The sequence below is a fragment of the Streptomyces sp. NPDC050619 genome, from assembly GCF_040654815.1.
GTDB lineage: Bacteria > Actinomycetota > Actinomycetes > Streptomycetales > Streptomycetaceae > Streptomyces.
In genome coordinates, this window is sequence record NZ_JBFAIR010000006.1 from 1 (window position 1) to 55994 (window position 55994).

Annotated in this window: 50 protein-coding genes and 1 pseudogene (1 of these 51 running past the window's edge); 28 read left to right on the forward strand and 23 right to left on the reverse strand. The window is 71.3% G+C overall.

Features of this window, described 5'->3' with window-relative positions:
* Positions 1-206: pseudogene (locus tag AB0I77_RS12350) on the reverse strand (cytochrome ubiquinol oxidase subunit I); the annotation flags it as partial.
* A complete protein-coding gene (gene coxB / locus AB0I77_RS12355; RefSeq protein WP_363282419.1) occupies positions 203-1162 on the reverse strand; it encodes a cytochrome c oxidase subunit II in 960 nt (319 codons plus the stop codon). The gene coxB and the pseudogene AB0I77_RS12350, both read right to left, overlap by 4 nt.
* A gap of 311 nt (positions 1163-1473) precedes the next feature.
* Between coxB and AB0I77_RS12360 the strand changes: the two genes are divergently transcribed.
* Complete coding sequence (locus AB0I77_RS12360) at positions 1474-2850, forward strand: aminotransferase class V-fold PLP-dependent enzyme (protein ID WP_363282420.1); 1377 nt, start codon at positions 1474-1476, stop codon at positions 2848-2850.
* A gap of 1 nt (position 2851) precedes the next feature.
* On the opposite strand, the gene AB0I77_RS12365 is transcribed toward AB0I77_RS12360, so the two are convergent.
* Positions 2852-3826, reverse strand: coding sequence for a carbohydrate kinase family protein (locus AB0I77_RS12365; RefSeq protein ID WP_363282421.1), 975 nt, complete (start codon positions 3824-3826; stop codon positions 2852-2854).
* 160 nt (positions 3827-3986) lie between these two features.
* Here AB0I77_RS12365 and AB0I77_RS12370 point away from each other — a divergent pair, with 160 nt between their 5' ends.
* Both AB0I77_RS12370 and AB0I77_RS12375 read left to right on the forward strand, forming a co-directional pair.
* Positions 3987-4196, forward strand: coding sequence for a hypothetical protein (locus AB0I77_RS12370; protein WP_363282422.1), 210 nt, complete (start codon positions 3987-3989; stop codon positions 4194-4196).
* 105 nt (positions 4197-4301) lie between these two features.
* Positions 4302-6023, forward strand: coding sequence for a hypothetical protein (locus AB0I77_RS12375; RefSeq protein ID WP_363282423.1), 1722 nt, complete (start codon positions 4302-4304; stop codon positions 6021-6023).
* Positions 6024-6128: 105 nt separating this feature from the next.
* Here the strand turns inward: AB0I77_RS12375 and AB0I77_RS12380 are convergent, their stop codons facing one another.
* The gene (locus tag AB0I77_RS12380) at positions 6129-6485 is read right to left on the reverse strand and encodes an iron-sulfur cluster assembly accessory protein (RefSeq protein WP_363282424.1); all 357 of its coding nucleotides are present in this window, start codon (positions 6483-6485) and stop codon (positions 6129-6131) included.
* Positions 6486-6782: 297 nt separating this feature from the next.
* Here AB0I77_RS12380 and nadA point away from each other — a divergent pair, with 297 nt between their 5' ends.
* The gene (gene nadA, locus AB0I77_RS12385; protein ID WP_363282425.1) at positions 6783-7967 is read left to right on the forward strand and encodes a quinolinate synthase NadA; all 1185 of its coding nucleotides are present in this window, start codon (positions 6783-6785) and stop codon (positions 7965-7967) included.
* Between the two features lie 18 nt (positions 7968-7985).
* Here nadA and AB0I77_RS12390 read toward each other — a convergent pair whose 3' ends face one another.
* The 6 genes from AB0I77_RS12390 to AB0I77_RS12415 form a co-directional block, all read right to left on the reverse strand.
* The gene (locus tag AB0I77_RS12390) at positions 7986-10220 is read right to left on the reverse strand and encodes a protein kinase (RefSeq protein WP_363282426.1); all 2235 of its coding nucleotides are present in this window, start codon (positions 10218-10220) and stop codon (positions 7986-7988) included.
* Positions 10221-10341: 121 nt separating this feature from the next.
* Positions 10342-13452 carry an efflux RND transporter permease subunit gene (locus AB0I77_RS12395; RefSeq protein ID WP_363282427.1) on the reverse strand — a complete coding sequence of 1037 codons (3111 nt, stop codon included), beginning with the start codon at positions 13450-13452 and terminating at the stop codon, positions 10342-10344.
* Between the two features lie 134 nt (positions 13453-13586).
* Positions 13587-14270, reverse strand: coding sequence for a response regulator transcription factor (locus AB0I77_RS12400; protein WP_363282429.1), 684 nt, complete (start codon positions 14268-14270; stop codon positions 13587-13589).
* Entirely contained in the window at positions 14267-15466 is a 1200-nt protein-coding gene (locus tag AB0I77_RS12405) for a sensor histidine kinase (protein WP_363282722.1), read from the reverse strand. The genes AB0I77_RS12400 and AB0I77_RS12405 overlap by 4 nt, the downstream gene beginning before the upstream one ends.
* Before the next feature lie 104 nt (positions 15467-15570).
* Positions 15571-15849 carry a hypothetical protein gene (locus AB0I77_RS12410; RefSeq protein WP_363282430.1) on the reverse strand — a complete coding sequence of 93 codons (279 nt, stop codon included), beginning with the start codon at positions 15847-15849 and terminating at the stop codon, positions 15571-15573.
* Between the two features lie 42 nt (positions 15850-15891).
* Complete coding sequence (locus tag AB0I77_RS12415) at positions 15892-16698, reverse strand: PspA/IM30 family protein (protein ID WP_363282432.1); 807 nt, start codon at positions 16696-16698, stop codon at positions 15892-15894.
* Positions 16699-16985: 287 nt separating this feature from the next.
* Between AB0I77_RS12415 and AB0I77_RS12420 the strand changes: the two genes are divergently transcribed.
* Both AB0I77_RS12420 and AB0I77_RS12425 read left to right on the forward strand, forming a co-directional pair.
* Positions 16986-17612 carry a DUF3043 domain-containing protein gene (locus AB0I77_RS12420; protein WP_363282434.1) on the forward strand — a complete coding sequence of 209 codons (627 nt, stop codon included), beginning with the start codon at positions 16986-16988 and terminating at the stop codon, positions 17610-17612.
* Positions 17613-17695: 83 nt separating this feature from the next.
* Complete coding sequence (locus AB0I77_RS12425) at positions 17696-18397, forward strand: methyltransferase domain-containing protein (protein ID WP_363282435.1); 702 nt, start codon at positions 17696-17698, stop codon at positions 18395-18397.
* Positions 18398-18481: 84 nt separating this feature from the next.
* Here the strand turns inward: AB0I77_RS12425 and AB0I77_RS12430 are convergent, their stop codons facing one another.
* A complete protein-coding gene (locus AB0I77_RS12430) occupies positions 18482-18697 on the reverse strand; it encodes a hypothetical protein (RefSeq protein ID WP_363282436.1) in 216 nt (71 codons plus the stop codon).
* 167 nt (positions 18698-18864) lie between these two features.
* Between AB0I77_RS12430 and AB0I77_RS12435 the strand changes: the two genes are divergently transcribed.
* Complete coding sequence (locus AB0I77_RS12435; protein ID WP_363282437.1) at positions 18865-20067, forward strand: bifunctional adenosylcobinamide kinase/adenosylcobinamide-phosphate guanylyltransferase; 1203 nt, start codon at positions 18865-18867, stop codon at positions 20065-20067.
* A 21-nt stretch (positions 20068-20088) separates the two neighbouring features.
* Here AB0I77_RS12435 and AB0I77_RS12440 read toward each other — a convergent pair whose 3' ends face one another.
* Positions 20089-20790 (reverse strand): class I SAM-dependent methyltransferase, encoded by a 702-nt coding sequence (locus AB0I77_RS12440; RefSeq protein ID WP_363282438.1) that lies wholly within the window; start codon positions 20788-20790, stop codon positions 20089-20091.
* A 138-nt stretch (positions 20791-20928) separates the two neighbouring features.
* Here AB0I77_RS12440 and cobT point away from each other — a divergent pair, with 138 nt between their 5' ends.
* From cobT to AB0I77_RS12455, 3 genes are all read left to right on the forward strand, one after another.
* Positions 20929-22236 carry a nicotinate-nucleotide--dimethylbenzimidazole phosphoribosyltransferase gene (gene cobT, locus AB0I77_RS12445; RefSeq protein ID WP_363282439.1) on the forward strand — a complete coding sequence of 436 codons (1308 nt, stop codon included), beginning with the start codon at positions 20929-20931 and terminating at the stop codon, positions 22234-22236.
* Positions 22237-22339: 103 nt separating this feature from the next.
* The gene (locus tag AB0I77_RS12450; RefSeq protein ID WP_363282736.1) at positions 22340-22516 is read left to right on the forward strand and encodes a hypothetical protein; all 177 of its coding nucleotides are present in this window, start codon (positions 22340-22342) and stop codon (positions 22514-22516) included.
* Positions 22513-23253, forward strand: a complete 741-nt coding sequence (locus tag AB0I77_RS12455; protein ID WP_363282440.1) for a hypothetical protein — start codon at positions 22513-22515, stop codon at positions 23251-23253. Before AB0I77_RS12450 ends, AB0I77_RS12455 begins: the two co-directional genes overlap by 4 nt.
* Here AB0I77_RS12455 and AB0I77_RS12460 read toward each other — a convergent pair.
* Positions 23151-23915, reverse strand: coding sequence for a hypothetical protein (locus AB0I77_RS12460; RefSeq protein ID WP_363282441.1), 765 nt, complete (start codon positions 23913-23915; stop codon positions 23151-23153). The two genes, AB0I77_RS12455 and AB0I77_RS12460, sit on opposite strands and share 103 nt — an antisense overlap.
* Positions 23916-23975: 60 nt before the next feature.
* Between AB0I77_RS12460 and AB0I77_RS12465 the strand changes: the two genes are divergently transcribed.
* Positions 23976-24761, forward strand: a complete 786-nt coding sequence (locus AB0I77_RS12465) for an adenosylcobinamide-GDP ribazoletransferase (RefSeq protein ID WP_363282442.1) — start codon at positions 23976-23978, stop codon at positions 24759-24761.
* Between the two features lie 2 nt (positions 24762-24763).
* On the opposite strand, the gene AB0I77_RS12470 is transcribed toward AB0I77_RS12465, so the two are convergent.
* The 5 genes from AB0I77_RS12470 to AB0I77_RS12490 all read right to left on the reverse strand — a co-directional run bounded on the left by AB0I77_RS12470 (position 24764) and on the right by AB0I77_RS12490 (position 31371).
* Positions 24764-25555: an endo alpha-1,4 polygalactosaminidase gene (locus AB0I77_RS12470; RefSeq protein ID WP_363282443.1), complete on the reverse strand. Its 792-nt coding sequence runs from the start codon at positions 25553-25555 to the stop codon at positions 24764-24766.
* Positions 25552-26202 carry a spherulation-specific family 4 protein gene (locus AB0I77_RS12475; RefSeq protein ID WP_363282444.1) on the reverse strand — a complete coding sequence of 217 codons (651 nt, stop codon included), beginning with the start codon at positions 26200-26202 and terminating at the stop codon, positions 25552-25554. The genes AB0I77_RS12470 and AB0I77_RS12475 overlap by 4 nt, the downstream gene beginning before the upstream one ends.
* Positions 26199-27707 carry a hypothetical protein gene (locus AB0I77_RS12480; protein ID WP_363282445.1) on the reverse strand — a complete coding sequence of 503 codons (1509 nt, stop codon included), beginning with the start codon at positions 27705-27707 and terminating at the stop codon, positions 26199-26201. Before AB0I77_RS12480 ends, AB0I77_RS12475 begins: the two co-directional genes overlap by 4 nt.
* Positions 27704-29224 carry a GT4 family glycosyltransferase PelF gene (gene pelF / locus AB0I77_RS12485; protein ID WP_363282446.1) on the reverse strand — a complete coding sequence of 507 codons (1521 nt, stop codon included), beginning with the start codon at positions 29222-29224 and terminating at the stop codon, positions 27704-27706. Before pelF ends, AB0I77_RS12480 begins: the two co-directional genes overlap by 4 nt.
* Before the next feature lie 122 nt (positions 29225-29346).
* Positions 29347-31371 (reverse strand): hypothetical protein, encoded by a 2025-nt coding sequence (locus AB0I77_RS12490; RefSeq protein ID WP_363282447.1) that lies wholly within the window; start codon positions 31369-31371, stop codon positions 29347-29349.
* 271 nt (positions 31372-31642) lie between these two features.
* On the opposite strand from AB0I77_RS12490, the gene AB0I77_RS12495 reads away from it, so the two are divergent.
* From AB0I77_RS12495 to AB0I77_RS12525, 7 genes are all read left to right on the forward strand, one after another.
* Positions 31643-33187, forward strand: a complete 1545-nt coding sequence (locus AB0I77_RS12495; protein WP_363282448.1) for a leucyl aminopeptidase — start codon at positions 31643-31645, stop codon at positions 33185-33187.
* 294 nt (positions 33188-33481) lie between these two features.
* A complete protein-coding gene (lpdA, locus tag AB0I77_RS12500) occupies positions 33482-34870 on the forward strand; it encodes a dihydrolipoyl dehydrogenase (protein WP_363282449.1) in 1389 nt (462 codons plus the stop codon).
* Between the two features lie 59 nt (positions 34871-34929).
* On the forward strand, positions 34930-36708 hold the full coding sequence (sucB, locus tag AB0I77_RS12505) for a 2-oxoglutarate dehydrogenase, E2 component, dihydrolipoamide succinyltransferase (RefSeq protein ID WP_363282450.1): 1779 nt from the start codon (positions 34930-34932) through the stop codon (positions 36706-36708).
* Between the two features lie 303 nt (positions 36709-37011).
* Entirely contained in the window at positions 37012-37635 is a 624-nt protein-coding gene (locus AB0I77_RS12510; RefSeq protein ID WP_363282451.1) for a GntR family transcriptional regulator, read from the forward strand.
* A gap of 266 nt (positions 37636-37901) precedes the next feature.
* On the forward strand, positions 37902-40607 hold the full coding sequence (gene aceE, locus AB0I77_RS12515) for a pyruvate dehydrogenase (acetyl-transferring), homodimeric type (RefSeq protein WP_363282452.1): 2706 nt from the start codon (positions 37902-37904) through the stop codon (positions 40605-40607).
* Between the two features lie 85 nt (positions 40608-40692).
* Positions 40693-41679: a WYL domain-containing protein gene (locus tag AB0I77_RS12520; RefSeq protein WP_363282453.1), complete on the forward strand. Its 987-nt coding sequence runs from the start codon at positions 40693-40695 to the stop codon at positions 41677-41679.
* A 56-nt stretch (positions 41680-41735) separates the two neighbouring features.
* Positions 41736-42254, forward strand: coding sequence for a DUF4240 domain-containing protein (locus AB0I77_RS12525; protein WP_363282723.1), 519 nt, complete (start codon positions 41736-41738; stop codon positions 42252-42254).
* A 44-nt stretch (positions 42255-42298) separates the two neighbouring features.
* Here the strand turns inward: AB0I77_RS12525 and AB0I77_RS12530 are convergent, their stop codons facing one another.
* Complete coding sequence (locus tag AB0I77_RS12530; protein WP_363282454.1) at positions 42299-42496, reverse strand: hypothetical protein; 198 nt, start codon at positions 42494-42496, stop codon at positions 42299-42301.
* An 89-nt stretch (positions 42497-42585) separates the two neighbouring features.
* Positions 42586-43401 carry a peptidoglycan recognition protein gene (locus tag AB0I77_RS12535; RefSeq protein ID WP_363282455.1) on the reverse strand — a complete coding sequence of 272 codons (816 nt, stop codon included), beginning with the start codon at positions 43399-43401 and terminating at the stop codon, positions 42586-42588.
* Between the two features lie 203 nt (positions 43402-43604).
* On the opposite strand from AB0I77_RS12535, the gene AB0I77_RS12540 reads away from it, so the two are divergent.
* Positions 43605-44789, forward strand: coding sequence for a MarP family serine protease (locus AB0I77_RS12540; RefSeq protein WP_363282456.1), 1185 nt, complete (start codon positions 43605-43607; stop codon positions 44787-44789).
* A gap of 13 nt (positions 44790-44802) precedes the next feature.
* On the opposite strand, the gene AB0I77_RS12545 is transcribed toward AB0I77_RS12540, so the two are convergent.
* Positions 44803-45291, reverse strand: coding sequence for a GNAT family N-acetyltransferase (locus AB0I77_RS12545; protein WP_363282457.1), 489 nt, complete (start codon positions 45289-45291; stop codon positions 44803-44805).
* A gap of 73 nt (positions 45292-45364) precedes the next feature.
* Between AB0I77_RS12545 and AB0I77_RS12550 the strand changes: the two genes are divergently transcribed.
* Together AB0I77_RS12550 and AB0I77_RS12555 are read left to right on the forward strand one after the other, a co-directional pair.
* Positions 45365-46261, forward strand: a complete 897-nt coding sequence (locus AB0I77_RS12550; RefSeq protein WP_363282458.1) for a TIGR01777 family oxidoreductase — start codon at positions 45365-45367, stop codon at positions 46259-46261.
* 227 nt (positions 46262-46488) lie between these two features.
* Positions 46489-47910: an NAD(P)/FAD-dependent oxidoreductase gene (locus AB0I77_RS12555; RefSeq protein WP_363282459.1), complete on the forward strand. Its 1422-nt coding sequence runs from the start codon at positions 46489-46491 to the stop codon at positions 47908-47910.
* Here AB0I77_RS12555 and AB0I77_RS12560 read toward each other — a convergent pair.
* The gene (locus tag AB0I77_RS12560) at positions 47907-49343 is read right to left on the reverse strand and encodes a regulator (RefSeq protein ID WP_363282460.1); all 1437 of its coding nucleotides are present in this window, start codon (positions 49341-49343) and stop codon (positions 47907-47909) included. The two genes, AB0I77_RS12555 and AB0I77_RS12560, sit on opposite strands and share 4 nt — an antisense overlap.
* 316 nt (positions 49344-49659) lie before the next feature.
* On the opposite strand from AB0I77_RS12560, the gene lipB reads away from it, so the two are divergent.
* The 4 genes from lipB to AB0I77_RS12580 all read left to right on the forward strand — a co-directional run bounded on the left by lipB (position 49660) and on the right by AB0I77_RS12580 (position 52926).
* Positions 49660-50457: a lipoyl(octanoyl) transferase LipB gene (gene lipB / locus AB0I77_RS12565; protein WP_363282461.1), complete on the forward strand. Its 798-nt coding sequence runs from the start codon at positions 49660-49662 to the stop codon at positions 50455-50457.
* Positions 50458-50701: 244 nt separating this feature from the next.
* Positions 50702-51667, forward strand: a complete 966-nt coding sequence (lipA, locus tag AB0I77_RS12570; RefSeq protein ID WP_363282462.1) for a lipoyl synthase — start codon at positions 50702-50704, stop codon at positions 51665-51667.
* Positions 51668-51939: 272 nt separating this feature from the next.
* The gene (locus AB0I77_RS12575; RefSeq protein ID WP_363282463.1) at positions 51940-52143 is read left to right on the forward strand and encodes a hypothetical protein; all 204 of its coding nucleotides are present in this window, start codon (positions 51940-51942) and stop codon (positions 52141-52143) included.
* 81 nt (positions 52144-52224) lie between these two features.
* On the forward strand, positions 52225-52926 hold the full coding sequence (locus AB0I77_RS12580; protein WP_363282464.1) for a DUF4191 domain-containing protein: 702 nt from the start codon (positions 52225-52227) through the stop codon (positions 52924-52926).
* Between the two features lie 94 nt (positions 52927-53020).
* Here AB0I77_RS12580 and AB0I77_RS12585 read toward each other — a convergent pair whose 3' ends face one another.
* Positions 53021-53488, reverse strand: a complete 468-nt coding sequence (locus AB0I77_RS12585; protein WP_363282465.1) for an RDD family protein — start codon at positions 53486-53488, stop codon at positions 53021-53023.
* Positions 53489-53686: 198 nt separating this feature from the next.
* On the opposite strand from AB0I77_RS12585, the gene glnA reads away from it, so the two are divergent.
* From glnA to htpX, 3 genes are all read left to right on the forward strand, one after another.
* Entirely contained in the window at positions 53687-55096 is a 1410-nt protein-coding gene (gene glnA / locus AB0I77_RS12590) for a type I glutamate--ammonia ligase (protein ID WP_363282466.1), read from the forward strand.
* Between the two features lie 114 nt (positions 55097-55210).
* On the forward strand, positions 55211-55468 hold the full coding sequence (locus AB0I77_RS12595; RefSeq protein WP_363282467.1) for a hypothetical protein: 258 nt from the start codon (positions 55211-55213) through the stop codon (positions 55466-55468).
* Between the two features lie 105 nt (positions 55469-55573).
* Positions 55574-55994, forward strand: partial view of a zinc metalloprotease HtpX gene (gene htpX, locus AB0I77_RS12600; protein ID WP_363282468.1) — the start only. Its footprint extends 500 nt past the window's final position; only the first 421 of its 921 coding nucleotides appear in the window; it begins with the start codon at positions 55574-55576; its stop codon lies beyond the right edge, outside the window.

Below are 55994 nucleotides of genomic sequence, written 5' to 3' on the forward strand. Positions count from 1 at the left end.
TCGGCGCGCATGAACAGCGCCATCACGCCACCGATGCAGAAGAACGCGAACGACGTGACCAGATACAGCGTGCCGATCGTCTTGTGATCAGTGGTGGTGAGCCACTTGATGACGACGCTGCCGCGGGTCTGGCGCCGGACCGGCAGCTCGTCCGCGTAGTGGGACCCTGCTGCCGCGGCACCCTGGGGTTCGTTGAGGATGCTCACAGGTTTGTCGTCTCCCGGTTCTTCTCGGGGCCCGTCTGCGCGATGCCCGCGGGAATGTAACCGGTCTGCCCCTTCTTGGCGAGGTCCTTGAGGTGCTGCTCGTAGCGCTCGGGGGAGACGACCTTCACGTTGAACAGCATCCGGGAGTGGTCGACGCCGCACAGCTCGGCGCACTTGCCCAGGAAGGTGCCCTCCTTGTTGGGAGTCACCTGGAAGGCGTTGGTGTGCCCCGGGATGACGTCCTGCTTCATCAGGAACGGCACCACCCAGAAGGAGTGGATGACGTCACGCGAGGTGAGGATGAAGCGGACCGTCTTGCCCTTGGGGAGCCAGAGGGTCGGGCCGGGGTTGCCGGTCTGCGGGTTCTTGGTCGCCGGCGTGCCGACGTCGTAGACACCGCCGGCGTTGGCCGGGAAGGCGTCCTTGAACCGGTCCGGAATGGCGTCCAGGTTCTCGTCGGTCTTCGCGTTGCCGGTGGAACCCGCGACGGGCTCGACGTAGTTGAACCCCCAGCTCCACTGGAAGCCGACGACGTTGATGGTGACGTCGGGCTCCTTCTTGAGGCTGAGGAGCTTCGTCTCGTCACGGGCCGTGAAGTAGAAGAGGACCGAGACGATGATGAGCGGGACCACCGTGTACAGCGCCTCGATGGGCATGTTGTACCGGGTCTGCGGAGGGACTTCGATCTTGGTGCGGGTGCGCCGGTGGAAGATCGCACTCCACACGATCAGACCCCACACCAGCACGCCGACGGCGAGCGCGGCAGCCCACGATCCCTGCCACAGGGAGAGGATCCGCGGACCCTCTTCCGTGGTCGGGGTGGGAAAACCAAGGCGGGGGAAGTCCTTGTATGTGCAACCGGTCGCGGTCACCAGGACCAGGCCCGCGGTCAGTGCCTGCAGCAGCTTCCGCCGCATCGGGCGCCGCGGCGAGCGGTCGGAGCCGTTGGGACTCACGTAGCGCCTTCCCGAGAGTCTCGCCCGCGCGGTTGAGCTGCGGCCTTCTCGGTGGTCGGTCGCCGCCCTGCGTCGGGCAGGGGTTTGGATGTTTATGCGGACCAAACCCTAGCTGACGCCCTCCGGGGGGTCGCGGGGAGGGGGGCATTCGCGCTGCGAGTCGTGCCGGGCGCCTAGTAGTTCGGGTGGCTCTGTGAGTTGGCGGCTGCTGGTTCGTCGTGACTTCTCGCGCCCGCGCGGCGGAGCCGCATATCGACACAGCCCCGCGCCCCTGAGGTCCGCTGCCCTGCTGGAAGATTTAGCGTTGCTGTATGTCCTACTTCGATGCCGCTTCCTCTGCTCCCCTTCATCCTGTTGCTCGGCAGGCTCTGCAGGCTTCGCTCGATGAGGGGTGGGCCGATCCCGCGCGGCTGTACCGGGAGGGGCGTCGGGCGCGGATGTTGCTTGATGCGGCGCGGGAAGCGATGGCCGAGGCGGTGGGATGCCGGCCGGACGAGCTGGTGTTCACCTCCTCCGGTACGCGCGCGGCGCACTCCGGGATCGCCGGGGCACTGGCGGGGCGCCGTCGCGTCGGGCGTCACCTGATCGTGTCAGCGGTCGAACACTCTTCGGTGCTCCATTCGGCGGAGGCGTTCGAGGCGGACGGCGGGTCGGTGACGCGGGTGCCGGTGGAGCGGTCGGGCGCGGTGACCGTGGAGTCGTACGAGGAGGCCCTTCGCCCGGACACCGCGCTGGCCTGTCTCCAGTCGGGCAACCACGAGGTGGGGACGGAGCAGCCGGTGGCCTCCGTCGCCGAGGTGTGCCGGGCGGCCGGGGTGCCGCTGCTGGTGGACGCGGCCCAGTCGCTGGGCTGGGGGCGGGTGGAGGGCGACTGGTCGCTGCTCACGGCGAGTGCCCACAAGTGGGGCGGGCCGTCGGGGGTCGGGCTGCTGGTCGTACGGAAAGGGGTGCGGTTCGCGCCTCAAGGGCCGGTGGACGAGCGGGAGTCGGGGCGGGCGGCCGGGTTCGAGAACATCCCGGCGATCGTGGCGGCGGCGGCTTCGCTGCGGGCGGTGCGGGCCGAGGCGACGCAAGAGGCCATACGGCTGCGGGAGCTGACGGAGCGGATCCGGGTGCGGGTGCCGCGGCTGGTGCCGGATGTGGAGGTGGTCGGCGACCCGGTGCGCCGGCTGCCCGGGATCGTCACCTTCTCCTGTCTCTATGTCGACGGGGAGACACTGCTGCACGAGCTGGATCGCTCCGGTTTCTCCGTCTCGTCCGGATCGTCCTGTACGAGCAGCACGTTGACGCCCAGCCATGTGCTGCGGGCGATGGGGGTGCTGAGCGAGGGAAACGTGCGGGTGTCGCTGCCGCTCGGGACACCGGCGGAGGACGTCGAGCGGTTCCTGGAGGTGCTGCCGGGGGCGGTGGCTGGGGTGAGGGAGAAGCTGGGGGCGCCGGTCGCGGAGGCGGTCGTACAGGGCGACGCCCTGGTGGTGGACTCCCTCGGCAAGCGCTGCCCGATCCCGGTCATCGAGCTGGCCAAGGTCATCGGGGAGGTGGGGGTGGGCGGCACGGTCCGGGTTCTCTCGGACGACGAGGCGGCCCGGCTGGACATTCCGGCGTGGTGCGCGATGCGCGGGCAGGAGTACGTGGGCGAGGAACCGGCGGACCGGGGCTCGGCCTATGTGGTCCGCCGGCTGACGTGACTCAGCGCAGGTGCGTCTGAACCTCGGCGCCGGCCGCATGGCCGTATGCCTTGGTGAAGCGCTCCATGAAGTGGGCGCGGCGCAGCTGGTACTCCTGAGTGCCGACCGTCTCGATGACGAGCGTGGCGAGCATGCAGCCCACCTGGGCGGCGCGCTCCAGCGGGACGCCCCAGGCCAGGCCGGAGAGGAAGCCGGCCCGGAAGGCGTCGCCGACGCCGGTGGGGTCGGCCTTGCGCTCCTCCTCCGGGGTGCCGACGACGATCGGCTCCGCGCCGTCCTGCTCGATGCGCACGCCCCGGGCGCCGAGGGTGGTCACGCGGTGGCCGACCTTGGCGAGGATCTCGGCGTCGGTCCAGCCCGTCTTGGACTCGATGAGGCCCTTCTCGTACTCGTTCGAGAAGAGGTACGTCGCTCCGTCCAGCAGTACCCGGATCTCTTCGCCCTCCATGCGGGCGATCTGCTGGGAGAAGTCGGCGGCGAAGGGGATGGAGCGGGAGCGGCACTCCTCGGTGTGGCGGAGCATCGCCTCCGGGTCGTCGGCGCCGATCAGGACCAGGTCGAGGCCGTCGACGCGGTCGGCGACCAGCTTCAGCTCGATCTGGCGGGCCTCGCTCATGGCGCCGGTGTAGAAGGAGCCGATCTGGTTGTGGTCGGCGTCGGTGGTGCAGACGAAGCGGGCGGTGTGCAGCGTCTCGGAGATGCGCACCGACTCGGTGTCGACGCCGTGCCGGTCCAGCCAGGCCCGGTATTCGTCGAAGTCGAAACCCGCGGCGCCGACGAGGATCGGCTTGGTGCCGAGCTGGCCCATGCCGAACGCGATGTTCGCGCCGACACCGCCCCGGCGTACGTCGAGATTGTCGACGAGGAAGGAGAGCGAGACCGTGTGCATTTGGTCCGCGACGAACTGGTCGGCGAAGCGGCCGGGGAAGGTCATGAGGTGGTCGGTGGCGATGGAGCCGGTGACTGCGATGCGCACGGTGTTGACTCTCCTGTGGGGAGACGGATTGACAGTTCACGCTATCGGGTCCGTGCGGGGCTCTGCGAGACTGCGCGGTGGTTCGTGAGGCTCCGAATCCGCTAAAACTACCCGATAGTAGATCTTTCTTCGCAGGCTCGACCGTGCCTACGGTGCCGCTATGACGAACCTCAAGATCCACGCTGCCGTCCCGGCCGACCTGGAAGGCGATTTGGCGTCGCTGCGCGGGGACTGCGCTCGGATGGCTCCCCACTGGGTGGTTCCCGACCGGATCGTTTCCCTTCCGGTCTCGCCGTCGCTCATCCACGGCGTGACCGTCCCCCAGGCGTCGGCCCGGCTGCTGGACGCGATGTCGGAGTACGGCGACTGAGGCGGCGCTTTCAGGGGAACCGTGCGCTCCCCCGCTGCGTCCCATCGCTGTCCCCCGTAAAGGGGATGCGGGATACGACCCGCCGGCAGCCGAAGGAGCGATGCGGTGAACACCGAGCGACCCGACAACGACGACGCCGACGGCCCCGCCGAGGAGCAGGGCGCCACGGCGAGCGAGGGCGTCTCGGAGAACGAGGGCGCCTCGGAGCTTAAGGAAACCCAGGAGACAGCTCAGGAGACAGCTTCGGAGACAGCTTCGGAGACAGCTTCGGAAGAGAAGGCAGTCCCGGAAGCGGCCCCGGAGTCGGTCTCCGCGCAGAAGAGCGGCCAGGAGGACGCCCCTGATACCGAGGCGCCCGCCGCTCCGGACACCGACGCACCCGCCCCCGACGCGTCCGGCACCCCCGGGCCGGCCCGGCGGCGCCCCGCCGTGGTCGTCGCCTCCGTCGCCGCCGCCGTGCTGCTGGTCGGCGGCGGTGGAGCGTACTTCGCCGCGACCGCCTCCGGGGGATCCGGCGGCTCGGACGGGGGTACGGCGTCGGGGGCCGACGGCGACGGCACTCCCCCGCCCCTCGCCCTCGACGGCTACTCCGAGAGCGGGTCCACGAACGGCATCGCGCCCGGGGAGCCCAACCCGTACGGGGTCACCTACCGTGCCGGCGGCGCCCTCCCGGACGGGCCCGGCTCGGCGCCCGTGTACCGGGTGGGCGGCGAAGTCACCGCGGACGAGGTGGCCGAGCTGGCGAAGACGCTCGGTGTCAGCGGGACGCCGGTGGCCCAGGGGCAGGTATGGAAGGTCGGGGCGAAGGACGGTTCGGGGCCGAGTCTCCAGGTGATCAAGCGGGCCCCCGGCGCCTGGACGTTCCAGCGCCAGGAACCCGCCTCCCCGGGCGCCGACCCGGTGAGCGAGGCAGCCGCGAAGAAGGCGGCCGCGCCCGTCCTGAAGGCGGTGGGTCAGGACGACGCGAAGCTGGACGCGAGCCAGGTCATGGGCCCGCAGCGGGTGGTGAACGCCGAACCCGAGGTCGGCGAGCTGCCCACGTACGGCTGGACGACCGGCGTGAGCGTCAACGCGCAGGGCGAAGTCGTGGGCGGCAGCGGCCAGTTGAAGGCGCCGGTGAAGGGCGACACGTACCCCGTCCTGAGCGCGGAGAAGACGCTGGCCCTGATGAACGCGGCGCCGGGGACCGGCCACCGCATGGGCATCGGCGGCTGCGCCAGTCCCGTACCGCTGAAGGACCGGCTCGAAGCCCCCTGCGGATCGGGCGGCGCCGCTCCGGCGAAGGAGACCATCACGGTCGACAAGGCCGTGTTCGGGCTGGCGTCGCATGTCGTGGACGGGCGGCAGACGCTGGTGCCGTCCTGGCTGTTCGAGGTACGGCCGGCGGGTGCGCAGGACGCGTACACGGTGACGCATCCGGCGATCGACCCGAAGTACGTGACCTCCACGGCGCCGTCCGGTGAGCCCTCCGGGCGGCCGAGCCCGCGGCCGAGCGGGCCGGGCGACGAGCCGACCGCGGCGCCGGCCACGCGGGACGTCCAGGTGGACGGCTACACGGCCGAGGGGCGGGAGCTGACCGTGAGCTTCACGGGCGGGGTCTGCGCCGACTACAAGGCGACGGCGAGCGAGAGCGGGGACAAGGTGACCGTGAAGGTGACCGAGACCCCGTGGCCGGACAAGGTGTGCATCATGATCGCGAAGGTGTACCACCAGACCGTGTCCCTGGACCAGCCGCTCGGCGACCGCGAGGTCGTGGGGACGAACGGCAAGGATGTCCCGCTGGAGAAGGCGGGGGCGCGGCTGCCGGAGACGTCCGGGGCGCGCTAGGACCTGGTCGGAGAAGGCAGCGCGAAGGCGGCGGCCCCCTCGGAGGGGGTCGCCGCCTTCGCGCTGCCTTCTCGCTGCTTCTCGCTGGTCAGCTGTTCGCGGGGCTCAGCTGAAGGAGTCGCCGCAGGCGCAGGAGCCCGTCGCGTTCGGGTTGTCGATCGTGAAGCCCTGCTTCTCGATGGTGTCGACGAAGTCGATGGACGCGCCGCCCAGGTACGGGGCGCTCATGCGGTCGGTGACGACCTTGACACCGCCGAAGTCCTTGACCACGTCGCCGTCGAGCGAGCGCTCGTCGAAGAAGAGCTGGTACCGCAGGCCGGAGCAGCCGCCGGGCTGAACGGCGACGCGCAGCGCCAGATCGTCACGGCCTTCCTGTTCGAGCAGGCCCTTGACCTTCGCCGCGGCGGCGTCGGACAGGATGATGCCGTCGGTGACGGTGGTGGTCTCGTCCGATACGGACATCTACATCTCTCCCGGGTTGTACGGAGACTGCTTGCCGACAGTTGCAACCGCCGGGGCCGCGGATTCATTCCGGGCTCACTTGTTCTTTTCGCCTGTCCCTTCATGCTCGCACACCCGTGCTGAAGCGAACAGCGGCCCTTGAACGGCTTCGACGCCCGACTGAACGGCCTCGACGCATGATTTCGGGATTCACGTCACATAGACGTTATGACCATCGTCAAAGTGACGTGAAGCGTTTATGATAGATAGCGTCAGTTCGACGAAAAGTAGAGCCGAAACGTAGAAAGGGTGCGTGCCGTGACCACCGCCCAGACCCCGGAGCTCGACGTACAGCCGACTCCTCTCGCCCTGCTGCTCCTCGGCCGTGAGGCCGACCCGAGGAGTGAGCGGGGTGTCGAATGTCCCGGTGACCTGCCCTCGCCGTCCGACCCGGACCTGGTCGAGCGCGCCCGCGCGGCCAAGGAGAAACTCGGCGACAAGGTGTTCGTGCTGGGCCACCACTACCAGCGCGACGAGGTCATCCAGTTCGCCGACGTCACGGGCGACTCCTTCAAGCTGGCCCGGGACGCGGCCGCTCGCCCGGAGGCCGAGTACATCGTGTTCTGCGGTGTGCACTTCATGGCGGAGTCCGCGGACATCCTGACGTCCGACGACCAGAAGGTCGTCCTGCCCGACCTCGCGGCCGGCTGCTCGATGGCCGACATGGCGACGGCCGAGCAGGTCGCCGAGTGCTGGGACGTGCTGACCGAGGCCGGCATAGCCGAGCAGGTCGTGCCCGTCTCGTACATGAACTCGTCCGCGGACATCAAGGCGTTCACGGGCAAGCACGGCGGCACGATCTGCACGTCCTCCAACGCCGAGCGCGCCCTGGAGTGGGCCTTCGAGCAGGGCGAGAAGGTCCTGTTCCTGCCGGACCAGCACCTGGGGCGCAACACCGCTGTCCGGGACATGGGGATGACGCTGGAGGACTGCGTCCTCTACAACCCGCACAAGCCGAACGGCGGCCTGACCGCCGAGCAGCTGCGCGCCGCGAAGATGATCCTGTGGCGGGGCCACTGCTCGGTGCACGGCCGCTTCAGCCTGGAGTCGGTGCGGGACGTGCGCGAGCGCATCCCGGGCGTGAACGTCCTGGTCCACCCCGAGTGCAAGCACGAGGTCGTGGAAGCGGCGGACTACGTCGGTTCGACGGAGTACATCATCAAGGCCCTGGAGGCCGCCCCGGCCGGCTCCAAGTGGGCCATCGGGACCGAGCTGAATCTCGTACGCCGCCTGGCGAACCGTTTCGCGCCCGAGGGCAAGGAGGTCGTCTTCCTCGACAAGACGGTCTGCTTCTGCTCGACGATGAACCGGATCGACCTGCCCCACCTGGTCTGGACCCTGGAGTCCCTGGCCGAGGGCAACCTGGTCAACCGCATCGAGGTCGACCAGGAGACGGAGGCCTTCGCGAAGCTGGCGCTGGAGCGGATGCTGGCGCTGCCGTAGTCCCCCTGTGCGGCGTGCTCACCCCGAGGAGGTCTTCCGCTCGGGGTGAGCGGGGTCGAGGCCGAAGACGGTGCCGTCCGGGGTGCTCACGATCAGCGCGCCGTCGTACGGCAGCACGTCGGACTTGTCCTCGCCGCTCGCGAGCTGCTCGGCCCGCGCGCCCGTCTCCCACAGCAGCGTGCCCTTGCGTGCGTCGAGGGCGGCGACCCGGCCGCTGCGGCTGGCCAGGTACAGGGTGCGGGTGCGGGCGTCGTACGTGGGCCGCCCCGAACCCTCGACGCTGGTCCGGGTCTGCCACAGCTGTTTGCCGGTCGACGGGGACACGGCGGTCACCTGGCCGTCGGCCCCGGTGATCCACAGGGTGTCGGCGGCCAGCGTCACCGATCCCTCGTAGGTCTTCGCCAGCTTCGTCGTGGTGCCGGCGCCGGTGTCCGGGCCGGTCAGCAGGATCTTGCCGAAGGTCAGGTCCTCGAGGCGGGCCGGGCCGGTGTCGCCCCCGACCACGAAGGCCGGCCGGCCGTCCACGGTGCCGAGCAGGCCGCTCGTGTACGGGGTCTTCAGACGCCGGACCACCGACCCGTCGGTCCGGTTCAGCTCCAGCAACTCGGCGGGCTGGGTGTCGTCGTCCGGGAAGCAGTGCGCGTACAGGCCGGAGCCGGCCGTCAGGAACTGGCAGTAGTCGTCGGCGGGCAGTTGCATGGTCCAGCGGTCGGCGCCGGTGCGCGGGGAGCGGGCCGTCACCAGTCGGCCGCCGGTGTCGGTGGTCAGGACGAGGTCGCCGGACAGGATCAGGTCGACGCTCGTGTCGTTCACCACGCGGGACCACAGCTTTTCGCCGCTCTTCGCGTCCAGGGCGACGATGCTGACCGGGCCGTTCGTGTTGCCCAGGTAGACCTCCTGCCTCACGAGCACCGCGCCGTCCCGGAAGCCGAGGAGCGTGAAGGCGTTCAGCTCCGTCTCCGCGGAGTCGGCGGACGCGAGGGCGGAGCGCCAGACGGTTTTGCCGCTGCGGCCGTCCAGACGTACCGGAAGGACGTTGCTGCCCGCGCAGTAGACCGCCTCCTCGTACCTCCCGCAGGTGACGTCGTTCGGGGCGGCGCTCTGGTCCCCCAGCGGCTTGACCTCGCCTCGTGGCGCCGTCTTGAACGCCGTCGTCTGCCAGGGCTGCCAGCCGGTGGGCACGGCCGCCCAGCGGGAGGTCGCGGACGGGGTGGTGCTCGCCGGCGGAGGGCTGTCCGCGAATCCCGGTCCGAACCCGACGTACCACAGCGTCCCGAGGGCCAGTGCGCCCACGGTGCCGGCCGCCGTCAGCACCGGGCGGATACGGCGGCGGCGCCGCCCGGACGTCGTCACCGCCACCGGGTCGGCCCCGGCGGAGGTCTCCTCGACGGTCCGCGGCATGTCCGCGCGCAGGGTCATCGTGAGCGGGTCGCCTGGGTCCGGTTCGGGCAGGGCGTCCGAGAACTCCTTCGCCAGCTCGTCGAGTTCGGGCCGGTCGGTGACCTCCTTGTTCAGGCAGCGCTCCAGGACCGTACGCAGCGGCTGGGGTATGCCGTCCAGCACGGGCGCCTCGTGGACGACCCGGAAGGCGGTCAGATAGGGGCTGTCGGTGTCGAAGGGCCCGCGCCCGGTGACCGAGAAGACCAGCAGCGCGCCCAGGGAGAAGACGTCCGAGGCGGGCCCGACCGTGCGGGCGTCGGTGAACTGCTCCGGGGACATGAAGGGCGGGGTGCCGATCATCTGCCCCGTCTCGGTGAGGGTGTTGTGGTTCTCGACCGCGCGGGAGATGCCGAAGTCGATGACGCGGGGCCCGTCCCCGGCCAGCAGGACGTTGGCGGGCTTGAGGTCGCGGTGCACGACGCCGGCCCGGTGGATGTCGCGCAGTGCCTCCACCAGCCCGAGGGTCAGCTGCCGCAGTTCGGCCTGGCTCAGGGCACCCCGCTCGCGGATCCGGTCCGCGAGGGAGCGGCCGGGTACGTACTGGGTCGCCATCCACGGCCGTAGCGCCTCGGCGTCGGCGTCCACCACCGGCGCGGTGAAGGCGCCGCTCACCTTGCGGACGGCCTCGATCTCCTGCCGGAACCGGGACCGGAAGACGGTGTCCTCGGCGTACTGCGCGTGCACCACCTTCACGGCGACCTCACGCCCCGACCGCGACCGGCCCCGGTAGACGATCCCCATGCCGCCGGCCCCGAGTCGATCGACCAGTTTGTACCCGCCGACCGATTTCGGGTCGTCCTTGTTCAGTGGCACGCCCGAATCCCCTTCCCGTGCACGGCAGTTCGAGTGCAAAGGATACGGAACCCGATCACGGCGTCGGCCGGGCCCCGAGCCACAGGGGCTCGGGGCCCGGCCGACGGGGGTGGCCGGAGCGTCACACGCCCGCGGGCTCCGGCTCCCGCACCGCGGGGTCCGTCTTCGCCGCCCGCTTCGCCGCGCGCTTCTTCGCCCGGCGCTCCTTGCGGAGCTCCAGCATCGCGTACAGCGTGGGTACGAGCAGCAGGGTGAGCAGGGTCGATGTGATCAGGCCGCCGATCACGACCACGGCCAGCGGCTGGGCGATGAAGCCGCCCTCGCCGGTGACGCCCAGCGCCATCGGGAGGAGGGCGAAGATCGTCGCCAGCGCGGTCATCAGGATCGGGCGGAGCCGGTGCCGGCCGCCCTCGACGACCGCCTCGACGACGCCGTAACCCTGCTTCCGGTACTGGTTGATGAGGTCGATCAGGACGATCGCGTTCGTCACCACGATGCCGATCAGCATCAGCATGCCGATCATCGCGGGGACGCCCATCGGGGTGTCCGTGGCCACCAGCAGGCCGATCGCGCCCGTCGCCGCGAACGGGATCGAGACCAGGAGGATCAGCGGCTGGGCCAGTGAGCGGAAGGTCGCGACCAGGAGCATGAAGACGATCGCGATGGCCGCGAGCATCGCCAGGGCCAGGTTCTTGAACGCGTCGTCCTGGTCCTCGGAGACACCGCCGATCTCGGCCGTGGCGCCCGCCGGGAGCTTCAGGGCGTTGATCTTGGACTGGAGGTCGGTGCTCACCGCGCCGGTGTTGTCGCCCGTCGGCCGCGCGGTGATCGTCGCCGCGCGCTGCCCGTCGATACGGGTCATCGACACCGGGCCGTCCACCAGCTCCACCGTGGCGATGTCGCCCAGCTTCACCGGGCCGAGCCGAAGATTCTTCAGCTCGGCAAGGGTCCGCGCCGGCTTCGCCGACTTGATGACGACGTCGCGTTCGGTGTCGTCCAGGATCGCCTTGGCGGCGGTGGTGCCGCGTACCGCCTGGGCGACGGCCGCGCCGAGGGTCTGGTCGTTGAAGCCCGCGGCCGCCGCCTTCGCGTTCGCGTTCACGGAGATGCGCGGGACGCTCTGCGAGAGGTCGCTGGTGACGTCCGTGACGTCGTCCAGGCCGGCGACCGTCTTGCGGACCTCCTCCGCGGACCGGCGCAGAAGGTCGGCGTCGGCCGACTTCACGACGACGCTCAGGTCCTGGCTGCCGAAGCCGTCGCCCGCGGAGACGGTGGTGGTGCCGATGCCCGACAGCTGGGCCAGGCCGTCCTCGATGCCGTCCCGCACGTCGTCGAACGAGGCCGAGTCGTCCAGCATCACCTGGTACGAGGCCTGGTTGGTGTCCGTACCGCCGCCGAAGGCAGCCATGAAGCCGGAGGAGCCGATGGTGACCTGGTAGTCCTCGACGCCCTTGGTTCCGGCGAGCAGCCGCTCGACCTTCTTCGCCTGCTCGTCGGTCGCGGCCAGGCTGGTGCCCGGCTTCAACTCCTGCTTGACGGTGAGGACTTCCTGCTCGCCCTGGTCGAAGAAGTTCGTCTTCAGCAGCGGCGCCATGCCGAACGTGCCGATGAGGACGACGACCGCGAGCGCCACACTCGTCAGACGGCGCCGGGTGGCGAAGCGCAGGACGGGGACGTAGAAGCGCTGGAGCCTGCTCTTCGCCTCCTTCTCCTCGGCCTTGCGGCGGGCCTCTTCCGCGTCCTCGGGCATGTCCTTCGGGGCGCGCAGGAACCAGTACGACAGGACCGGCACGACCGTCAGCGAGACGAGGAGGGACGCCAGCAGGGCGGCCGTCACCGTCAGGCTGAAGGAGCCGAACAGCTCGCCCACCATGCCGCCGACCAGGCCGATCGGCAGGAACACCGCCACCGTGGTGAGGGTCGAGGAGGTCACCGCGCCGGCCACCTCGCGGACGGCGTTCAAGATCGCCGCCTGGCGTTCCTCGCCGTAGCCGAGGTGCCGCTTGATGTTCTCCAGGACCACGATCGAGTCGTCGACGACCCGGCCGATGGCGATGGTCAGCGCGCCGAGCGTGAGCATGTTGAGGGACAGGTCGCGGGTCCACAGCACGATCAGGGCCAGGACCACCGACAGCGGGATCGACACCGCCGTCACCAGGGTCGAGCGGATCGACGCCAGGAAGACCAGGATGACCAGGACGGCGAAGAGCAGGCCGAGCCCGCCCTCGGTGGTCAGGCCCTTGATGGCCTTCGACACGGCCGGGCCCTGGTCGCTGACGACGGTGACGGTCGCGTCGGAGCCGAGGTTCTCGCGCAGGTCCGGCAGCCTGTCCTCGACCGCGTTCGAGATCGCGACCGCGCTGCCGTCGTGGTCCATGGTGACCATGACGGCCAGGCTGGGCTTGCCGTCCGTGCGCGTGATGGCGTCGGCCGGAGCCTGCTGCTCCTCGGCCGTGGCCACGTCGGCGAGGCGTACGGGCTTCTCGCCGCCCGTGCCGGTGACCATCAGGTCCTGGATCTGCTTCAGCGAGGTGAAGCCGCCGCCGACCTGGACGGTGCGGTTGCTGCCGTCCTCGTCGAACGAGCCGGCCGGGACGGTCGCGCCGCCCGCCTGGAGCGCCTGGGAGAGGTCCTGACCGGTCAGGCCCGCCTTCGCCAGCTTCGCGTCGTCGGGGGTGACGGTGACCTGGAGGTCGCGTACGCCGTCGACGGTGACCTGGCCGACGCCGTCGATGTCCTTCAGATCCGGTACGACACTCCGGTCGATCCGGTCGGCCAGCGCCTGCTGGTCCTGACCGGAGGTGACGGCGAGGACGACGGTCGGGATGTCGTCCGTCGAACCGGCGACGACCTGCGGGTCCACGTCGTCCGGAAGCTCGACGCGGGCCCGGTTGACGGCCTGCTGGACGTCGGCGACGAGTTGCTGGGTGTCCCTGCCGTAGTCGAAGGACGCCATGATCAGGGCGTTGCCCTCGCTCGCCGTGGAGGTGACGCCCGAGATGTTGTCGACGGCCTCCAAGCTGTCCTCGATGGGCTCGACGACCTGCTTCTCCACGACGTCCGGGGAAGCCCCCTGGTAGGGCACCACCACGGACACCATCGGTAACTCGATGGTGGGCAGGAGTTGTTGCTTGAGTTGTGGGATCGCGATCGCCCCGAAGGCGAGCGCGATGATGGACATCAGGCCTATCAGGGCCCGTTGCGCGAGGCTGAATCTCGACAGCCAGGACATGGGTGAGGGCTCTCTCTCCTGGAGCGGCAGAAGTGGCTCCTACACCCTGTGCCATCGGTGTGCGCCGATCCCTAGCCCCCAGGACCATTTCCTTATGCGGCGCCTACTCCCGCCGCAGTACGTGAGGGTTGAGCTCACTCCACCCTTGGACGTACCAGCCCCGACTCGTACGCGATCACCACGAGTTGGGCCCGGTCCCGCGCGCCCAGCTTGGCCATGGCCCGGTTGACGTGCGTCTTCACCGTCAGCGGGCTGACTTCGAGGCGCTCGGCGATCTCGTCGTTGGAGTGCCCGCCCGCGACCTGCACCAGGACCTCGCGCTCGCGCACGGTGAGGGCGTCGAGGCGGGCCGTGCGGGCGGGGTCGCCGTCGCCGTCCGACGCGTCGCCCTGCGCGAGGAAGCGGGCGATCAGGCCCTTGGTGGCCGCCGGGGAGAGCAGGGCCTCGCCGCCCGCCGCGACCCGGATCGCGCTGAGGAGTTCCTCGGGCTCGCTGCCCTTGCCGAGGAAGCCGGAGGCGCCCGCGCGCAGCGACTGCACGACGTAGTCGTCGACCTCGAAGGTCGTCAGGATGACCACGCGGACATGGGCCAGGGAGGGGTCGGCGCTGATCATGCGGGTGGCCGCGAGGCCGTCCGTGCCGGGCATCCGGATGTCCATCAGGACGACGTCCGCACGCTCCTGCTTGGTCAGCCGCACCGCCTCCACGCCGTCCGACGCCTCGCCCACGACCTCCATGTCCGGCTCGGAGTCGACGAGCACGCGGAAGGCGCTGCGCAGCAACGCCTGGTCGTCGGCGAGCAGGACGCGGATGGTCATACGGTCTCCCCCGGATTTCCCCTGGCGGCTGTGCGGACCTTGACCGGCAGGATCGCATGGACGCGGAAGCCGCCGCCGTAGCGGGGACCGGTGGTGAGGGTGCCGCGCAGAGCGGTGACGCGCTCACGCATGCCGAGCAGGCCGTGCCCGCCGACGCTCGAAGGGTCCTCGTCCTCGCCGGCCCCGTCGTCCAGGACGGTGATCTCGATGTTCGGTCCCACGCGTACGACGCTGACCTCGGCCTTCGCCGCGGTCCCGGCGTGCTTCTGCACGTTGGTCAGGGCCTCCTGGACGATCCGGTAGGCGGCCAGGCCGACGGCGGCCGGGAGGCTGGTGCCGTTGTCGGAGCGGGCCACCTCGACGTGCAGACCGGCGCTGCGGAAGGTGCCGACGAGTTCGTCGAGCCGGTCGAGGCCGGGGGCGGGTTCGGTCGGTGCCTCGGGGTCACCGGACTGTCTGAGCAGGCCGACGGTGGCCCGCAGCTCGTTCAGCGCCGAGCGGCTGGCCTCCCGTACGTGGGCCAGGGCCTCCTTGGCCTGGTCGGGCCGCTTGTCCATGACATGGGCGGCGACTCCCGCCTGGACGTTGACCAGGGCGATGTGGTGCGCGACGACGTCGTGCAGATCGCGGGCGATGCGCAGGCGTTCCTCGGCGACGCGGCGGCGGGCCTCCTCCTCGCGGGTGCGCTCGGCTCGTTCGGCGCGCTCTTCGATGGCGTGGACGAAGGCGCGCCGGCTGCGGACGGCGTCGCCCGCGGTGGCGCCGATGCCGGTCCAGGCGAAGATCGCGAGGTTCTCCTGGGCGTACCACGGCAGCGGGCCGGCGAGCATGGACGCGCCGGTGAGGACGGTCATGGTGAGCAGGCCCACGCGCCAGGTGGTGAGGCGGTCGGTGCGGGCGGCGACGGTGAACAGGGCGATGACCGCGGACATGGCGACGGGGGCGCGGGGATCACCGGTGACCGCCTCGACGAGGGAGAAGCCGCCGGTGAGCGCGAGGACCGTGAGAGGGGCGCGGCGGCGGAACACGAGCGCGGCGGCGCCGAGGGTCATGAGGAGGAGGCTGAGGGCGTCGGGGGTACGGAATCCCCAGCTGACGTCCTGCTTCCCGTGCGGTTCGACGAACGAGCCGGCCACCATGCAGATGAGGACGGCGGCTGCCAGGGCCGCGTCCAGCGCGAGGGGGTGCGCCTTCATACGGCGTCGGGCCCGTTCGAGGGGGGTGCTCACGTTTGTCCAAGGTACGGGGCATCGCGGTGACCGTCTCCGGGGGCTCCGCCCCCGGAGCCCCCGGCTGAGCCTCAGCCCGGGATCAGCCCATCCTCGCTCAGCAGTTCCCGTACCTCTTCCAGCGTCGCGTCCGGTGACGGGAGGATGAGTTCCGAGGGTTCCAGGAAGTCGTCGGGCAGGGGCTCGCCCAGCTCGCGGACCCTGGACAGGAGTGCCTGGAGAGTGCGGCGGAAGCCAGGGCCGTCGCCTGCCTCCATCTCGGCCAGGAGCTCGTCGTCCAGCTTGTTCAGCTCGGCGAAGTGGCTGTCGGCCAGCATCACCTGCCCCTCCCCCATGATCCGTACGATCATGTCGCCCTCCTAAGGCGTGGGCCCCGGCTGTCGTCCGGTGGGTTACTGCTTGTCGAAGCGCGGGGTGTCCTGCGGCTGCTGCTGGGACTGCTGCTGGGACTGCTGCTGGCTCGTGCCACCTTCGATGGCCTGCTGGTCGGTCGTGCCCCCGGCCAGCTCCGCCTTCATGCGCTGTAGTTCCAGCTCTACATCCGTACCACCGGAGAGCCGGTCCAGCTCGGCCTGGATGTCGTCCTTGTGCATGCCGGACTGGTCGTCCAGGGCGCCGGAGGCGAGCAGTTCGTCGATCGCGCCGGCTCGGGCCTGGAGCTGCGCCGTCTTGTCCTCGGCCCGCTGTATGGCCATGCCGACGTCGCCCATCTCCTCGGAGATGCCCGAGAAGGCCTCGCCGATGCGGGTCTGCGCCTGGGCCGCCGTGTACGTGGCCTTGATCGTCTCCTTCTTCGTGCGGAAGGCGTCGACCTTGGCCTGGAGTCGCTGGGCCGCCAGGGTGAGCTTCTCCTCCTCGCCCTGGAGCGTCGAGTGCTGCGTCTCGAGGTCGGTCACCTGCTGCTGGAGCGCGGCGCGGCGCGAGAGCGCCTCGCGGGCCAGGTCCTCGCGGCCCAGCGCGAGGGCCTTGCGGCCCTGGTCCTCCAGCTTGGTCGACTGGGACTGCAACTGGTTCAGCTGGAGTTCCAGGCGCTTGCGCGAGGTCGCCACGTCGGCGACTCCGCGGCGCACCTTCTGGAGCAGCTCCAGCTGCTTCTGGTACGAGTAATCGAGGGTTTCGCGCGGGTCCTCGGCCCGGTCAAGGGCCTTGTTCGCCTTCGCGCGGAAGATCATCCCCATACGCTTCATGACACCGCTCATGGGCTTCGCGCGCCCCCTTCTGACGGACTCGAGCTCCAGCTCCTGCGACAGAACCCACAGTACGGGCCCTGCATCCATTACCGCACTGTTCGGGGACTGATGCGCTCATCCCCAAGGACGACTGCGAACTCTTCCGCTCCGGCGTAGGGAGTAGGTGTCTCCCGGGGATATCTGGGGGAACCCTCGGGGAACCCTCGGTCATCCAGGGGCGGAAGCGCGTACAGCGTCCCCTCTGTCCCTACTTGACGACTGGTGTTGCGGGATCGTTCCCCACCTGACTGGGGTCCATGCCCTCGCACCCCGTACCCTTGGGTTTTGTGTTCCGTAGCCGTGCCAAGGAAGAGAAGGCCCTCGCCAACAAGGCGACGGTGACCGACTCCAGTCAGAATCGTGACCCGCAGGCCCCGAAGGGTCGCCCCACGCCCAAGCGCAGTGAGGCCCAGTCGCAGCGCCGCAGCGTGTCCCAAGCGCCGACCAACCGTAAGGAGGCCGGCAAGCGACAGCGCGAGGAGCGCCGTGCGCAGCTGGATAGGCAGCGCCAGGCGCTGGCCGGCGGCGACGAGCGGTATCTGCCCGTGCGCGACAAGGGCCCGGTGCGCAAGTTCGCCCGGGACTTCATCGACTCGCGGTTCAACGTCGCGGAGTTCTTCCTACCGATGGCCGTGGTCATCCTCGTGCTGAGCATGGTGCGGGTGGGCTCACTGCAGAGCATCGCGCTGCTGCTGTGGCTCGTGGTGATCGTGCTGATCGTGGTGGACTCGTTCCTCACCGTCTTCCGTCTGAAGAAGCGGCTCGCCGAGCGCTTCCCGGACCAGAATCGCAAGGGCGCGGTCGCCTACGCGCTCATGCGCTCCCTCCAGATGCGTCGGCTCCGGCTGCCGAAGCCCCAGGTCAAGCGTGGGGAGCGGCCCTGAGTACGACGCCGTTCACCGGGGGCGCGGCGGATGCCTGGCTGAACAGGCTGGGTGCGCTGCGGGACGTCGTCCGGCAGGAGCTGGTGGCCCGGCAGCTCGACGAGCAGATAGTGGGGCGGTTCCCGGTCGGGCAGCGGCTGCGGGTGCTCGACGTGGGGATGGGCCAGGGCACGCAGGCGCTGCGGCTGGCCCGCGCCGGGCACCAGGTGACCGGCCTGGAGCAGGACCCGAAGATGGTCGCCGCCGCCCGTGCGGCCCTGTCCGGGGAGCCCGAGGGCATCCGGGAGCGGATGCGGATCATCGAGGGCGACGGGCGGGACACCGGCGTGCATTTCCTGCCGGGCAGTTTCGACGTGGTGCTGTGTCATGGCGTGCTCATGTACGTCAAGGAGCCGGATCCGCTGCTCGCGGGGCTGGCGCGGATGCTCGCCCAAGGCGGGCTGCTGTCGCTGCTCGTACGCAACGGCGACGCGCTGGCCATGCGGCCCGGACTGTCCGCTGACTGGGCCGGAGCACTGGCCGCCTTCGACACCACCGCCTACCGCAACCGACTGGGACTTGATGTGCGGGCGGACCGGCTGGAGACGCTGACCGCGACGCTCGCGGGAATCGGCGCGCCGTTGCAGGCGTGGTACGGCGTGCGGGTCTTCACGGACACGGCGGCCGACGACGCGGAGCTGCCGGCCGATGTGGAGGCCTTGCTGGCGGTCGAGGAGCGGGCCGGGCGGACGGATCCTTATCGCGGGGTCGCGGCGCTGCTGCATCTGTGCGGGGTGCGGGGCTGAGCGAGGCTGAGCCCTCCGTGCCGCGCCCGGCATGAGGAGAGGCGGCCGGTTCACGGCCGCCCCCCGTCCGCCCCACGCCTCTTCTTACGCCTCCTCGGCCGCGCGCAGGCTCATCGGCCCGTAGATCTCCGTGGAGTCCTCCGACAGCCGTACTTGCTCAGCGCCTCCGTCGAGCAGCGCCTTCCAGTGCTCCCCGAGCCAGGATTCGGCATCCCCCTGCGTGGTGAACTCCTCGGGCTGGACCGCGGGCTGGACCTCCGCCCCGTCGGCCTTCTCGAACCGCCACGTCCATGCCGCCATGTACGCCTCCAAGTCTGAACACACTGCTGAGCAGCAGCCTATGCGCTCCGCCGGGTGCGCCGTGCGGATCGAGGCAGTTGGTGATCTGCGGGTCTCCATCGGCCGGTCGCGGCCCTTGGGCGGGTCGCGGACGCGCGAGACCCAAGGCGACCGGCGAAAATCGGTGCGTGGAACTTACCTTGCTCGGCACCGGTGCCCCCGCGGGCCTGCCCCGCTCCGACTGTCCCTGTGCGGCCTGTGCGACCGCGCTCGGCGTGGCCGCCCGGGCGGCCACCGCGCTGCTCGTGGACGGGACGCTCCTGCTGGATCTGACGCCCGGCGCGGCGTTCGCGGCCGCGCGGGCGGGGCGTTCGCTGGGCGGCGTACGGCAGGTGCTGCTGTCGCATCCGCACGAGGGGCCGGCGGTCGAGGTGCCGGCCGGGCTGCCGCAGCCCGGCCGGGTGCCGGACGGGCGGGAGTTGGCGCTGCTGACGGGACATCGGGTGCGGGCGGTGGCGATGGACGCGCCGGGCACCGGGTACGCGGTGACCTCGCCGGGCGGGCAGCGGCTGCTGTATCTGCCGCCGGGGGGCGCGCCGGCCGGGCTGGAGAACGGGTCCGCGGAGACGTACGACATGGTGCTCGCCGATGTCGTGGGGCGCCCGGACGCGCTGGCCAAGCTGCGGGCGGTGGGGGCGCTGGGACCGACGACGGACGTCATCGCCGTACATCTCGATCATGACGTGCCGCCGGGGGCCGAATTGCGGCGGCGGCTGGCCTCGGTGGGGGCGCGGGCGGCGCCGGACGGGACGACGCTGGTGGTGGGCGTGTACGAGGACGTGCCGGATGTGCCGCGGCGGACGCTGGTGCTGGGCGGGGCGCGGTCCGGGAAGTCGGTGGAGGCCGAGCGGCGGCTGGAGGCGTTCCCGGATGTGCTGTACGTCGCGACGGGCGGCACACGGGCCGGGGACGGCGAGTGGGCGGCGCGGGTCGCCGCGCACCGGGAGCGGCGGCCGGGGTCGTGGCGTACGGCGGAGACCTGCGATCTGGTGCCGTTGCTGAAGGACGACGGGCCGCCGCTGCTCATCGACTGCCTGTCCCTGTGGCTGACGGACGCGATGGACGCCGTCGGGGCGTGGGACGACGCGGAGTGGGCCGACGGCGGGGAGCGGGCGCTGCGGGCGCGGGTGCGGGAGTTGACGAAGGCGGTGCGGGCCGCGCGGCGGACCGTGGTCGCCGTGTCGAACGAGGTCGGGTCGGGGATCGTCCCGGCCACCGCGTCCGGGCGGCGCTACCGGGACGAACTCGGGCGGCTGAACGCGGCGTTCGCCGGGGAGTGCGAGCAGGTGCTGCTGGTGGTGGCGGGGCAGGCGCTGGTGCTACGGGGCTGACGCCTCCCCCGCCGCCAGGCGCTACGGGGCTGACGGCTCCAGGCGGGCGATGAGCCGGTAGCTGTTCGAGAAGGGGGTGAGGCTGAGCAGGGGGGCCAGGGCGTGGTCCAGCGCCTTGGCCGCGGCCACCAGCGGAGTGGTCACCCACGGGGGCAGGGTGCGGGGAAGGGCCAGGGACAGCGCGGCCGACAGGTCGCGGGGGAGGTGCGCGGCCCGGCGGTCCGTCACGAGGACCGTGCAGCCCTGGGACTCCAGTTCCGTGCGGAGGTCGTCCAGGGGCACCAGGCGCAGGCGCAGAGCCCGCGGGAGCCACCGCTTGCCGAGCAGCGCGGCGAACGCGCACCGCGGGTCGGGGGCTTCGAGCAGCAGGTGGCCGCCGGGGCGCAGGACCGTGAGGGCGGCGCGGAGTTCCGCGCGGGGGTCGGGGGTGCGCGGCAGGTAATGGAGCATGCTGAGCACGTCGTAGCGGGCGCGCAGGCGGGTCGTGACCTGCGGATCCGTCAGGAGACCCACGTAGGCCTCCTCGACGCGCTCGGCCCAGCGGGCCCATTCGACCCGGGGAGTGACATCCAGGCCGTCGAAGGCCGTGTAGGGGAAGACCTCCTTCGCTGTCGCCGGGAAGCGGGCGTCGTATGTGCCCACGTCAAGCCAGCTCTCCGGCTCGGGAAACGGCAGCATCGCCCGGGCGGTGGAGCGTAGGCGCCGTGCGGAGGGTGCGGACATGAGCGGCTCCCAGAGACGGACGACAATCCACAGCAAACCGGAACGTATGGGATAGGGATCTTGAGTGCAACGACGTCGCCTCGTCGACGTGGCGATGTGCCGCCGTTCCGTTCGATCGGGGCCGGTACTGTTCGGCGAATGAGCTCGCTTAATCTCGACGACTTCACCGATCTGATCGAGCGCCCCGACGGAGGTGTGCGCCGCGACGCGGAGGCGCGCCGGGAACGTCAGATCGTGCCGCCCGGAGCGCTGGGCCGCCTCGACGAACTGGGTGAGTGGCTGTCCGCGGCGCAGTCCGCCGTGCCGGTGCGGCCGATCGAACAGCCGCGGGTGGTGCTCTTCGCCGGTGACCATGGTGTGGCCGAACTGGGCGTCTCGGCGCGACCGGCGGGCAGTGCCGGGGCGCTGGTGCGCGAGGTTCTCGACGGCGGCCGTCCGGTGTCGGTGCTCGCCCGGCGGCTCGGGGTGCCGGTGCGGGTGGTTGACCTGGCGCTGGACTGCGACCCGGAGACGCTGCCCGGCGATGTCGTACGGCACCGGGTGCGGCGCGGCAGCGGACGCATCGACATCGAGGACGCGCTGACGCCGGAGGAGGCTCAGGCCGCTTTCCGGGCCGGGGTCGCCGTCGCCGACGAGGAAGCCGACTCCGGTACGGATCTGGTGGTGCTCGGCGATCTGAGCGTGGGCGGCACCACGGCGGCGGGCGTGCTGATCGCGGCGCTGTGCGGGACCGACGCGTCCGTGGTGACCGGGCGGGGCGGGCAGGCGATCGACGACCTGGCGTGGATGCGCAAGTGCGCGGCGATCCGGGACGCGCTGCGCCGGGCCCGGCCCGTGCTCGGGGACCAGCTCCAGTTGCTGGCGACGGTGGGCGGCGCCGACCTCACCGCGATCACGGGCTTCCTGTTGCAGTGTGCGGTGCGGAAGCTGCCGGTGATTCTGGACGGGGTCGTGGTGGCCGCCTGTGCGCTGGTGGGGCAGCGGGTCGCCTTCCGGGCGCCGGACTGGTGGCTGGCCGGGCAGAACAGCGGGGAGCCGGGGCAGGTCAAGGCCCTGGACCGGATGGCGCTGGAACCGCTGCTCGACCATGGGGTGACGGTCGGGGAGGGGGCTGGGGCGCTGCTGGCGCTGCCGTTCGTGCAGGCCGCGGCGGCGCTGGCCGCCGAGCTTCCCGAGAAGCCGGAGGTTTTCGAGAAGCCGGATGAGTCTGCGGAGCCGGATGGTTCGTCGGAGAGAGGTGGTTCCGCAGAGCCGGGTGGTTCCGTGGAGCCCGGTGGTTCACTGGAGCCCGGTGGTTCACTGGAGCCGGGTGGTTCCGCAGAGCCGGGTGGTTCCGCGGAGCCGGGTGGTTCCGCGGAGCCGGGTGGTTCCGCGGAGCCGGGTGGTTCCGCGGAGCCGGGTGGTTCACCGAAGCCGGGTGGTTCACCGGAAGCGGCGGCCGAGTAGTCGCCCTGGAGGAGCGCGCGCTTCCCGGCGGGCCGCCGCCCTTGCCGTCTGGTACCCGCGCGTTGGCGCGTGCTTCAACTTGGCGATCACCATGCGGCGGCGCATGCGGGCGGCCTGGATCCTGAACCTCGCGCCGGTGCTGCGGCGCGCCGACGAGATCCGGATCACCCAGGTCTCGCTCAACTTCGCCAGGTCCCGGTCGGTCTTCGATCGTGGCGCACGCCTCGGCGCCGGGCCGGTGCTGAGGCCGCGCCGCAAGCACCTGGAGACGCATCGATGACGACCCTCGTCCGCTGGGCCCGTGCCGAATGGGGAGCGCTGTACGTCGTCGTGCGCGAGCCGCTGCTCGGGCGCGGGTGGCGGGCGATCCCGATGACGATCGCCGTGGTGTGCCTGACGGCCGCGCTGCACGTCGTGCACAACCAGCCGTGGGGCTACCGGTTCGTGGAGAACGCCGGCGCCGTGCGCGCCGAGGACCCGCTGGGGCCGGCGCTCCTGCGCACCCCGCTGTCGCTGTTCGTGCCGGCCCTGGACCTGCCCGTCTGGGGCGCCCTGGTGCAGATCCTGTTCGTGTTCGGGATCGCCGAGATCTGTCTGGGCCGCCGGCGGACGCTCGCCCTCGCCTACGCCGCCACACTCGCCGGGACGCTCTACGCGCGCGTGGGCATCTGGCTGGGCCCCGGCCACCCGCTGGGCCTGCCCGGCTCGGACGCGCAGGTGGTGGACACCGGACCGTCCGCGGCGGTGGTGGGCCTCGCCGTGTTCCTCGGCCTGCGCTACGGCGCGTATGTCACGGCGGGTGCAGTGATCGCGGCGATGGGGATCGAGGTGGCGCTGAAGGAGAACCTGGCCGGCAAGGAGCACCTGGCGGCCATCGCGGCGATGTTGGTGCTGTGCGGCGCCTTGGCACTGCGTCACCGGCGTTCGAGGGCCCGGTCCGACATCGGGTCGGGCCTGCCGCCGATCAGGTCCTGGAATCTGCGGCGGGGGCCCGCCCAGCGGCGGTCGTGGTGGTAGGCGCGCAGGCTGGATCTGGCGCGGGCGCGCGGACGGCGGCGGTAGAAGCGTTTGGCCCAGGGGGAACCGGGGCGGGCCAGGCGGATGCTGCCGATGAGGGCGATGAAGGGGACGATCACGCCGAAGATCGCGGTGCGGGCCTTGCCCTTGGCCAGGGCGAGGAGCGAGAAGAGGAAGTTCACGGCCACGCTCACGATGACGGAGCCGCGGTCCTGGAGCTCGTCGTCGCTGAGGTCGTTGACCCCGAAGGGCACGAATCCGCACAGGACCAGACCGACCAGGGCCGCCGTGAGCACCACGGCCTCGACGCTCTTGCGTCCCGCCTCGGTCCAGTAGACGTCGGCGAGGTAGAGGATCAGCGCGAACTCGTCGAGGACCAGGCCCGCCCCGATGCCGAAGACGACCGCGAAAGCGGCCGAGCCGAAGCCGTGCCGGGTGCTGGCGACCGCTCCGAAGCCGCCGAGGACGGTGAGGACGACGCCGGGGACCACGTGGTGGATGTGCACTCCCCCGGCGCTGACGTTGCCGAAGGGACCCTTGCCCGCCCGGATCGTGCGGGTGACGATCCGGGTGATCAGGAACGTGAGCACGAACGCGGTGAGGGCGCAGAGCAGCGGCAGTTTGCCCGGTTCGATGATGTTCCGCTCCAACCAATGTCCCATATGGGCACTTTATCCACGGGCGCCCTGGGCGCTCTCTCGACCGCCGGATAACCTGCGCCGGTGTCCAAGACCCCCTCCTGGCCGGACGGCCTGCGCTTCGCCTTCGGCACCCTCACCGTGCTCCCGGTCAAGGTGACCCGCTGGGACCGGGAGGCCGCCCGGGCCGGCATGCTGTGCGCCCCGCCGGCCGGGCTGGCGGTCGGCGCGTGCGCGGCCCTCCTGGGCGTGTTCCTGCTGTTTCTGGGCGCGAGCCCGCTGCTCGCCGCCGTCGCCACCGCCGCCGTCCCCGCCGTCCTCACCCGCGGCCTGCACCTGGACGGGCTCGCGGACACCGCGGACGGGCTGGGCAGCGGCAAGCCCGCCGAGGACGCGCTGCGGATCATGAAGCAGTCGGACATCGGGCCATTCGGGGTGATCACCCTCGTCTTCGTGCTGTTCGCCCAGGTGGCCGCACTCGCGCAGGCGTACGGCGACTCGTGGGGCCGGGGTGCGCTGGCCGCCGTCGTCTCGGCGACCGCCGCCCGCCTCGCCCTCACCCTGGCCGCCCGCGCCTCAGTGCCGGCCGCCCGGCCGGAGGGGCTGGGGGCGGCGGTCGCGGGCGTGGTCCCGGTGCGCTGGGCGGCGGCCGTGGGCCTCGTCGTCGTGGCCGGGGCGGCGGCGGGGGGTGCCTTCTTCGGGGCGTACGACGTCGTCCGCACGACCATCGCGGTCGTCGCCGCCGCCGGTGTCGCCGAGCTGCTGCTGCGGCACTGCGTCCGGCGGTTCGGCGGGGTGACCGGGGATGTCTTCGGGGGGCTCGCGGAGGCGGCGGCGACGACCGCGCTGGTCGTGCTCTCCCTCGGCTGAGTTCAGCAGGCCCTGCGCCACGCCCCGAGTTCGTACTTCTTGAGCAGCGAACTCAGCTTCAGGCGGCGGGAGTCGGCGCAGAAACGGCGGGTGGGCAGTTCGTACTCGACGTGGAAGACGGCCTTGCCCGCCGTGACGAAGGGCTCCAGGGCGTCGCATTCGTCGTACTGGGCGCACTGTTCGTTGACCGCGAAGTCGAAGTCCCCCACCAGTTCCGGGATCTGGTCCAGGTCGTTCTTCAGGCCCACCGCCATGCCCCGGTCCTGGGCGAGCCGCGCGATCAGGCGGTTGTAGCGGAGCTGGTCGGCGGCCGTCAGCGGGAAGCCGGTGCGGTTCTGGTAGCCGTCCATGTTGTCCGGCTCCACGGCGTCGAAGCCCTTGTCGCGGCACAGGTCGATGCGGGCCGCCATCAGGGGCTCCAGGACGTCGGTGCGGCGGATGTCGAGCCAGCGCTCGCCGGGCCAGCCATTGCCGCGGCCCAGCAGCGACTTGGGGAACTCGCCCGCGTCCGGGCGCCAGTCCTCCCAGGCGCCCGTCGAGAGGTAGCAGATCACCTTGCGGCCCTCGTGGTGCAGCGCGGCGACCGTCTCCTCGGAGTGGTCGAAGCCGTCGATGTCGTAGACCGGGACGTCGACGCTCGTGTCGAGGCGGCCACTGAGCTGCCACTGCCAGGCCAGGCCGGGGCGCGGCTGCCAGCGCTCGCTGCCGGGATCGTCGTCGGTGTCGTCGGGAACGGTCGTGCAGGCCGCCAGTATCAGGAGCAGGGCTGCTGCTGGCAGGCTAGGGCGTCTCACCGGGCGGGCTCCAGGGTGTGCGGCAACGTACCCCAAGGATGATCGCCCACGCCCGGCACCGCACAGTGCACGGTGGCGCCCCGCGCGCGGGCGAGCCCCGCCGGGTCGACTCCGGGCGGGACGCCGTGGACCAGATGGCACAGCCGCACTCCGGTGCCGTCGGGCCACCGCTCGGGGCGCAGTCGGCAGTACGACGCCCAGGTGCCCTCGAAGGTGACGAGCACGTCCGCGATCCGGGCGTAGGAGGGGTGCGGGGGCGTGCCGTGGTTGAGGACCAGCGTGCCGCAGCCGGTGCCCCAGGCGGCCACCGCCAGCCGCTGATAGTGCGTGAAGTCCTCCGCTCCCGCGGTGACCTGGTCGAGGAAGGCGCCGTCCGTGCCGTACCAGTGGCGGTGCCGGGCGAGGTCGCGGACGACCTGGGTGTGCGGGCGGCGGCCGTAGTCGGTGTCGGCGTATCCGAGCACCCGTACACCCGCGGCCCGCAGCCGGGCGGCGACCTCGGCGAAGGCCCGGTCGGGGCGGTCGCCGGGGCCGCTGGCCGGGTTGAGGACGACGCCGTAGAGGCGGGGCGCCGCCGCGATGATCGCCTCCCATTCGGCGGGGCGGACGGAGGGATGCTCGTAGTAGGGAACCAGCAAGGTGCTCATCGGTGGGCGGTCACCCTTCCCAGCAGTCCGCAGACCAGTGCGGCCTGGAGGGCGGCCGCCGTGCCGTACACGATCAGCTCCACGGAGTGCGGCGTGCCCGTGTGGGTGATGAGGGCCAGAGTCTGGGCGAGGGCCGCGGCGCAGCACACCGTCGCGGCGCTGGTGATCGCGCCGAAGGACTGGAGCAGCAGGCCCGTCCACAGGACCACGCCCAGCAGGAGCAGGCCGGCCAGGCGGATGCCGGTGAGCTCGTGGGCGTGCGGCCACAGGGCCGAGGTGGCGAGGGCGAGGGCCAGCAGGGCGGCCAGGTAGCCCGTCAGGCACTGCACGACCGTACGGGCCGTGCTGCGCCGGAACGCCCTCGGTGTGCCGCTGGCGCGCAGCCCGGCCAGGCTGCCGCTGCGGAAGCGGTACAGCAGCCATTCGGCGGGGCCCATGCTGAGGGTGAGCGCCACGGCGGCGGGCGCGGCGACCGCGCTCAGCTCCTCGCCCGCGAGCACGTCTCCGAGCGCCGCGTACACCACCAGGACTCCGCTGCCCAGGCCGAACAGGGCGTACGGCAGGGAGGCCGCGAGCCGGGGGGCCGTGGTGGGCTGCCGCTCGGGGCCGGTGGCGCCGAGGGCGCCGAAGGGCAGCAGGGCGGTCAGCCCGGCGGTCCAGCCGCCGGTCCCCAAGTCCCTTGCCGCGGGCGCCACTTCACGCAGACCGAGGATAGCGACCACGGCCAGGGAGCCCAGCAGCAGGACGAGTCTCACCGCGTCCGGCACGGGATGGACCAGGGCCAGGACCGCGCCCGCCGTCATCGGGGTCAGGGCGGCCAGCAGGGCTCGCTCGCGGCCCATCACCAGCAGGACCGTGGCCGCGCCCAGATAGCCGGACTGCCCGGCGGCGAAGGCCACCGCGGAGGGGTGGGCCGTGCCCGCGACGGCCAGCGCGACCAGGGCGCCGAGCAGCGCGCCCAGCGGCGCCCCCACCAGCAGCGAGCGGCGGGCGGCGGACCGGTCGCCCAACCCGAGCCAGGAGTACGCCCGATGGGCGAGCCCCTGGTTCCAGGTCCAGCCGCACAGGGCGCCGGCCAGCAGCGGGACGGTGCCCGCCGGGAGCCCGAGGTCGCCCTTCGGGCCGGCGAGCAGGGGCGCCCCGAGCACATACCCGAAGCCGGGGAGGGCGAAGACGACCCCGCGCAGCAGACAGCCGAGGAGGCCGACCCGCCAGGGATCGTGCACCGGGCCGGCCGGCTCGGGGTACCGGCGTTCGACGCGCTCGTACAGCTCCTCGGCGAGCGCGAAGGAGTCCTTCACGCCGTATCGCCGGCGTATCTGGTCGTCCGACAGGCCGTCGGACTCCAGCAGGGCGGCTATCTCGTCCGGGTGGACGGCGGCGGCCACGAAGTCGTGGAGGCGGTCGGCGAGTTCGTCGACCGGGTCGCGCCGCGCCCAGCCCGGGGCGGGCTGGCGGGGGATGCGGGGCAGGGTGTCCGGGTGCGTCCGGATGCTTCCGCTCACCAGTCGGCTCCGTCCGTGGCGGCCATCGCGTACCAGGGGTCGCGCAGTTCGAGGGTCCAGTCGGCGACGGTCTCGACCGTGGGCTCGTAGACCTCGGAGCTGCCCGCGAGCTCCTGGTAGATCGTCCGGAAGGCGTCGACGCTGCGGCGCAGCGTGAACCGGTCGATGACCCGCTGCCTTGCCAACTCACCCCACTTCAGGCGCCGTTCGTCGTCGCGCAACAGGCTCAGCGCGGCCGCCGCCATCTTCTCCGGCTCACGCGGCGGCACCACGAGACCGGTGTCGCCGACGGCCTCACGCACTCCCCCGACGTCCGTCGACACCGTCGTACGGCCGCAGGACATGGCCTCGATGAGGGAGAACGGGAAGCCCTCGGAGATCGACGACAGCATGACGACATGACCGGCCGCGTACGCCCGCCAGACCTCGCTGATCCGGCCCTCGAAGGTGAGTCCGTCGCGCACGCCGAGTTCGGCGGCGAGCTTCTCCAGCTTGGTGCGGTAGGCCTCGCCGCCGGGCGGGACCGGGCCGAACAGGCGCAGCCGGGTCGCCGGGATCTCGGCGCGGACCAGGGCATACGCGCGCAGCAGCGTTTCCAGGTCCTTGATCGGGTCGACGCGTCCGCACCAGCTGAGCGTGGGCACCTCGGGCTCGGGTCCCGCGTGCGGGAAGGCGGCCGGGTCGACGCCGTTGTAGACGGTGCGAATCCGGTCGGCGGCGGCGCCGCCGCGCTCCTCCCAGCGGCGGTTGTACTGGTTGCACGGGGTGATCAGGTCGGCGGCGCGGTAGCCGAGCGAGTTCAGCTCGCGGTAGAAGCCGAGCATGAAGGCCTTCACCGGCCAGCGCTGTTCGCCGCCGAGGTAGCCGAGGTAGCGCTCGCGCAGATAGATGCCGTGCTCGGTGAGCAGGAAGGGCACGCCGTCCAGCTTGCGGGCGGCGAGCGCGGGCAGGGTGGCCAGGCCGTTGCTGACGGCGTGGCCGACGGAGTCCTCCGAGATACGGACGCCGAGCGGCCGCAGGGCGTGTTCGAGCAGGTCGGTCGCGGTCAGGGCGTCGTGGACGGTGGGGTGGGCGGCGGCCGTCGGCAGATGCGGCATCGTCCAGATCCACATCAGCGAGCGCAGCGCGGACTCGCTGCGCAGGGCCGCCGACAGGCGTCCGTCGCGGGCGATTTCGGCCAGCTCGTAGAGGGCCTCGTCGAAGTCGCAGCGCTCCTCGGGAGCGAGGAAGGAGAGCAGGAAACGCTCGTAGGAGTCCGCGAAGCGGCGCCGCGCCCTGCCGTACGGGGCGCGTGCGCGGCCGGGGCGCGGGCCCCAGGTCGGCACGGAGGTGTGCCGGCGGACGTTGGGCGGCAGCTCCCAGGTCACGGGTTCGCGGCCGCTGCCGGTGAGCGACAGGATGTGGAAGTCGACCTCCGGCATGCCTTTGACGAGCTGGTCGCACCAGGTGCTGACCCCTCCGTGGACGTGCGGGTAGGTGCCTTCGGTGAGCATGGTGACGTGACGGCCGGTACGCATTGCTGCGCGGCTCCCCCTGTTCAGTGCGGATGATGTGCGGGGGAACTGCGGACCGGCACCCGGCTGCGGGCTCGTGGTGGCTGGTCGCGCAGTTCCCCGCGCCCCTAAGGGGGCGCTGTCCTCTACGGCAGATTCAAGGTGAGCGACGACTGCGGGAACGCAGGCGTGGTCCAAGCCGAGCGTGCTCCCGCGTACCGCGTGCCGAAGGTGGTCGTGCCGAGGGGGAGTTGTTTCTTCGTTCCCTCGGGGGCGGTCACCGGGATCCGTGTCCCGGACGGTGCGGTGACCGTCACGGTGTTTCCGATGCGGTAGGCGGTCACCTTGTTGTGCGCGACGGCCGTCCGCCAGGCGGCGCGGTTCCTCAGTTCCGCGCCGATGGCGCTCTGCCGGGGGTTCTCCAGCGGGGTGTTGTCGGCGAACAGGGCCCGGTAGTCGGCGAGCACCTTGGCCAGCACCGGGTAGAGGACACGGTCCTCGGCCAGGTTGGACTGGTGGGCGTAGTGCGGGCGCGGGTCGTTGTCGACGGCGTGGCCGAGCGCGGTGCGGGCCTCCAGGGGGACGATGTGGTCGTCGTAGCCGGAGGCGGTGTCCAGCGGCCGGTCGAGGCAGGAGGAGGCCGGGTTGGACTCGCAGATGCCGCTGCCGCCGTCGGCCTTGGACGTGTAGACCCAATTGTACTCGTCGGCCATCTCGGCCTTGGTGCCGGCGTTGTAGTACACGTTCATCGGGTGGCGCGGGACCGTCAACGCGCCGCCCACCGACCGCTGTTCGGGCTCGCGGGAGTTGTCCGAGCCGGTCCACCTGATCCCGTTGTCGGCGAGGGCGCCGGCCAGGTTCGGGTTGTCGTCCGGCTGCTGCGGCAGCGTCTTCAGACCGGAGTGCTCGCCGGTGACCAGCTCGGTGCGGTCGATGGGCAGGCCCTTGGCGAGGGCCCAGTCGCGGTTGGCGCGGATCTCCGCCGAGATGCCGGCGCGGCTCAGGTACCGCGTGGAGCCGTCGGCGTTCCTGGCGCAGCTCCACGGCACGGTGGAGGTGTCCTGCACACAGCCGAGGTACTGGTGCGTGTAGGTGTGGTTGATCCAGCGGTAGGCGGCCTTGTCCGCGAGGAGCTGGTCGGTGAGGGCGTCGGCGCCGCCGTGCTCGGCCCTCCACTCCTCGCCCGAGCCGGCGTTGTACACCAGGTCCATGGTGAAGCCGTGCTCCCGCTGCCACTGGGCGGCGTGGACCGCGTCGGCCGCCGTCATGCGGATCGGCGGGCCCGCCTCGCCGCCGGCGCAGGCGAGGTCGCCGGACGTGCAGTTGCGCGCGGGGTCCCAGCGGGCGTCGGGCGCGAAGACGTCGTCGATGTGTACCGCGAAGGAGTTGCGGGCCCGGCCGAGGTGCACGCCCTGGGTGAGCCACTCGACGATGCCCCGGGCGAGCAGCCGGAACTGCTGCTGGTGCCGGTGGTAGGCGAAGGTCACCACGAGCTCGCGGCGGCCGTCGTGGACGTACTCGCCGATCAGGCTGCCGCGTCCGCCGCCGCCGGGCACGGGGACGTCGACATAGCTGGTGAAGCCGGCGCGGGGCTGCGCCACATGGCCGTAACTCTCCGAGACGGACGGCGAGTTGTCCTCGAAGGTGAAGGCGCCGTCGAGATAGCCGAACCGGCCCGCCCGGCCCGCCTCGGTGACCCCCGCCCGCTGCCCGTCGAGCGAGCCGGTGTACGAGCTGAGGTCGAGGCCCACCCCCGGGTGCGCCCAGGTGTAGGCGTCGACCTGCGGGATGCCGTACGTCCTCTCGTACGCCTCCAGGGCGCTCTGCTCGGCGGAGCCCGCGCCGAACGGGGCCTCGTCGGGCAGCACGACGCCCTGGTACTTGGCGCGGGGCGTGCCGTTCACCGTGTCGCTGAGGAACGCGGCCGTGATGGCCGGGCGGTTCGGGTCGGTCAGGTCGACGGTGGTGTACGGGATGCCGGTGCTCTCCAGTTGGGCGGCGATGGCCCGGACGGGGCTGCCGCCGTTGTCCACGACCAGCACCCTGAGATCGATGCGCGGCTGCCCCGCGGCCGACGCGCCCGGCGTGCCGAGTCCCAGGGATATGAGCCCCGCGGCCGTCACCACGGCGGCGGTGGTTCTCCAGCTGTTTGCGAGCGCACGGTGAGCCAAGGTCGTCCTCCCCCAGAAGATCCCCCGTCAGATTCCATGAGTGTGACTCAGCTCACCGGCTGCGCGGATCAAGAAGTGGCCAGGACGCCACCGACAGGTGAACGTCCGCAGGAATGATCGAAAGCGACCCCGAGCGTAGGCTCATGCCGGGTGTTTACCTGCTCAGGTAAAGACCGTTCCGCAGGAGGGATCTAGGGTCGGTTGTCGGGCCCGGTCGACCCACCCGCATACGGCCAACCCCCCACTTCAATGGAAGCGAGAATTCACCACCGTGACTGCTCTCACTCTCAGCACCTCCGCGGCGCCCGGCCTGCGGGCCGACGCGATCGTGATCGGTGTTGCCAAGGGCGCCGAAGGCCCGGTCGTCGCACCGGGCGCCGAGGCTGTGGACAAGGCATACGACGGCAAACTCGCCGGCGTCCTGGAGACCCTCGGTGCCTCCGGTGCCGAGGGCGAGGTGACGAAGCTGCCCGCGCCGGCCGGCTTCAAGGCGCCGCTCGTGGTGGCGGTGGGCCTGGGCGCCGAGCCCGAGAAGGACTCCGGCTTCGACGCCGAGGCGCTGCGCAAGGCCGCCGGCGTGGCCGCGCGTGCCCTGGCCGGCTCCAGGAAGGCCGCCTTCGCGCTGCCGCTCACGGACGCCGCCGACACCGGCGCGGTCGCCGAGGGCGTGCTGCTCGGCGCCTACTCCTTCAGCACGTACAAGGACAACGCGGGCGGCAAGGACAACGCGAAGGGCGCCAAGGCCAAGAACGGCAAGGCGCCGCTCGCCGAGGCCGCGCTGCTCGGCGGCAAGCCCCGCGACCGCGCGTACAAGGCCGCGATCGAGCGTGCCGCCGCCGTGTCCGAGGAGCTCAACCGCGCCCGCGACCTGGTCAACACCCCGCCGAACGACCTCAACCCGGAGGCGTTCGCCGCCATCGCGCAGGCCGCGGCCAAGGAACACGGCATCAAGGTGCAGGTGCTCGACGAGAAGGCCCTGGCCAAGGGCGGCTACGGCGGCATCCTCGGCGTCGGCGCCGGCTCGGCGTCGGCCCCGCGCCTGGTGAAGCTGTCGTACACCTCCGCCAAGGCGGACAAGCACCTCGCCTTCGTCGGCAAGGGCATCACCTACGACTCCGGCGGCATCTCGCTGAAGCCGGCCGGGCACAACGAGACGATGAAGTGCGACATGAGCGGTGCCGCGGCGGTCTTCGCCGCCGTGGTCGCCGCCGCGCGCCTGGGTCTGGAGGTCAACGTCACCGGCTGGCTGGCGCTGGCCGAGAACATGCCGTCGGGCTCCGCGACCCGGCCGGGTGACGTGCTGCGCATGTACAGCGGCAAGACGGTGGAGGTGCTCAACACCGACGCGGAGGGCCGGCTGGTCCTGGCCGACGCCCTGTGGGCGGCCTCCGCGGAGAAGCCGGACGCGATCGTGGACGTGGCGACGCTGACCGGCGCGATGGTGCTGGCGCTGGGCAACCGGACGTACGGGATCATGGCGAACGACGAGGCGTTCCGCTCCGCGGTGCACGAGGCCGCGGAGGAGGTCGGTGAGCCCGCGTGGCCGATGCCGCTGCCCGATCACCTGCGCAAGGGGATGGACTCGCCCACGGCCGACATCGCGAACATGGGTGAGCGGATGGGCGGGGGGCTGGTCGCCGCGCTGTTCCTGAAGGAGTTCGTGGGTGAGGGGATCGCCTGGGCGCACCTTGACATCGCGGGGCCGGCCTTCAATGAGGGCGGGCCTTTCGGGTACACGCCCAAGGGGGGTACGGGTACGGCTGTGCGGACGTTGGTGCGGCTGGCGGAGCTGACCGCGGCGGGTGATCTCGGCTGAGGTTCGCCTGACAACTCGGTTCCGTCCGTCGTGTGACGACTGCGGGGGTGTGGGGGCTGGTCGAGCCCACGCGGCGAAGCCGCATATCGATACAGCCCCGCGCCCCTTCAGGTCGGACACCTGGCCGTGGGATGTACCACACACCGGCCCGGCGTCTCCTCCGCTGCTGACAAGTGCGAAGATGGGGCTCGGCAGGACAGGGCCCCACCGAAGGGCCGAAGAACGAGCGGCCGGACACCAGCCGCCGACCGGTCACTGGAGACCGGCGTGGCGCACATGCATGGAGGACGTGACGTGGCGAACGACGCCAGCACCGTTTTCGACCTAGTGATCCTCGGCGGTGGTAGCGGTGGTTACGCCGCGGCCCTGCGCGGGGCTCAGCTGGGACTGGACGTCGCCCTGATCGAGAAGGACAAGGTCGGCGGCACCTGCCTGCACCGAGGTTGCATTCCCACCAAGGCCCTGCTGCACGCGGGCGAGATCGCCGACCAGGCCCGCGAGAGCGAGCAGTTCGGTGTGAAGGCCACCTTCGAGGGCATCGACGTACCCGCCGTCCACAAGTACAAGGACGGCGTCGTCGCCGGCCTGTACAAGGGTCTGCAGGGACTCATCGCGTCGCGCAAGGTGACGTACATCGAGGGTGAGGGGCGGCTGTCCTCCCCCACCTCCGTCGACGTGAACGGCCAGCGCGTCCAGGGCCGCCACGTGCTGCTGGCGACCGGCTCCGTGCCGAAGTCGCTGCCGGGCCTGGAGATCGACGGCAACCGGGTCATCTCCTCCGACCACGCCCTCGTCCTGGACCGCGTGCCCAAGTCCGCGATCATCCTGGGCGGCGGTGTCATCGGCGTCGAGTTCGCCTCCGCGTGGAAGTCCTTCGGCTCGGACGTCACGATCATCGAGGGCCTCAAGCACCTCGCCCCGCTCGAGGACGAGAACTCCTCCAAGCTTCTTGAGCGCGCCTTCCGCAAGCGCGGCATCAAGTTCAACCTGGGCACCTTCTTCTCGAAGTCCGAGTACACCGCCGACGGCGTCAAGGTCACCCTCGCCGACGGCAAGGAGTTCGAGGCCGAGGTGCTGCTCGTGGCCGTCGGCCGCGGCCCCGTGTCCCAGGGCCTGGGCTACGAGGAGCAGGGCGTCGCCATGGACCGCGGCTACGTCCTGGTCGACGAGTACATGCGCACCAACGTTCCGACCATCTCCGCCGTCGGTGACCTGGTCCCGACGCTCCAGCTCGCGCACGTCGGCTTCGCCGAGGGCATGCTGGTGGCGGAGCGTCTGGCCGGCCTGAAGACCGTCCCGATCGACTACGACGGCGTGCCGCGGGTGACGTACTGCCACCCGGAGGTCGCCTCCGTGGGCATCACCGAGGCCAAGGCCAAGGAGATCTACGGCGCGGACAAGGTCGTCGCTCTGAAGTACAACCTGGCGGGCAACGGCAAGAGCAAGATCCTGAACACCGCGGGCGAGATCAAGCTCGTCCAGGTCAAGGACGGTGCGGTGGTCGGCGTCCACATGGTCGGCGACCGCATGGGCGAGCAGGTCGGCGAGGCCCAGCTGATCTACAACTGGGAAGCGCTGCCGGCCGAGGTCGCCCAGCTCGTCCACGCCCACCCGACGCAGAACGAGGCTCTCGGCGAGGCCCACCTGGCCCTGGCCGGCAAGCCCCTCCACGCGCACGACTGACCCTCGGTCGACGAACGCGACGACACAGACTTCCGCACTTGTAAGGAGCAACCGAAACCATGGCGGTTTCCGTAACCCTTCCGGCGCTCGGCGAGAGCGTCACCGAGGGCACTGTCACCCGCTGGCTGAAGGCCGAGGGCGAGCGCGTCGAGGCCGACGAGCCGCTGCTCGAGGTGTCGACCGACAAGGTCGACACCGAGATCCCCTCCCCCGCAGCCGGTGTCCTGGCGTCCATCAAGGTCGCCGAGGACGAGACCGTTGAGGTCGGCGCCGAGCTGGCCGTCATCGACGACGGCACGGGCGCGCCCGCTGCCGCCCCGGCTCCGGCCGCCGAGCCCGCACCCGCCGCCGAGCCCGAGCCGGCACCGCAGGCCGCTGCCCCGTCCGCCGAGCAGGCCGCCCCGGCGCCCGCTCCCACCGCCGAGGCCGCCACCGGCGCCGGAACCGCCGAGGGCACGGACGTCGTCCTGCCCGCGCTCGGCGAGTCCGTCACCGAGGGCACCGTCACCCGCTGGCTGAAGTCGGTCGGCGACTCGGTCGAGGCCGACGAGCCGCTGCTGGAGGTGTCGACGGACAAGGTCGACACCGAGATCCCGGCGCCCACCTCCGGTGTGCTGCTGGAGATCACGGTCGGCGAGGACGAGACGGCCGAGGTCGGCGCCAAGCTGGCCGTCATCGGCGCCCCGGGTGCCGCTCCGGCGGCTGCCCCGGCCCCCGCCGCCCCGGCTCCGGCTCCCGCAGCCGAGGCTCCGGCACCCACTCCGGCTCCCGCGCCGGCGGCCCCCGCGGCTCCGGCGCCTGCCGCCCCGGCTCCGGTCCAGGCCGCGGCTCCGGCGCCCGCGCCGGCCGCTCCGGCTCCGGTGACCCCGGCCGCTCCGGCGCCCGCCGCCCCCTCGGACGACGGCGCCTACGTGACCCCGCTGGTGCGCAAGCTCGCCGCCGAGAACGGCGTCGACCTGGGCTCCGTCAAGGGCACCGGCGTCGGCGGCCGGATCCGCAAGCAGGACGTCATCGCCGCCGCCGAGGCCGCGAAGGCCGCCGCCGCCGCTCCGGCTCCGGCCGCAGCAGCCCCGGCTGCCGCCGCCGCGAAGAAGGCCCCCGTCCTGGAGGCCTCCCCGCTGCGTGGCCAGACCGTCAAGATGCCGCGCATCCGCAAGGTCATCGGCGACAACATGGTCAAGGCCCTGCACGAGCAGGCCCAGCTGTCCTCGGTCGTCGAGGTCGACGTCACCCGCCTGATGAAGCTGCGCGGCCGGGCCAAGGACGCGTTCGCGGCCCGCGAGGGCGTCAAGCTCTCCCCGATGCCGTTCTACGTCAAGGCGGCGGCCCAGGCGCTGAAGGCCCACCCGGCCGTCAACGCCCGGATCAACGTGGACGAGGGCACGATCACCTACTTCGACACCGAGAGCATCGGTATCGCGGTGGACTCCGAGAAGGGCCTGATGACCCCGGTCATCAAGCACGCCGGTGACCTCAACATCGCCGGCATCGCCAGGGCCACGGCGGACCTCGCGGGCAAGGTCCGCGCCAACAAGATCACCCCGGACGAGCTGTCCGGCGCGACCTTCACCATCAGCAACACCGGTTCACGCGGCGCGCTCTTCGACACGATCATCGTGCCGCCGGGCCAGGTCGCGATCCTCGGCATCGGTGCCACGGTCAAGCGTCCGGCCGTCATCGAGACGGAGGAGGGCACGGTCATCGGCGTCCGCGACATGACGTACCTGACCCTGTCCTACGACCACCGCCTGGTCGACGGCGCTGACGCGGCCCGTTACCTGACCGCGGTCAAGGCAATCCTGGAGGCAGGCGAGTTCGAGGTCGAGCTCGGCCTGTAAACGCCGTTCAGCTGTAGCCATTGGTGCCCTTGCCCGGGAAGTTCCGGGCAAGGGCACCAACCTTTAGGGGCGCGGGGCTGTATCGATATGCGGCTCCGCCGCGCGGGCGCGACCAGCCACAGACGGCCCGCACCCGCCCAACAACAGCCCGGACCGAGCTCGAAGGCACCGTAACGAACATGTAAGTCTCGTCTCACCTGCACGTAAGCACCCTCACGCGCCCCTCCCACGGAGCAAACCGGCCTTATTGTCTAAAGGTCAACGCCCCGGGGCCGATGGGCGGCCCCTCCCTAAGGAGCCCTCATGACCGCGCCCGTCGTCCACTCGCTGCGCGAGCAGATCCGCGAGCACATCGTGGAGGGGATCGTCAGCGGGCGCTGGAAGCCGGGCGAGCGGATCGTGGAGCGGCGGATCGCGACCGAGCTGGAGGTCAGTCAGACGCCGGTGCGCGAGGCGCTGCGCGAGCTGGAGTCCCTGCGGCTGATCGAGTCGGCGCCGAACAAGGGCGTACGGGTGCGGAACCTGACCGCCGCCGACCTGGAGGAGAGCTATCCGGTCCGGGCCGGTCTGGAGGCGATCGCGGCGGAGCTGGCGGCGCAGAAGCTGGCCGCGGACTGCTCGGCGCTGGAGCCGCACGTCGCCGCGCTGTACGAGGCCGACCGGGCATCCGACGGGACGGCGCAGGTGCGGCACACGGTGGCGTTCCACCGGGAGCTGGTGCGGGCCGCCGGGAACTCGGTGCTGCTGCACACCTGGGAGGGCCTCGGCATCGAGGTGTTCACCGCGCTGTCGATCCGCTGGCTGGGGACGGTGCAGCAGTCGTACGCGGAGGAGCACGAGGAGCTGGTGGCCGCGTTCCGTCGCCGCGATCCGCGCATCGCCGAGATCGTGAAGGCCCATGTCCTGGGGTGCGCTCCGCAGGCGTGAGCCTTGAGCGCGCCTGTGCTCAAACGTCGTCCGACCTGCGAAAAGTCGGGGAAAAATCCAGGCACGGGGTGCCCTTGTCGGAGGCACCCCGTGCCTAGTTTCTCGTAATCGAGAGGTTTTGCCTTTCAACCCTTTGATCGATCATCGATCAGAGGGTTACAGTCACGACGGGCTTTCACCGAGGCCCCAGCCCTGTCCTGCCAAAGACCAAGGGCACCCCGAACACCCTCATAGGGAACCCCCCTTCGACTGAGGAAGGCGGCGACATGACCGACCCCCACGCCATCCAGCCGAGCGCGCTCGACCAGCTCCCGGACCGGGATCCGGAGGAGACCGCCGAATGGCAGGCCTCGCTGGACGCGGTCGCCCAGGCGGCCGGGCCGCACCGTGCCGCATACCTGATGCGGCGCACGCTGGAGCGTGCCGAGGGCAACGGCGTCTCGCTGCCCAAGCTGCTCGAGACCGACTACGTCAACACCATCCCGACCGCCGCCGAGCCCGTCGCGCCCGGTGACGAGGCGATGGAGGCCCGGATCACCGCGTGGAACCGCTGGAACGCGGCCGCGATGGTGACCCGGGGCGCGAAACACGGCGTCGGCGGCCACATCGCCACCTTCGCCTCGGCGGCCTGGCTGTACGAGACGGGCTTCAACCACTTCTTCAAGGGCAAGGAATCCCAGGATTCCCCCGGCTCCGGCGACCAGCTCTACATCCAGGGCCACGCCTCCCCCGGCATCTACGCCCGCGCCTTCCTCGACGGCCGGCTGACCGAGCAGCACCTCGACAACTTCCGTCAGGAGGCGGGCGGCAACGGCCTCCCGTCGTATCCGCACCCGCGCCGGCTGCCCTGGCTGTGGGAGTTCCCGACGGTGTCGATGGGTCTCGGCCCGCTCTCCGCCATCTACCAGGCGCGCTTCAACCGCTACCTCACCGCCCGCGGCATCAAGGACGTCTCGCAGTCCCACGTCTGGGCCTTCCTGGGCGACGGCGAGATGGACGAGCCCGAGTCGACGGCGGCCCTCGCGCTCGCCTCCCGCGAGGAGCTGGACAACCTCACCTTCGTCATCAACTGCAACCTCCAGCGCCTCGACGGCCCGGTCCGCGCGAACTTCAAGATCGTGCAGGAGCTGGAGGCCCAGTTCCGCGGCGCCGGCTGGAACGTCGTCAAGACGCTGTGGGGTACGGCCTGGGACGAGCTGTTCCAGCTCGACACCACCGGCGCGCTCGTACGCCGGCTGCGCGAGGTACCCGACGCCCAGGTGCAGACGTACCAGACGCGCGGCGTCGCCTACATCCGCGAGGACTTCTTCGGCAAGGACCCGGCGCTCGCCGAGCTGGCGAAGCTGCTGAGCGACGACAAGATCCTCGACTGTTTCCACTTCTCCCGCGGCGGCCACGAGTCGCGCAAGGTGTACGCGGCCTACAAGGCGGCCGTCGAGCACAAGGGCGCCCCGACGGTCATCCTGGCCCAGACGGTCAAGGGCCACACCCTCGGCGAGGGCTTCGCGTCGAAGAACGCCAACCACCAGATGAAGAAGCTGTCGGTGGACGAGTTCAAGACGATGCGCGACCTACTCGAACTCCCCATCTCCGACAGCCAGTTCGTCGACGGCGTGGTGCCTTATGGCCACCCGGGCGCCGACTCCCCCGAGGTCCGCTACCTCCAGGAGCGCCGCGCGGCCCTCGGCGGTCCGGCCCCGGCCCGCCGTACGCAGGCGCCGGCCCCGCTGCCGGCCCCGGCGGAGAAGGCGTTCGCCTCCTTCGACAAGGGCTCCGGCACGCAGAACGTGGCCACCACCATGGCCTTCGTCCGGCTCATCAAGGACCTGGTCCGCGACAAGGAGTCCGGCAAGCGCTGGGTGCCGATCGTCCCCGACGAGGCGCGCACCTTCGGCATGGAGAGCCTGTTCCCCTCCCTCGGCATCTACTCGCCCAAGGGCCAGACGTACGAGCCGGTCGACCGCGACCAGCTGATGTACTACAAGGAGGCCACGAACGGCCAGATCCTCAACGAGGGGATCACCGAGGCCGGTTCGATGGCCGACTTCATCGCCGCGTCCACCGCGTACTCCACGCACGGCGAGACGATGATCCCGTTCTACATCTTCTACTCGATGTTCGGCTGGCAGCGCACGGCCGACCAGATGTGGCAGCTCGGCGACCAGCTCGGCCGCGGCTTCCTGATCGGCGCGACGGCCGGCCGGACGACACTGACGGGCGAGGGCCTCCAGCACGCCGACGGTCACTCGCCGGTGATCGCCGCGACCAACCCGGCCGCGCTGACGTACGACCCGGCGTTCGCGTACGAGATCGCCGCGATCGTGAAGGACGGTCTGCGCCGGATGTACGGCGAGGCGGCGCCGGGTGAGGACCCGAACGTCTTCTACTACCTCACCGTCTACAACGAGCCGATGCCGCAGCCCGCGAAGCCGGCCGGTATCGACGAGGGCATCGTCAAGGGCCTGTACCGCTTCAACACGGCGGAGTCGGCGGGGCTTTCCCCGGCCGCCAATGCTCCGCGGATCCAGCTGATGGGCTCCGGTACGGCGATCCACTGGGCCCTTCAGGCGCAGCGGCTGCTCGCCGAGGAGTGGGGCGTGGCCGCCGACGTGTGGTCCGCGACCTCCTGGACCGAGCTGCGCCGGGACGCCCTGGAGGCCGACGCGGCCCTCCTGCTCGGCGAGGAGCGCGTGCCGTACGTCCGTCAGGCGCTCCAGGGTGCCGAGGGGCCGGTGCTCGCGGTCTCCGACTACATGCGCCAGGTGCCCGACCAGATCGCGCAGTGGGTCGAGCAGGACTACTCCTCGCTGGGCGCCGACGGCTTCGGTCTGTCCGACACCCGCGAGGCCGCCCGCCGCCACTTCGGCATCGACGCCCAGTCGGTCGTCGTGGCCGCCCTGGCCCAGCTGGCCCGGCGGGGCGAGGTCAAGGCGACGGCGGTGAAGGAAGCGCGGGAGCGGTACGGCCTGTAGGGCATCGCTCCGGTTCGCGTGTGAAGGGGGTACGGCGTTTCGCCGTGCCCCCTTCGCTGTCGGTGTGGCCCGGCATCATGAACGTATGCGTGCTGCCCGCCTGATCAAGATGGTGTTGTTGCTCCAGTCCAAGCCCTCCATGACCGCCGCCGAGCTGGCGCGGGAGCTGGAGGTGTCCGAGCGGACCGTCACGCGGGACGCGCAGGCGCTGTCGGAGGCGGGAGTGCCGGTGTACGCGGACCGGGGGCGGGCCGGGGGCTACCGCCTGATCGGCGGGTACCGGACGCGGCTGACCGGGCTGGCCCGCGGTGAGGCCGAGGCGCTGTTCCTGTCGGGGGTGCCGGGGGCGCTGCGGGACATGGGGCTGGAGGACGCGGCCTCGGCGGCCCGGCTCAAGGTGTCCGCGGCACTGCTCCCGTCCGTGCGGGACGCCTCCCGTACGGTGGCGCAGCGGTTCCATCTGGACGCGCCGAACTGGTTCAAGGAGCCGAAGACACCGGAGTTGCTGCCCGCCGTCGCGGACGCGGTGTGGGACGACCGGCGGGTCGTCGCGCGCTACTGGCGCGGCGAGGGCGAGGTCGTCCGGGAGCTGGAGCCGTACGGGCTCGTGCTCAAGGCGGGCGTCTGGTATCTGTGCGCGCGGGTGGCGGGGCGCGGCTCGTACCGGGTGTACCGGATCGACCGGTTCACGGCGGTGGAGGCGGGCGAGGAGCGGTTCGCGCGGGACGAGGAGTTCGATCTGCCGGCTTTCTGGGAGGAGCGGGCCGAGCAGTTCGCGCGGTCCATCCTGCGCGCGGAGGTCGTGGTGCGGCTGTCCGCCGACGGGGTGACCGGGCTGCCGTACGCCGTCGATCCGCACTCGGCCCGGGAGGCGCTCGCCGCCGCGGGCGCGCCGGACGAGGACGGCCGGGTGACGGTGACCCTCCCCGTGGAGTCCGAGGAGGTCGCCCACAGCCAGCTCGCGGCGCTCGGTCCGGAGGCCGAGGTGCTGGCGCCCGCGAGCCTGCGGGCGCGTTTCGCGAGCGACGCGACGCGGCTCGCCCGGCTGTACGGCCCGCTGAACAGGACATAACAATCCGTCTCACTCCACGTGCGCCCCACCCGTCCAGGGCCGATGCTGGACCCGTGATGGACGAGACGGAGTTCTGGGAGCTGGTCGACGCCGCCCGCGAGGCCGCCGAGGGCGACCCCGAGGAGGAGGCCGACCTGCTCGTGGACCGGCTGCTCCAGCTGGACCCGGATATGGTCCTCGACTTCGCCCGTCACTTCGAGGCCCGCTACAACCGCGCGTACACCTGGGACCTGTGGGGCGCGGCCTGGGTCCTGCTGGACGGGGCGAGTGACGACGCGTTCGACTTCTTCCGGTGCTGGCTGATCGGCCAGGGCCGCGAGGTGTACGAGGGCGGCGTGCACGACCCGGACTCGCTGGCCGACCTCCTGGACGACTTCGACGAGGAGATCGACGGCGACGGCGAGGAACTCGGCTACGCGGCGGACGAGGCGTACGAGCAGCTCACCGGCCTCGTGGCGCCCGACCTGGGCATCCCGCCCGCGCCCGCGGAGCCGGAGGGGACACCCATCGACTTCGAGAACGAGCGGGCGCTGGCGGAGCGGTACCCCAAGCTGTGGGAGCGGTTCAGGGGCTGAACCTGAGGCCACCTCATGCCACCCTCAGGCCACCTCGTGCGACCTCATGCCACCACCCGGCGGCGGGCCGGGTCCGACGGGATGTACGCCTGCGTCTGGTCGGCCCGCACCGCGTGGTGCATGGGTGCCTTGTTGGCCTGGTCGAGGGCGGACGCCGTGACGGCGGCCGGCCCCAGGACGACGGTCGCGACCGCGCAGACCACCGTCCAGATACGACCGCCGCTCTTCCTGCTGCTGCTCATGATCCCCACCTCCGGTCGGCTTGTGGTGACGACCGTAGGCTCCGGGGATCTCAGGACCCTGCGCATCCGCTGTGGCGTACCTGTGAGCCTCATGCCCGGTCCTGGAGCCGTGCCGCCAGGTTCCTGATCTCCGGCAGGTGGGCCCTCAGGGCCGCGCCCGGGCAGCTCGTCATGTACCCCTCGTCGTGGCCCGCCACGGCGGGCAGGGTGGCGGCGGTGCCGGACGCGTACCGGCTGAGGTTGTTGCTGGAGACCAGCCGGACCCGCGCGCGGGGGTCGACGTCCGCCATGCCCAGCTTCCAGGCGGCCAGGTGCGCGATCGCGTCGGTCATCACCTTCGGGACGGGGACGCCGGCCGTGAACGTGCCGAGGGCGGCGATGCCGACCGTGCGGTGGTTGAAGCCCTGGGTGTGGGCGCCGGTGACGGGCCGGTCGGTGCCGCCCGCGCGGCCCTCGTAGATGGTGCCGCAGCGGTCGACGAGGAAGTTGTAGCCGATGTCGTCCCACTCGCGGGCGCCGGTCTGGCCCGTGTACAGGTAGCGGATGATGCGGGGCGCCTCGGCGCAGTCGTAGGCGCCCGGCGAGTCGGTGTGGTGGATGAAGACGGCGACCACCCTGTCGTCGTAGCGCGGGGCCGGCTGGGCACGCCGTGTGGCGTCGTTCAGCCAGGCCGTGCGCGGCACGATGCGCGGTCTGGTCACGGAGTGCGGGGCGGCGGTGGGACGGCCCGCGTGGGCGCGCTGGGCGGACTTGGCCGCGACCGTGTGCTCGATGCCGCTCGCGCACAGCACCAGCGCTACGGCGGCGACGAGGCCGGGCAGGCAGCCGAGCGCCGCGAGCGCGGCGCCCGGTATGCGTACCGCCCGCCGCTTCCGGGCCCCTCGCGGCCTTCGCAAGACACGCATGATCCCACTGTCTGCCGGTTCCGCTCCGTCCGCGATGTGTGCTGTGCCACCCGGTGGAACCATCGTCCGGGTCCGCGACGTTTTTCCCAGTGCACGCGCGCGTGGCCGGTTCCGGGCGCCACGCGTGCGCGTGACTGATCACTGGGCACGTGCTGCGCGTATTAGGGGGCACCCCCTGAGGGGTCCGACAGAAAGGCGGCTTCGTGGACCTGCTCGACATCCTGCTGTTGCTGGTGATCCTCGCCTACGCGGCGTCCGGCTACCGGCGCGGACTGGTGGCCGGCTGTGTCTCGCTGGCCGGTTTCGTGGGCGGCGCGGTCATCGGCGTGTGGGTGTTGCCGTGGATGATGGATCTGGCCACACCGGGGACGACCTCGGCGACGGTGACCGCTGTGCTGACCGTGCTGGTCCCGGCCGTGGTGGGACACGAACTGGCGGGGCGCCTGGCGCTCAAGCTGCGGCGGGAGCTGGACCAGGGGCCGCTCAGAGTGGCCGACGGGATCGGCGGGGCCGCGGCCAACTCGGTGGCCGTGCTGATCGTGGCCTGGGTGGCCGCGAGCGTGCTCGGCGCGTCCTCGACCCCGCTGGTCACCACGGCGATCCGGGACTCGGCCCTGCTCGGCGCCGTGCAGAAGTCCATGCCGGACACGACTCCCGCCTGGTTCTCGCGCGCCACCTCCGCGCTCACCCAGGCGGGCTTCCCGCAGGTCTTCAACCCGTTCGAGAACGAGTCGACCGCCGAGGTCGCCAAGCCGACCGGCGACAGCGTCACGGCGAGCGCCACGAACGCCGCCAAGCTGAGCACCGTGAAGATCGAGGGCATCTCGGGCAACCAGGGCCGCGAGGGCAGCGGCTTCGTGTACTCCCCGCAGCATGTGATGACCAACGCCCATGTGGTGGCCGGCATCGACGAGCCGAGCGTGCGGGTCGGCGGCGTCGGGCGGTCGTACGCCTCGCGGGTGGTGCTCTTCGATCCGGGCAAGGACGTGGCCGTGCTGTACGTGCCCGAACTGAACGCCCCGGTGCTGAAGTTCGACGACAGTGCCACGCGCGGCGACTCCGCCGTCGTGGCCGGCTATCCGCAGGACGGCGACCTGAATCTCCAGGCGGCCACGGTGGCGAACCGGGTGCGGGCGACCGGCCAGAACATCTACAGCGACGGCACCGTGACCCGCGAGATCTACTCGATCCGTTCCACGGTCCGCCCCGGCAACTCCGGCGGCCCGCTGCTGACCCCCGACGGCAAGGTGTTCGGTGTGGTCTTCGCCCGCTCCACCTCGGACGACGAGACGGGGTACGTCCTGACGGCCGACGAGGTCGGGGACGACGCCGAGCGCGCGGCGAACGCGACGGCACCGGTGGACACGGGTGACCTCGTGACGTCCTGAGCGGCCGACCAGGTCACAGGCCGCGCCCCATGAGCACGTCGTCGACATACCGCCCGTCCAGCAGGAACTCCTCGGGCAGGATCCCCTCCACCACGAAGCCCTCGGACTCGTAGAGCCCCCGGGCCGGGGTGTTGTGCCCCAGCACGCGCAGCGTGATGCGGCGGGCCCCCTGCTGCCGGGCCTCGTCCTGCACGGCTCGCAGCAGCGCCCGGGCGACCCCGGCGCCGCGCGCCGTCTCGGCCACGGCGAGCCCCTGGATCTGGCGGACGTGGGAGTTGCAGGCGAGCGAGGTCGGATAGCCCAGCCGGACGTACCCGACGAGCGTGCCGTCGAGCTCCGCCACGAGGTGGTCCCGGGGCCCGAACCGCTCGTTGAAGAAGGGGTCGTACGGCGGCTGGGGCCGCGGCGTGACGGCGTGCAGCGGGGACCAGGTGACACGGTCGAGACGGCTCAGCGCCTCCTCGTCGTCGTGGATGGCGTGGCGTATGTACGGAACCGGCATGACGATCACCCTACGACGGCGGTCGGCGGACCCCGCCGGGGATTTCCGTACGCCCTGAGCAAGGATGGTCCGTATGGAACCTTCCCGAATCGTGGTGGCCGGCGCGTCCGGTCTCATCGGCGGCGCCCTGACGCGGTCCCTGACCGCCGACGGGCACGAAGTGGTGCGACTGGTGCGCCGGACGCCCCGGGCGGCGGACGAGGTCCGCTGGGACCCCGAGCGGAAGTACGTCGACCCGGCCGGGCTCGCCGGGTGCGACGCCGTGGTCAACCTGGCCGGGGCGGGGGTCGGCTCGCGCCGCTGGACGGACGCCTACAAGGCGAAGATCCGTGACAGCCGGGTGCTGGGCACGACCGCCCTCGCGGAGGCGGTCGCCGCGCTGGACGAGCCGCCGCGGGTCTTCGTGAACGGCAGCGCGATGGGCATCTACGGCGAGACCGGCGATCGTGCCGTCGACGAGGACGCGCCGCCCGGCGAGGGCTTCCTGCCCTCGCTGTGCGTGGAGTGGGAGGGGGCGGCGGCGCCCGCGCAGGAGGCGGGCGTACGCACGGTGTTCACCCGTACCGGCCTGGTCGTGGCCCGCCAGGGCGGGGCCTGGGGGCGGCTGTTCCCGCTGTTCAAGGCGGGGCTCGGCGGGCGGATGGGCGACGGGCGGCAGTACTGGTCGTTCGTCTCGCTGCACGACGAGGTGGCCGCCATCCGCCATCTCATCGACACCGACGGCCTGTCGGGGCCGTTCAACATCACCGCGCCGCACCCGCTGACGAACCGCGAGATCACCGCGGCGATGGGGCGGGTGCTGCACCGCCCGACGCTGTTCGCGGTGCCGGCGCCGGTACTGCGGGCCGTGCTCGGCGAGATGGCGGGGGATGTGCTGGGCAGCCAACGGGTGCTGCCGATGCGGCTGCTGGAGTCCGGGTTCACCTTCGCGTTCCCGGAGATCGAGGGGGCGATCCGGGCCGCGTTGTGAGCTCGGAGGCCCGGTGAGGCCTTGTGCCTTGTGAGGCCTTGTGAGGTCCCCGGGTTCACTCCCGTGCCCCCTCGCGACCGTATGCGACCGGTGTGCGACCGTGCCCTGTCCATGCGCGACTCCCCCCGACCGATCACGGCCCTACCCTCGACCCGAACTCGCGTATCTCCGAAGGCTGTTGGGGGCGTCACGTCTCCACCGGCCGCGCCAACGTCGAGGAGGGGCACGTGCTTGAGCACGCGTACCAGGCGGACGTCGTGATCGTGGGAGCCGGGGTCGCCGGACTCTCGGCTGCGCGCCGGCTGTCCAGCGCAGGAGTGAGGACCGTGGTGCTGGAGGCCGCCCCGTGGGTGGGCGGCCGGATGGCGACCGAGAAGGTCGACGGCTTCCGGCTCGACCGGATCGGGCGGCTGCTGACCACCGGGGCATATCCCGACCTGCACCGGACCCCGGGGCTGGACGCGCTGATACTGCGTCCCTTCGCACCGGGTGTCCTGCTGCACAGCGACGGGCACCGGCACCGCGCGGTCCCCCCGGCGGGCGCGGGAGGCACACGAGGCGCACTCCACGCGGTGCGCGCCCTGGCGAGCGCCCCCGCCAAGAGGCGCTCCGCTCCCCCACCGACGGGCGGCGGTGCGCCCGGGTCCGCCTCGGTGCCTCCGGTCCGGGCGAGCGCCCCGCTGGGCACCGCCGTCGACCAGGCCCGGCTCGGCGCCGCGCTCACCCGGCTGGCGGGCACACCCCTCGAACGTCTCCTGGCCCGCCCCGAACTGCCCGCCGGACAGGCCCTCGCGGCCCGCGGAGTGCCCGCCCGCACGATCGACGGCTTTCTGCGCCCGCTGCTCGCCGCCCTGCTGTGCGACCCGGAGCTGACCACCTCCAGCCGGTGCGCGGACCTCGCGCTGCGTTCGTTCGCGAGCGGGCGCCTGTGCGTGCCGGAGGGCGGGGCCGAGGTGCTGCCCGAGCTGCTCGCGCGGGGGCTGCCGCCGGGCACGGTGCACACCGGAGTGCGGGTCACCTCCGTCTCCACGACCGCCGTGACCACCGCCGAGCACGGCGAGATCCGCTGCCGGGCCGTGCTCCTCGCCACCGACGCCCGGTCCGCCGCCGAGCTGCTGCCCGGTCTGCGCGTGCCGGACTTCCACCCGGTGACGGTCGTCCACCACACGGCGGACGAGCCGCCAGCCACGGGCTCGTCCCTGCTGCTGGACGCGGACCGCGGCGGCCCGGTCGCGCACACGGCGGTCGCCAGCCGGGTCGATCCTTCCCGGGCACCGGCGGGCCGCACGCTCGTCTCCTCGACGGTCCTGGGCCGCCCCCCGGCCGACCTGGAGACCGCCGTCCGCACGCACCTGTCCCGCCTCTACGGCACCTCGACCCGGCGCTGGGAGACGCTCGCCGTGCACCACACCGACGAGGCGGTCCCGGCGATGCGGCCGCCGCACGACCTGCGCCGGCCGGTGCGGCTGCTGGCGGGCCTGTATGTGTGCGGCGACCACCGGGACACCAGCACGGTCCAGGGCGCGCTGCACTCGGGCCACCGGGCGTCGGCGGCGATCCTGGCGGATCTGGGAGCGGGCTCGACGCATGTGGCGGAACCACTGCCGACGGCCCGTACGACTTCCCCAGGCCGCCTGACTGCCGCCTAGCCGAGCGCGGCCACCTTGTCCCGGTACCCCCGCACCGGCACCGCGTCCTTGTACGGCTCGAGCCTTCGCTCGAAGTCCCGGACGTACTCGATCGCCCGCACCGAGCGCATCTCCGCCGCCTGGACGGCCGCCTCGGCACCCAGCGCGCAGGCCTGGTCGAGTTCGCCGAGGCCGAGACGGGCGGAGGCGAGGACGATCTTGCAGAAGAGGCGGCTGCGGGCGTAGGCGGGAGCCCGCAGTTGCAGGGAGCGTTCCGCGTACTGGGCGGCCGCGCGGAACTGCTGGAGGTCCCGGTGGCAGTGGCCGAACTCGTCGGCGAGCTGCGCCTCGTCGAAGAACCGCGCCCAGTACGGGACGTCGTCGCCGGGCCGAGCGGCTTCGAGCGCGCGCTCGGCGCGTACCAGGGAAGCCGTGCAGGCGCGCACCTCACCGAGCACCCCGTGCCCGCGCGCCTCGACCGCGTGCAGCAGCGTCTGCACGACGGGCGGGGCGCTGGTCCCCATCCCCTGCTGCGCCACCCGCGCGAGCTGTACGGCCTCCCGCCCGTGCCCGAGGTAGACGGCCTGCCGGCTCATCGTGGCCAGCACATAGGAGCCGTACGCCCGGTCCCCGGCCGCCTGCGCCAGGCGCAGCGACTGGACGAAGTAGCGCTGGGCGAGGCCGTGCGCGGCGATGTCGTACGAGGTCCAGCCCGCGAGCCTGGTCAGGTCGGCGGCGGCGGCGAACAGGCGGCGGCCCGTCTGCTCGCCGTAGGTGCCGCGCAGCATCGGCTCGCATTCGTGCTCCAGGTAGCGCACGAGGGCCTGGCGGGCATGGCCGCCGCCGTACATGTCGTCGAGGGAGCGGAACAGGTCGCCGACCGAGCGGAGGGCGGAGATGTCGCCGCCGGTGACCTTCTGGCCGGGGCCGCGTTCGGCGAGCCCGCGCTGGCGGGGTACCGCCGGGCGGCCCTGCGCCAGGACGCGGGCGGGTGGTTCGCCGCGGGCCACCTTGTCGTCGGGGCGGCCGATCAGCCAGTCGCGGCTGGGGACGACCAGGCCGGCCGGGGTGAAGGCGATCTTGCGGAGTTCGGCGTGGCTGCCGGAGTCCTTGCGCCACAGCCCGCTGACGATGTCGACGGCCTCCTCGGGGGAGGCGGCGAACTCCAGACCGGCGTAGACCGGGGCGCAGGCGTCCAGGCCGAGGTCCTGGGCGGACAGACGGCGGCCCAGGCGGCGGGTGAAGACCTCGGCGATGAGGGCGGGGGTGGTGCCGCGGGGCTGCTGGCCGCGCAGCCACCGGGTCACGGATGTCTTGTCGTATCTCAGGTCCAGCCCGTGTTCGAGACCGAGTTGGTCCACGCGACGGGCGAGACCCGCGTTGGAGAACCCCGCTTCTGTGATGAGCGCGGCGAGCTGGCGGTTGGGAGTGCGCTGCGCGGGTCGTTCCGTCATCTGCGGTGCGGTCTCCTGCCTTCGGGCCTCGCGGGGGGCCGCTGTGGTGCCTGCGGTGCCTGCGTTGCCCGGATTGCCTGTGAGCAGCCCTTATGGCCTCGTGAACGGCGCGAATGTAGCGGAGCGTAAGCAGTCGATCGCACACTTCGACGTTCATTCATCCGATCGTGTGAGGATCGCGGGACCGGGCTGACGCGGGGCCGCGGGGTATCACCCGAACGGGGCCGTCACACAGGCAGTCGTACAGTGGCGTAGGCACGCTGCGTGCCTTACGAGTTTTCTCGGGCCTCTTCGGCCTACTAGGGAGGCGCTTGCCGTGAGTGGGTTGCGGTTCGTGCGTATGGGATTCGGTGCGGACTCCGTCGAGTACCGTCAGGCGTGGGACGAGCAACGCCGGGTGCACGCGGCGCGGTTCGCCGACGAGATCCCGGACACCGTGCTGTTGCTGGAACACCCGCCGGTCTACACGGCGGGGAGGCGCACGGCTGACAACGAGCGACCGCTCGACGGCACGCCGGTCGTCGACGTGGACCGCGGCGGCAAGATCACCTGGCACGGCCCGGGCCAGCTGGTGGGCTACCCGATCCAGAAGCTCCCGCGTCCGGTGGACGTGGTGGCGCATGTCCGGCGGCTCGAGGAGGCCCTGATCCGTACGTGTGCGGAGTTCGGCCTGGAGACGACCCGGGTCGAGGGCCGCAGCGGGGTGTGGGTGCTCGGCGATCCGGTCGAGCTGCGGCCGTCGCTCGGCGGACTGTCCCTGGACTTCGATCCCCGCCTGAACGACGAGGAGTTCGACCCGCGCCTGAACGGGCCGGAGTACGCCCCCTCCAATGCCGGCCAGCGCCGCGAGGACCGCAAGATCGGCGCGATCGGCATCCGGGTGGCCAAGGGCGTCACGATGCACGGCTTCTCGTTCAACGTGAACCCCGACAACCGGTCGTTCGACAAGATCATCCCGTGCGGGATCCGCGACGCGGGGGTCTCCTCCCTCACGAACGAGCTGGGCCGGGACGTCACGATCGACGAGGTGCTGCCGGTGGTCGAGCGGCACCTGCGGGATGTACTGGAGAACGCGGAGCTGAGGCCGCGGGAGGTGGAGCGGGCGTCGGCTTGAGGGCACCCGGCGCTGGTGCGGGCGTCCCTGGGGGCTGCCGCCCCCAGACCCCCGCTTCGGCCCTGAACGGGCCTCGTCCTCAAACGCCGGACGGGCTGAGATGTGGCGCACCTCTCCCAGCAGCGCCCGCACCAGCCCCGCACGGGAATGCCCCACAGTTCCGTGGGGTTGCCCACCCCGGGGACCGAAAACGCACGGGCGTACCCTGGTGTACGCCGAAGAATCGAAGCTACAGGGAGCCGACGTGTCCGCAGTCGCACCCGACGGACGCAAGATGCTGCGCCTGGAGGTCCGCAACAGCCAGACCCCCATCGAGCGCAAGCCCGAGTGGATCAAGACCCGGGCGAAAATGGGTCCCGAATACACCAAGATGCAGAACCTCGTGAAGAGCGAGGGCCTGCACACCGTCTGTCAGGAAGCCGGCTGCCCCAACATCTACGAGTGCTGGGAGGACCGCGAGGCGACCTTCCTCATCGGCGGCGACCAGTGCACCCGGCGCTGCGACTTCTGCCAGATCGACACCGGCAAGCCCGAGGCGCTCGACCGCGACGAGCCCCGACGCGTGGGCGAGTCCGTGGTCACCATGGACCTGAACTACGCCACGATCACCGGCGTCGCCCGTGACGACCTGGAGGACGGCGGCGCCTGGCTCTACGCCGAGACGGTCCGCCAGATCCACCAGCAGACCGCCGAGCGCGCGGAAGGCCGCACCAAGGTCGAGCTCCTCGCCCCCGACTTCAACGCCGTACCGGAGCTGCTTCAGGAGGTCTTCTCCTCCCGCCCCGAGGTCTTCGCGCACAACGTCGAGACGGTCCCCCGGATCTTCAAGCGCATCCGCCCCGGCTTCCGGTACGACCGCTCGCTGAAGGTCATCACCGACGCCCGCGACTACGGCCTGGTCACCAAGTCGAACCTGATCCTCGGCATGGGCGAGACCCGCGAGGAGGTCAGCGAGGCGCTCCGGCAGCTGCACGACGCCGGCTGCGAGCTGGTCACCATCACGCAGTACCTGCGCCCGTCCGTGCGCCACCACCCCGTGGAGCGCTGGGTCAAGCCGCACGAGTTCGTGGAGCTGAAGGAGGAGGCCGAGCAGATCGGCTTCTCCGGGGTCATGTCCGGCCCGCTGGTGCGCTCCTCCTACCGGGCCGGGCGGCTCTACCAGATGGCCATCGAGAAGCGTGGCGCGTACGTCGCGTCCCAGGCCGTCTGACAGACCGCCGGCCGCCTCACCCGGAACGGATTGAGGCAACCGTGTGAATTCTCGCACAAGCGACTACCCGCCAGTAACAGCCAATACGACGCGGTCCTGACCGTCCTCGCAGATGAGGGCGTTGATCAGGGCCGCGTCAGTGTTTGAGGGCTCCCCATCAAGGCTTCATGGGCGTTTGACCGGTCGGTCACGCCCTGGTAACACCAATCAGTGACGCTGGACTCACGCCACGTACACCCGTACCCGACGCCGGTAACGAGGGGACCTCCATCATGCAGGCCGCGCCGCCCGTTCGCGCCACCGCCATCCCGTCCGTCACCGACGCACTCCGCGCGGTCGAGTCGCTGCTCATGAGCAGCGGCCAGCGCACCGCCCGCCGCAACGCCTGGACCTCCGTCCTGGAGGACCGCCGCCGCGCCAAGGACCGGGTCGAGGCCCAGCGCGTCCTGGAGCAGACCTTCGCCGTCCGCTCCTGAAGGACCGTTTCCCCTCCCGCTCGGCCGTCTTGGGGCGCACTGCCGTCGTCCGCGCTCCCGGGGCCACGTAGACTCCTTGTCATGGCGAGGAAGGACACGGCAGCGGACGCTGCGAACCCCGGGCGACTCAAGCAGATCGCTCTGACCTACAAGATGACCCGCAAGGCCGACAAGATGATCGGTCTTGTACTCGCGGCTGTCGGAATCGTCACCTTCGGTGTCTTCCTGGCGATCGGTCTCCTCATCGGTCACCCCATCTATCTCGGCATCCTGGGCCTCCTGCTCGCCTTCCTCGCGTCGGCGATCGTGTTCGGGCGCCGGGCCGAGCGGGCGGCCTTCGGGCAGATGGAGGGCCAGCCGGGCGCTGCGGCGGCCGTGCTCGACAATGTCGGGCGGGGGTGGACCACCACTCCGGCGGTGGCGATGAACCGCAGCCAGGACGTGGTGCACCGGGCCGTCGGCAAGGCCGGCATCGTCCTGGTCGCCGAGGGCAACCCGAACCGGGTGAAGAGCCTGCTGGCGGCCGAGAAGAAGAAGATGAACCGCATCGTCGCGGACGTGCCGGTGCACGACCTGCTCGTGGGTACGGGCGAGGGGCAGGTCGAGCTGAAGAAGCTGCGCACGACGATGCTGAAGCTGCCGCGCGTGCTGACCGGTCCGCAGGTGACGGCCACCAATGACCGGCTGCGTGCCATGGGCGACCTGATGAGCAACATGCCGTTGCCGAAGGGGCCGATGCCGAAGGGCATGAAGCTGCCGAAGGGCGGACCGAAGGCCCGCTGACTGCCTGCTACCCGCTGACTCCCTACTTGCTACTTGCTACTTGCACGAAGGGGGCGCCCGGATCACTCCGGGCGCCCCCTTCGTCGTACGGACCCTAGACGCGCACTTCCACCGTGCGGGCCAGCCGGTCGTGCAGGCCGCGGCCGTCGCGGTCCCAGATCAGGGCGGGGACGGCGAGGCACAGCAGGAGCGTGCGGAGGAGGGCGCGGGCGGGGTTGACTCGGCCGGTGTCGACGGCGACCACGCGCAGGCCGAAGAGGCGCTTACCCGGGGTGAAGCCGACCGTGCCGACGGTCAGGGCACCGAGCAGGAAGAAGACGAGAAGCGCCCAGTTGCTGGTCGCCTGGTCGTAGCCGTCTGTGATGAGGCCGTATGCGATCAAGAGGCACAAGGCCCAGTCGACGGCGATGGCGCCGAGGCGCCGGCCGGGACGGGCGATGGAACCCGGCCCCTCCTCCGGCAGACCGAGCTGCTCGCCGCGGTATCCGAAGTCGACACCGGCGTCTTCCGCGGCCGCGCGCGGCCCGGAAAGCCAGGATCCGATTGCATCCCTGTTGTCCACGCGTCCACGGTACTGGCCCGTTTCGCGATGCGGACAGGTGGGGTAGGCGCGACAATGTCCGGTTAACCTGGCTGAAACAAATGGGTCACGTCCGAGAAACCACGCGTCCCTAGTGTCGATATCGGCGTGTGCCACCGCACTGGCCGCACGAACGAACTACCACCCCGGCACGGAACGGTCGGGAGTAGGAGGAGCTGGATGTTCCAGAACGCCGACGAGGCCAAGAAGTTCATCGCGGACGAGGACGTCAAGTTCATCGACGTCCGCTTCTGCGACCTGCCGGGCGTGATGCAGCACTTCACGGTGCCCGTCGAGGCGTTCGACCCGGACGACGAGCTCGCTTTCGACGGATCCTCGATCCGTGGATTCCAGGCCATTCACGAGTCCGACATGGCGCTGCGCGCGGACCTGTCGACCGCCCGGGTCGACCCCTTCCGCCGTGACAAGACGCTGAACATCAACTTCTTCATCCACGACCCGATCACCGGCGAGCAGTACAGCCGTGACCCGCGCAACGTGGCCAAGAAGGCCGAGGCCTACCTCGCCTCCACCGGGATCGCAGACACCGCGTACTTCGGTCCCGAGGCCGAGTTCTACGTCTTCGACAGCGTCCGCTTCTCGACCGGCGCGAACGAGTCCTTCTACCACATCGACTCCGAGGCCGGCGCCTGGAACACCGGTGCGATCGAGGACAACCGCGGTTACAAGGTCCGTTACAAGGGCGGCTACTTCCCGGTCCCGCCGGTCGACCACTTCGCCGACCTGCGTGCCGAGATCTCCCTGGAGCTGGCCAAGTCCGGCCTCCAGGTCGAGCGCCAGCACCACGAGGTGGGCACCGCCGGCCAGGCCGAGATCAACTACAAGTTCAACACGCTGCTGCACGCGGCCGACGACCTCCAGCTCTTCAAGTACATCGTGAAGAACGTCGCCTGGCGCAACGGCAAGACCGCGACCTTCATGCCGAAGCCGATCTTCGGTGACAACGGCTCGGGCATGCACGTCCACCAGTCGCTGTGGGCCAACGGCGACCCGCTGTTCTACGACGAGGCCGGTTACGCGGGCCTGTCGGACACCGCCCGCTTCTACATCGGCGGCATCCTCAAGCACGCCCCGTCGCTGCTGGCCTTCACCAACCCGACGGTGAACTCCTACCACCGCCTGGTGCCGGGCTTCGAGGCCCCGATCAACCTGGTCTACTCGCAGCGCAACCGCTCCGCCGCGATGCGTATCCCGATCACGGGCTCGAACCCGAAGGCCAAGCGTGTCGAGTTCCGCGCGCCGGACTCCTCCGGCAACCCGTACCTCACGTTCTCGGCCCTGATGATGGCCGGCCTGGACGGCATCAAGAACAAGATCGAGCCGGCCGAGCCGATCGACAAGGACCTCTACGAGCTGGCTCCCGAGGAGCACGCGAACGTCGCGCAGGTCCCGACCTCGCTCCCGGCCGTCCTCGACTCCCTCGAGGCCGACCACGAGTTCCTGCTCGCGGGCGACGTCTTCACGTCCGACCTGATCGAGACCTGGATCGACTTCAAGCGCACGAACGAGATCGCGCCGCTTCAGCTGCGTCCGCACCCGCACGAGTTCGAGCTCTACTTCGACGTGTGATCGGCGCGTGAGCCGTCCGGTGCCCCTGCCTCTCCTCGGAGGCGGGGGCGCCGTCGTTTGAGGCGTCGTATCCTGACACTGTTGTTCGACGGTGGCGACGGGGAGAGTACGGGGATGTCCGAACGAGACGACAGTGAGCGGGAGTTCGACCTCAAGTGGGCCGACAACGCCGAGCACAAGGAGCCCTCCGCGCGGGCCCGGATGCTCGCCGCGCGCTGGAAGGAGAACCCGCCCGGACCCCAGCCGTTCCGCCACGATCCCGACCCGGTGGCGCCGCGCCGGTCGTCGTGGGTGTCGACGGCCATCGTGCTCGGCAGCGTGGTGGCGATCATCCTGCTGCTCGGGTACGCGAACTTCCGGGCGCCCTACTAGAACCTGCGGCTTTGCTGCCCCTAGGACTGATCGGGACCCTTTCATGAAGGGGCCGGGTGCACACTGGGCAGTGGGACGAGTGCCTGACTGCAGGGGTGATGCGAGATGCAGAGCCGCTTCCGGAGCGACCGGCGGTTGACCGTACGCATGACGGTCACGATGTTTCTGCTGGGATTGCTGTACGTGGCCTTCGTGGCCGCGCTGGTCGTGTTGCTGAAGTCGTGGGTGCTGGTCGTCGTGGTCGCGGCGGGGATGCTCGCCGCGCAGTACTGGTTCTCCGATCGGATCGCGCTGTTCGCGATGCGCGGGAAGGTCGTCGAGCGGGAGCAGTATCCCGAGTTGCACGCCGTGATCGACCGGCTGTGCGCGATCGCGGACATGCCCAAGCCGGTGGTCGCCGTGTCCGAGATGGACATGCCGAACGCGTTCGCGACCGGCCGGAATCCCGACAACGCGGTCGTCTGCGTGACCACCGGTCTGCTGCGGCGGCTGGAGCCGGCCGAGCTGGAGGGCGTGCTCGCGCACG

What these genes read in the sequence shown, in the direction of transcription:
- glnA (WP_363282466.1), top strand. Translation starts at nt 53,687, where the DNA reads ATGTTCCAGAACGCCGACGAGGCCAAGAAGTTCATCGCGGACGAGGAC.
- AB0I77_RS12420 (WP_363282434.1), top strand. Translation starts at nt 16,986, where the DNA reads ATGCCCTCGCACCCCGTACCCTTGGGTTTTGTGTTCCGTAGCCGTGCC.
- AB0I77_RS12380 (WP_363282424.1), bottom strand. Translation starts at nt 6,485, where the DNA reads ATGTCCGTATCGGACGAGACCACCACCGTCACCGACGGCATCATCCTG.
- AB0I77_RS12410 (WP_363282430.1), bottom strand. Translation starts at nt 15,849, where the DNA reads ATGATCGTACGGATCATGGGGGAGGGGCAGGTGATGCTGGCCGACAGC.
- AB0I77_RS12525 (WP_363282723.1), top strand. Translation starts at nt 41,736, where the DNA reads ATGGACGAGACGGAGTTCTGGGAGCTGGTCGACGCCGCCCGCGAGGCC.
- AB0I77_RS12595 (WP_363282467.1), top strand. Translation starts at nt 55,211, where the DNA reads ATGTCCGAACGAGACGACAGTGAGCGGGAGTTCGACCTCAAGTGGGCC.
- AB0I77_RS12405 (WP_363282722.1), bottom strand. Translation starts at nt 15,466, where the DNA reads ATGAAGGCGCACCCCCTCGCGCTGGACGCGGCCCTGGCAGCCGCCGTC.
- pelF (WP_363282446.1), bottom strand. Translation starts at nt 29,224, where the DNA reads ATGCGTACCGGCCGTCACGTCACCATGCTCACCGAAGGCACCTACCCG.
- AB0I77_RS12535 (WP_363282455.1), bottom strand. Translation starts at nt 43,401, where the DNA reads ATGCGTGTCTTGCGAAGGCCGCGAGGGGCCCGGAAGCGGCGGGCGGTA.
- sucB (WP_363282450.1), top strand. Translation starts at nt 34,930, where the DNA reads ATGGCGGTTTCCGTAACCCTTCCGGCGCTCGGCGAGAGCGTCACCGAG.
- AB0I77_RS12510 (WP_363282451.1), top strand. Translation starts at nt 37,012, where the DNA reads ATGACCGCGCCCGTCGTCCACTCGCTGCGCGAGCAGATCCGCGAGCAC.
- AB0I77_RS12450 (WP_363282736.1), top strand. Translation starts at nt 22,340, where the DNA reads ATGCGGGCGGCCTGGATCCTGAACCTCGCGCCGGTGCTGCGGCGCGCC.
- AB0I77_RS12545 (WP_363282457.1), bottom strand. Translation starts at nt 45,291, where the DNA reads ATGCCGGTTCCGTACATACGCCACGCCATCCACGACGACGAGGAGGCG.
- AB0I77_RS12395 (WP_363282427.1), bottom strand. Translation starts at nt 13,452, where the DNA reads ATGTCCTGGCTGTCGAGATTCAGCCTCGCGCAACGGGCCCTGATAGGC.
- AB0I77_RS12360 (WP_363282420.1), top strand. Translation starts at nt 1,474, where the DNA reads ATGTCCTACTTCGATGCCGCTTCCTCTGCTCCCCTTCATCCTGTTGCT.
- AB0I77_RS12415 (WP_363282432.1), bottom strand. Translation starts at nt 16,698, where the DNA reads ATGAGCGGTGTCATGAAGCGTATGGGGATGATCTTCCGCGCGAAGGCG.
- AB0I77_RS12580 (WP_363282464.1), top strand. Translation starts at nt 52,225, where the DNA reads ATGGCGAGGAAGGACACGGCAGCGGACGCTGCGAACCCCGGGCGACTC.
- aceE (WP_363282452.1), top strand. Translation starts at nt 37,902, where the DNA reads ATGACCGACCCCCACGCCATCCAGCCGAGCGCGCTCGACCAGCTCCCG.
- cobT (WP_363282439.1), top strand. Translation starts at nt 20,929, where the DNA reads ATGAGCTCGCTTAATCTCGACGACTTCACCGATCTGATCGAGCGCCCC.
- AB0I77_RS12550 (WP_363282458.1), top strand. Translation starts at nt 45,365, where the DNA reads ATGGAACCTTCCCGAATCGTGGTGGCCGGCGCGTCCGGTCTCATCGGC.
- AB0I77_RS12575 (WP_363282463.1), top strand. Translation starts at nt 51,940, where the DNA reads ATGCAGGCCGCGCCGCCCGTTCGCGCCACCGCCATCCCGTCCGTCACC.
- AB0I77_RS12430 (WP_363282436.1), bottom strand. Translation starts at nt 18,697, where the DNA reads ATGGCGGCATGGACGTGGCGGTTCGAGAAGGCCGACGGGGCGGAGGTC.
- AB0I77_RS12455 (WP_363282440.1), top strand. Translation starts at nt 22,513, where the DNA reads ATGACGACCCTCGTCCGCTGGGCCCGTGCCGAATGGGGAGCGCTGTAC.
- AB0I77_RS12530 (WP_363282454.1), bottom strand. Translation starts at nt 42,496, where the DNA reads ATGAGCAGCAGCAGGAAGAGCGGCGGTCGTATCTGGACGGTGGTCTGC.
- AB0I77_RS12560 (WP_363282460.1), bottom strand. Translation starts at nt 49,343, where the DNA reads ATGACGGAACGACCCGCGCAGCGCACTCCCAACCGCCAGCTCGCCGCG.
- AB0I77_RS12475 (WP_363282444.1), bottom strand. Translation starts at nt 26,202, where the DNA reads ATGAGCACCTTGCTGGTTCCCTACTACGAGCATCCCTCCGTCCGCCCC.
- AB0I77_RS12440 (WP_363282438.1), bottom strand. Translation starts at nt 20,790, where the DNA reads ATGTCCGCACCCTCCGCACGGCGCCTACGCTCCACCGCCCGGGCGATG.
- AB0I77_RS12460 (WP_363282441.1), bottom strand. Translation starts at nt 23,915, where the DNA reads ATGGGACATTGGTTGGAGCGGAACATCATCGAACCGGGCAAACTGCCG.
- AB0I77_RS12400 (WP_363282429.1), bottom strand. Translation starts at nt 14,270, where the DNA reads ATGACCATCCGCGTCCTGCTCGCCGACGACCAGGCGTTGCTGCGCAGC.
- AB0I77_RS12520 (WP_363282453.1), top strand. Translation starts at nt 40,693, where the DNA reads ATGCGTGCTGCCCGCCTGATCAAGATGGTGTTGTTGCTCCAGTCCAAG.
- AB0I77_RS12370 (WP_363282422.1), top strand. Translation starts at nt 3,987, where the DNA reads ATGACGAACCTCAAGATCCACGCTGCCGTCCCGGCCGACCTGGAAGGC.